The sequence below is a fragment of the Streptomyces sp. NPDC054863 genome, from assembly GCF_053610825.1.
The window spans coordinates 1-56,976 of record NZ_JBSGZD010000005.1 but is presented as its reverse complement, the minus strand read 5'-3'; the positions used below and the strand labels follow the sequence as shown (position 1 = coordinate 56,976).

Sequence of the window (56,976 nt, the reverse complement as noted above, 5' to 3'; positions counted from 1 at the left end):
CACCCTGCCCGAGCTCCGCCGCCTCACCCGCGACCACGGCCTGCGCGGCATCGGCAGCCACGTCGGCTACTACGACGACAACAACCCCCACGCCTACACCTTCGCCCAGAACCTCGACAAGGTCCTCGACGACGCCCAGACCCTCGGCCTCCAGCACATCGGCACCGCGTCGGGCCCCTGGCGCTACGGCACGACGGTCGACGGCTGGAAGCGCTGCGCCGAGGAGTTCAACACGTACGGCGAAGCGGCCCGCCAGCGCGGCATGAAGTTCTACCAGCACAACCACGCCGAGGAATTCTCCTTCGCCACCGACAGGCCCGGGACCCGCCTCTACGACGTCCTCCTCGCCGAGACCGACCCCCGCCTCGTGCACCTGGAGATGGACATCTACTGGGCGTACGCAGCCCAGTTCCGCTTCTCGAAGAGGGCCGACGGCACCCCCGCCCCCTTCGACCCGCTCGACTACGTGCTCAAGCAGCCCCACCGCTACCCGCTCTTCCACGTCAAGGACGGCGAGCACGACGCCGCATCCCGCGACGGCTATCGGATGACCGACGTCGGTGACGGCGACATCGACTACAAGCGCTTCATCTCCGCGGTCAACCGCACCCACCACGGCCGCCGCGACCACCACTGGCAGGCCGAACACGACAACCCCACCGACGCCTTCGCCTTCGCCCGGAAGTCCAGCGCCCACCTGCACTCCCTGCGCGAACGCGGCCACTGACGCGCCGCCACTGACGCGCAGCCGCGCGTGCGCGGTCCCCTCGGGCGGTCCCGTCAGTCGGTCCCACCCGGGGGCCCCTTACCCGGACCCCTCACCCGGGCCCCTCACCCGGACCCCTCACCCGGACCCCTCACCCTGGCCCCTCACCCTGGCCCCTCACCCTGGCCCTCACCCGATCCCCTGACGGTCGGCCGTGAGCGCGAACTCCCGCTCGGCGGCATCCGGCACCGTCCGCTCCACCGTCTCCACGAGGAGCGCACGGTGCCGGAGCAGGACCTCCCGCCGCCCCTCGGGCGCGAGCAGCAAGAGGTCCTCGATGCCCGCCATCATCCGACGCGACACCTGCGGGTTGCCCACCACCGCCCCACGGATCTCACTCAGCCCCAGGTCCACCAGGGGCGCCCACCCCGGAACGTCCTGCACGAACCGCACGGCCCCGTCCGCGTCCCGGTGCCGCAGCGCCCCCAGCGGCAGCTCCACGGCCACCGACAGGAACTGCACGATCCGGTCGAGCGCCTGCACGGCCGTCGTCGGATCGTTCACCGCGGGCGACAGTGCGCGCAGTGCGATGTCCGCCAACTGCCGCAGCCCGAACCCGAGATCCTGGTGGAAGGTCCGCTCCACCCCGACCGACACCGAGTACCGCAACGCCTTCCGGGACACCGCCCCCTCACCGTGCACGGCGATCACAGGAGTCCCCGGCACCACGAAGTCCCCGATCCGCGGAATCAACCGCAGCACCACACCCCGCCGCCGCGCCACCCGCACCAGCCGCGCGATGTGCACGTCCCGCAGCACCCCGGCCCGCCCCTGGTGCGCGAACCTGGCCGTCTCCTGCCCGAGCGCGATGTCCTCCTCGCTCTGCCGCTCCTGCTTCCTCAGCAGAGCCAGGGACTCCCGGCTGATCCGGTCGATGACATGGCTGACCCGCATCAGCCGCAGCGTCGAGTTCACGTACACGATGAACAGCAGCAGGCTCAGACCGACCATCACCATGGTCAGCACGCTCTGCACCAGTGGCACCGTGCTCACCAGCCGGGGGTCACCCTCGCCGTCGTACGCGGCCATGACCAGCAACGACAGTACGAACGTCGCGAGGAAGACGGCGAACGTCAGCTTCGTGATCCGACTCCGCACGAAGATCCGCACCACCCGCGGGCTGAACTGCCCGCTGGCCATCTGCACGGCCACCAGCGAAATGCTGAAGACCACACCGATGAACGTGAGCATCGCCGAGCTGACCGTCGTGATGATCGTCTTGGCATCCTCGGCATACCCGATCAGCATGGCGATGCCGTCGTAGTCCCCCTCCTGCCGCATGAGCTCGACGATCTCCGCGTCCACGGCGGACGCCGCCCACCACAGCACGGCCACCCCCACCAGCCCGGCCGTCGGGGCGAACCAGAAGGTGTCCCGCAGATGCTCGCGCAGCGGCGAGAGAGCCCGTGGCCTGCGAGAGCGCGAACCGCTTGGAGTACTCACCCCGCCGAAACTAGGCCGCACCGCGCCCCCTGGGCGGGCACCCCTCCGCATGCCACCTCAGTCGTACGTACAACGGTCCTCCGGCCCGACCCGTACGGCCCAACGGCCCCGAGGACGTCTCGTGCACGAGGAAGACCACCGGCGGCGACCGCCCCGCCAGGGCCACCCACCGCCACGATCTCTACTGCGCGTACACGCCGCGCAACACCCTGTGCGCAGGGCGGCGCGGCGACGTCCGGATCACCTCCAGCAAGCCAGCCGCAGGTCACTGACCACGCCAAACGCAGGTGAAACCCACCCCGAACCCCTGGTATTGTTTTCCATGTCGGAACGGGCCAGCGCAAAACAGCCCCGAACGACAGACACCTTGTCCGGGTGGCGGAATGGCAGACGCGCTAGCTTGAGGTGCTAGTGCCCTTTATCGGGCGTGGGGGTTCAAGTCCCCCCTCGGACACCAGCTAAGACCCCACTTCACGTGGGGTTTTCTGCTTTTCCGGGCTGTCACACACGGCCCACGCCCCGTGGTGCGACACCCACCGCCCCGGCCAGGCCCTACCCGCGCCCTGGGCCGCCGTCCCCGTGCCCTGCTCGGTCCGATCGCGTGAGCCGGGGCTGTCCGGGCCTCAGCTCCGTGCGGGGCGTCTGAATCTCCGAGAATTCAAGCCTGGTCCGCCTGCTCCTCCGCCCCCGGGACGGGGTCGTCCGCGAAGGTGGGGGCGACAGCGGTGCGGAGGCGGTCGATGAATTCGCTTTCGCGGGTGGCGAACTGGGGGTATTCGTCGGCGAAGTGGTTCCACTCGACGTACTGGAGGGCCTCGTCCAGGTGGGTGCCGAGGACCCGCTCGTGCGCGGGTTCGGGCCACTCGCCCCCCACGCGGAAGACCTCCTGCAACAGGGCGTTCGGCAGCGGGTGGTGTTCTGCCAGGAGGGTCGCGTCGTACAGGTCCTTGCCCTGGGCGTAGCCGTCGACGACGAGCCACATCACCTTCCAGGCCAGGGACAGCGCGGGGGAGGCCGCGTACAGCAGGTCCCGGGAGGGGAGGGGGATCGGCTCCGGCGGCTCGGGAAGGGACTCGCCGAAGACGAAGTCGAGCTGGAGCCAGCCGCCGGGGGTGCCCGGCGCGCTCCAGGGCAGCATCATGCGGCGGCCCGGGACCCGTTCGTAGGTCCAGATGTCCTCGTACACGGCTCCGGCGGCGTCGATCCGCAGGCCGTCCGAGCGGGACGAGGCGCTCTGTTCGGCGGCTTCGGCGACGCCGGACAGGAGGGTGGCGGTGCGCGTCTCGGACATGTCCCACGAGGAGGGGACGACCACGAAGTCCAGGTCGCCCGGCTCGCGCGCCACCTCGCCGAACCACAGAGCCATCAGCATGCTGCCGCGCAGCACCAGCGACCGCGCCCACGGCGAGGCGGCCACGCCGTCCCTGACCGTGGTCAGCGCCTGCGACCTGGCGCTCTGCCAGGCACGGGTGGCATCAGGGGTGCGGAAGACGGGGTCCAAGGCCCGGTAGGCGTTGGGGAATTGCTTGAGCGCCGGATCGAAGACCGCCTTCTGCACGGCCTCGGCATCCATCACCCGCAGCAGCGTGCGCGGGAACCCGCTCTCGGCGCGCGACCAGCTCGGCAGGTCGTGCAGGGGCCACTGCTGCGGTGGCGGGCCGCTCTCCGGTGTGCCGTGTTCCGCGTTCATGGCGCCAGCCACCCTTCGTCCAGTTCCGGTCCACTGTCGAGCAGGACGTACTCCCGCTCGACGTCGATCACGTCGTACGAGGCCAGCTCCGCGAGCAAGCCGTCCAGGGCGTGTGCGGCGCGGTCGTCGCCCACGTCGTGGCAACGCTGTGTGACGAAGCGTTCCTGCCGGCCGTCGGGACGTTGTCTCCGCGCGTTCCGGGAGACGTGAGCACCGTGGCGTTCGGCCAGCGCGACGAGGGCGCTCCGGTCGTACGAGCTGGGCAGCAGCAGCTTCACGTGGTGCTCGAAGTGGCGTCCGGTCCCGGCGCCGGGCCGTGCCGCCGATGCCCCGGCGTCGTCCTGCGGCACCTCCACCGCCCAGGGTGCGCACTCCACCTTCCAGCGGGCGACCACGAACCCGTCGTCGGTCAGGCACGCCACTGTCCCGCGTACGGCGGCGGCCTCCGCCTCGTACGTCGGTCGCGTGCCGCGCAGCGTCAGCATGGGCTGGTCCGGGGTCCGGCCCCGGGACAGTGCGATGTGGGTGAACTTCACGCTGTCCCGGCGCGCGTCCGCCCAGAGTTCCAGCCTGCGCAGTTCGTCACCGTCGCACAGCACGGTCAGATGGCTCTCGTACACCGGCACAGCATGCCGTACCGGTGTACGAGAGGGCACGCGGATATGTGTTGCCGCGTCCGCCGCACCCCGTCGGTTACCGAGGGCTCTGCCACTCCAGCGGATTGGACACCTTCACCCCGTGGCTCGCGAAGTCGAGGGTGATCAGGTCGCCGTCTTCGAGGCGGAATCCGCCGTGGAAGCTGCTGCGGTCGGCGCCGATGAACACGTAGTGCGTACGGCCCGGGTGGTGCAGGGAGCCGTAGGCGAACAGGCGGCGCATCATCGTGTCGAGGTCGTAGTGGAGTGCGTCCGTGCCGGTGGTGAACGAGCCCTTCCAGGCCGGTGTTCCGGCCCGCTCGACGGTGACCTCGCCGGTCACCGAGCGGGGCGGTTCGCCGAGGTGGAGCCAGGGTGCGACGGCCGTGTCGCAGAGTTTGGCGTACGAGAGGTGTCCGGCGTGCTGCTTGAAGCGGCCGATGTCGGTGAGGTCGTTGCCGAACGTGTAGCCGATGTAGTGGGATTCGCCCTGCTCGTCGTCGACGTAGACGAGGACGACCTCCGCCTCCTCGGTGACGGTCACGGCGTCGCCGGGAACGGAAAGGGGGGCGCCCGGGACTTTCAGGACGTTCCCGAGGCCCTTGACGAACCAGTTGGGCTGGTCGGGCACCGCGGCGTCGGCCTTGACGTGGTGGGTCATCATGAAGCCGCTGACCAGCGCGTCCCCGATGTGTTCCGGGAGCAGCGGCGGCCTCATCCGTACCTGGGGGACGTTCGCGGCCGGCACGTCGAGCGCGGGTCCCGCAGCGGCGAGTGCGTCGCGGAGGGCGGTCTCGTCACCTCCGGACCGTTGCAGCAGCACGCGCAGGTCGGCTTCGCCCAAGGGGTGCAGACGCAGGGGCGCCCCGTCCTGGGGGACACCGAGGCCGACGTAGCGCCGATGGTCGTAGGTGCACTCGAAGAGCACGGTCACGGCAGGAACCTCCTGGAGGAATGCGGGTCAGTGGTCGCCGGCGGGAGCGTGCGCGATCAGCACCTCGGGGTTGACGAGGAACGGCGGCCGTTCGCCCCGCAGTATTCGCTCGATGTTGTCCACCGCGGCGGGCACCAGCGAGCGGTACATCTCCACGGTGTGCCCGACCACGTGGTCGGTGAGCAGTGCACCGGGAGCACCCCGCAACGGGCTGTCGGACGGCAGGGGTTCGACGGCGAAGGTGTCTATCGCCGCCCCCGCGATCGATCCCCGGTGCAGCGCGCGGGCGAGCGCGTCCTCGTCCACGATGCCTCCCCGGGACGTGTTGATCAGTACGGAGTCCGGGCGCATCCGGGCGAGTTGCTCCTGCCCGAGCAGTCCGCGCGTGACGTCGTTCAGCGGCAGGTGGACGCTGACGACGTGGGACTCGTCGAGGAGTCGGTCGAGGCCGCAGAACTCCACCTGCGGCCATGCGTCGGGACGCGGCGTGCGGGTGTGGCACAGGATCTTGCCGACGCCCCAGCCTTCCAGCCGGATGCACACCTCGCGGGCGATCCGGCCGAAGCCGATCAGGCCGAGGGTGGCGCCACGCAGGGAGTGGCTGTCCAGCTCGGCCGGGCGGGGCCTCGCCCGGCCCTCGGCGAGCGCGGCGATCCGGTCGGGCAGCCTGAGGCGCAGGGCCAGGGCCAGCATGACGGTCGCCTCGGCCATGCTGCCGTGGTTCTGCGGAGTGGCTCCGTTGGCCACCATGATGCCGCGCCGCGTCGCGTCGGCGACATCGATGGAGTTGACGCCGCTCGATGCGAATGCCACGCCGAGCAACCCCGGATGGCGGTCGAGCAGATCAGGGCCGACGGGCGTGCGGGAGGTCACCAGCAGGGCGTCCAGCGGCCCCGTCACCGTGCGGGGGTCGTCCGCGCGGACCACGTCGTGGCCGGCCCGCCGGAGCTCGTCGGCCGCTTCGTCGAGCAGCTCGTCCAGCACCCGGTCGGTGCCCACGCACACCCTGGCCCGGTGTCCGTCCCGCAGTCCCGCCGTCTCGTGGATCATGCCGATCGAAATCCGTTCAGGTAGGGCAGCCGGGCGGTGGCGGCCTTCACCTCGCCGGTGGACTTGAGCAGTTCGGTGAGGGTGTCCCAGGTCCCGGAGAGGAAGGCGTCCCGCAGCGAGGGGGAGATCTCCGCGGCGAACGTCCGGCCGCCGATGCTGAAGGTGCCCTTCTCCAGGTCGACCTCGGTCTCGGCCTGCGGGTCCGCGGCGGCGATGGTCCGCGCGTCCTGCGCGTCCTGGGGGGACAGGCTCAGACAGGGCAGGCCGATGGTCCCGCAGTTGCCGCGGAAGATCTCGCCGAAGGTCTCGCCGACCACGGCGCGCACGCCCCAGCGGTACAGGGCCTGCGCGGCGTGCTCGCGCGAGGAACCGCAGCCGAAGTTCTTCGAGGTCAGCAGGATCGAGGCACCGGCGCGCGCCGGGTCGTCGAACGGGTGGGTGATGCCCTGCGCGTGGTTCTGCTTGCGGTCGTCCTCGAAGACGTGGTTCCCGAGCGCGTCGAAGGTCAGGTGCTTCAGGAAGCGCGCCGGGATGATGCGGTCGGTGTCGATGTCGTGGCCGTCGATGACGACCGTGGTGCCGGTGACGGACCGGACACGCGTGTCAACTGTGCTGCTCACGGGAGGAATCCTTAGGAGACGAGGGAGGAGGTGGCGGAACCGAAGACCTCGGCCGGGTCGATGGCGGACCCGTGCACGGCCGCCGCGGCCACGGCGATCGGCGACATGATCATCGTGCGGCCGGTGGGAGATCCCTGCCGCCCCTTGAAGTTCCGGTTCGAGGACGACGCGGCCAGCTCGCGGCCCACCAGCTTGTCCGTGTTCATGGCCAGGCACATGGAGCAGCCGGCCAGCCGGAATTCGAAGCCGGCCTCTTCGAGGATCCGGTCCACTCCGAGGGCGACGAGCTCCTCGCGGACCGCGTTGGAACCGGGGACCGCCAGCGCGCGCACGCCGGGTGCCACGTGCGAGCCGGTCCGATTGAGGGCTTCGGCGACCTCCAGGAAGTCCGAGAGGCGGCCGTTGGTGCACGAGCCGATGAACGCGACGTCGATCGGGTAGTCGCCGAGCGTGGTGCCGGGCTTCATCCCCATGTAGTCGTAGGCCTCGGCGTACGAGGAGGCCGTCTCGGCGTCCTGCTCCGAGGGCTCGGGCAGCAGGCCGTCGACGGCGACGGACTGGCCGGGGTTGATGCCCCAGGTGACCATGGTGCGGATGTCCGAGCCCTGCATGAGGACCACGTCGTCGTACGCGGCGTCCGCGTCGGAGGCGATGGAACGCCACCAGGAAACGGCTCGGTCCCACGCCTCACCGGTGGGGGCAGAGGCACGGCCCTTGAGGAACTCGAAGGTCGTCTCGTCGGGGTTGACGTAGCCGCACCGGGCGCCGCCCTCGACCGCCATGTTGCACACGGTCATGCGCTCGTCCATCGACATGTTGTCGATGACCTCGCCCGCGAACTCGTACGCGTAACCGACTCCGCCGACCACGCTGAGCTCGTGGATGACGTGCAGGATGACGTCCTTCGCGGTGACGCCCGCGGAGAGCTTGCCGTCGATCTGGATGCGGCGGACCTTGAGGCGGTTCATCGTGACGGTCTGGGTGGCCAGTACGTCACGGACCTGGGAGGTGCCGATGCCCAGGGCGACCGCGCCGAAGGCTCCGTGGGTGGAGGTGTGCGAGTCGCCGCAGGCGATGGTCATGCCGGGCTGGGTGAGGCCCTGCTCGGGGCCGATGACGTGGACGATGCCGTACTCGCCGCCGTCGGGCGCCAGGAAGCGCAGCCCGAAGTCCTGGGTGTTGTTCTCCAGCGCGCTCAGCATGTCCTCGCCGAGCTGGTCGAGGAACGGGCGGGTCACGGTGTCGGTGGGGATCACGTGGTCGGCCGTGGCGACGTTGCGCTCCGGCATGGCCACGGGCAGACCGCGCTCGCGCAGCATCGCGAACGCCTGCGGGCTGGTGGCCTCGTGGACCAGGTGCAGACCGATGAACAGCTGTGCCCGGCCGTCCCCGTAGTCGTGCACGGTGTGCAGGTCGAAGACCTTGTCGTACAGCGTGGCGCTCATGTTTCTCCTTCGTGCTTCCTTGTGCCGGACGTTCACTGCTTGGTCGTACGGACCGGGGCCGGACTTCCCGCGGTCACACCGCCGTCGACCGCCAGGGCCTGGCCGGTCACATAGCTGGACGCAGGGCTGGCCAGCCAGAGCGCTGCCGCCGCGACCTCCTCCGGCTCGCCCACCCGCCCCAGCGGTGCACGGCCGGCACGCGCCCGCATCTGGTCCGCGTCGGGGTACAGCTCGCGCAGCATGGGAGTGTCGGTGGAACCGGGGCAGACCGCGTTCACCCTGATGCCCTGGGGCGCCAGCTGGAGGGCTGCCGCCTTGGTGAGACCGACCACCCCGTGCTTGGTGGCCGCGTACATCGGGCTGCCCGAGTGTCCGAGGAACGAGGCGACCGAGCCGGTGGTGACGATGGCTCCCCCTCCCGTGCCGCTCATCGCGCGCGCTTGGTGTTTGACGCACAGCCACATGCCCATGAGGTTGACCGAGACGACTTCGGCCGCGTCTTCGTACCGAGATGTGGCGATCGGTCCTATGGGGCCGAAAGTACCAGCGGTGTTGACCGCCGCATCGAGGTGACCGAATCGTGAGACGGCCGTCTCAACTGCGGCCTCGACGCTGGCCTCGTCCGTGACGTCGCAGCGGACGGCCAGGCCGCGGGATTCGTCGAGCCCGGCGAGCTCCAGCGATTCGCTCAGCGTGGCCGGACGCCGCCCGGCGGCCACCACGGTGGCCCCGGCGGCGGCGAACGCGGCCACGGCGGCCCGGCCGATGCCGCTGCCGGCCCCGGTGATCATGACGATCTTGCCTGCGAGGCCCATGTCCACGACGGGGGCGGGTGTCTCCTGCACGGTGATTCTCCTGAGGTTCTCGGTGGTGCGAGTGGTGCGAGTGGTGCGAGTGGTGCGGATGGTGAGAGTGGTGCGGGTGGAGCAGTGGTGCGGGTGGGCTTCTCCGGACGGGCAGGCTCTAGATGTGCAGGCCTCCGTTGACGTCGACCACGCATCCCGTCGTATATCCCGCATCGTCGCCGCACAGGTGGACGACCGCGCCGACGGCTTCGTCGGGTGTGCCGTACCGGCCCATGGGAAGCCGGTCCAGCACTTCGCGCAAACGCTCCGGCGCCATCTCCTGCTGGGCGAGCAGCAGCCGCTCGGTGGCGATGGGGCCGTGGGCGACGGCGTTCACCACCACACCGGTGGCGGCCAGCTCGTACGCACACTGCTTCGTGTAGCCGATGACCGCGGCCTTGGCGGCGACGTACGCCGCGTTGGAGAAGATGGAGTAGCTGCGCCCGGCGATGGAGGCGAGGTTGACGATCCGCCCGTGGCCCCGGTCGGTCATGGCCGGTACGCACAGCCTGGTCAGGGTGAAGCAGCCGAGCAGGTTCTCCGTCACGGCGTTCATCAGGTCCTGCTCGCGCAGGTCGGTGAGGGCGATGCGGCGGGTGTCGCCGCCCACGGAGTTCACCAGGACGTCCGGCATCTCGGCCGGATCGAGCCCGGCCACCACCTCGGTCACCCGGTCGGTGGCCGTCACGTCCAGTTCGAGGGTGCGCGTCCCGGACGGCATGGTGCGCGCCGTGGCCTCCAGCGCCGTCACGTCACGGTCGATCAGCGTCACGGTGGCGCCGTTCTCCGCCAGCCTCCTGGCCACTTCGGCCCCGATGCCCGAGGCGCCCCCGGTGATCCACGCCCGTCGTCCGTTCATGTGGTGCTCCTCATGGGGTCTTGCGATTGTTTCCCGCGCGGTACGCACAGGTCGAGCAGCTCGGTGGTGACGGTCAACCCGATGCCGGGGCCGGTGAGGGCCGGGGCCCTGGAGGTGCCGCGGTCCACCTGGTAAGGGGGTGCGGTGAGCTCCGGCGGGAACCATTCGTCCTGCCGGCCCGCCTCGACGGCCTCCGCGTACGGCAGGGCCGTGGCGATGAGCCGGCCGGTCGCCCAGAGCGGGCCGACCTCACCCACCTGCACGCCGAGCTGCACCCCGAGCCCGGACTGCCGGGCGATCCGGAGCGCGGCCAGCAGGCGCAACGGGCCTCCGCACTTGGACACCCGCAGATTGACCAGATCGGCCGCCCGGTGCGTCACGCAGTCCGCCAGGTCCTGCACGGACACGAAGGATTCGTCCAGCATCACCCGCAGGCCGGTGCGGCGCAGGGCCGCGAGCCCGTGCCAGTCGCGCGGTGCGAGCGGCTCCTCCAGCCAGGAGACCCCGGCGGCCAGCAGCGCGTCCGCGTGGTGCAGGACCTGGGACTGCTCCCAGGCGCAGTTGGCGTCCACGGAAACGGTGGTGCCGGCCGGAAGCAGGCCGCGTACCCGGGCCACCGATGCGGCCGCGGCCTGCGGGTCGGGACCTGCCTTCAGCTTCAGGTGCGGGATCGCCGCCCGCGCCGCGTCGGACAGCGCCGTCAGGTGACCGACGGGGTCGCGGCCCAGGTCGAGCACCGTCGCGACCGGCGCCGGGGCCGGCCGCGCGGCCAGCACGTCGCCGAAGCCGGCCCGGTGCAGGGCCGCGAACCCGGACACGCCGTCGCGCCGGCACAGGTGGTCGAAGAGAGCGGTCTCCAGCCCGGCGGCAGCGGCGGGCTCCAGCCCCAGGGCGTGCCCGGCCCATGCCGGCCCCAGGGACTGCCCGGCCAAGGTCGGACCCAGGGACTGCCCGGCCACTCCAGGCTCCGGAGCGTGCCCGGCAGGGACGGGCCCCGGAGTCTGCCCGGCTGGAACCGGCCCGGGAGCGTGCCCGGCCACTCCAGGCTCCGGAGCGTGCCCGGCAGGGACGGGCCCCGGAGTCTGCCCGGCAGGGACCGGCCCCGGAGCCTGCCCCACCAGTGCCGAAAGGGCTTCGTCGAAGGGCAGCGCGAGGACTGTCGCCACCGCCCGCAGCACCTCCGGGCGGTCCAGCGAGGCCAGCACGGACTCGACGGACTCCCCGGTGACGTACTCCCGCGGCGCCGACTCTCCCCAGCCCGTCACCCCGTCCTCGCGGACCGCGATCAGCACGGACGCGGAAGCGGTCCTGGCCTTCGCCGCGTGACGGAACGGCCGTCGCATCGGGACGTGCGCCTCGTACAGCTCAATCTCCGGCACGGGCCACCTCGGCCAACCAGTCCCAGTACCCGTGCCGCACGTCCGTGAACTCCAGGTAGTGGGACTCGGTGGCGAACCTCTCGGTGCGCGCGTGCGGGGCGAGCCGGGCGACCGCCTCCAGGGACGCGTCGAGGTCGATGATCGTGTCCCGCAGCGGCAGCGCCACGTGCACCGGGAAGGCGGCCCAGGGGTCGCCGTCGGCTGACATGTACAGGTCCTCGATCTCGACCATCGCGGCCCGGAAGGAGTCCGTCAGCATCCGTACCATCAGCCCGTCGTTGGCCATGGCCTGCAGATACCGGGGCAGATCGGTGTACTGCTCGTCGTGCAGACGGATCCCGGAGTACGACGTTCCGGTACGTTGCCGTGCCTGGGCGCGCGCGGCTTCGTCCAGCCGGGCCCGCTGCTGGCCGAGGGCCGGCGCACACAGCACGATCCGCGCTCCCGCCGGGACCCGGCCGGTGGCGATCAGGGCCGCGAGGATGCTCCCCCCGAAGCTCTGGCCGACCACCGTGAGCGGCCCGGCGGCCCCGGCGTCCGCCTCCGCCAGGAAGGCGGCGTAGTCGTCGAGCACCGATGCGGCGTCCGCCAGGTGACCGCGCTGCCCGGTGCTGCGGCCCGAGCCGCGCCGGTCCAGCACCGACAGCCGGACCCCGCGCCCGGCCAGTTCGGGTCCGGCCTCGGAGAGCCACCCGGCGTGACTCTGGAGGCCGTGCACGTAGAGGAGTTCGGCCGGCCCGCGCCCCCAGGTATGCACGGCGAGGGTCGCGTCGCCGCGCTCCAGTGAGCGGCGCGAGGGGCCGGTGCCGGAAAGCATCTCAGGCATGGGTGGCCGCAGCGTCGAGGGTCGGGAAGTCGCCGGACTCCCAGCGGGCGATCAGCGAGTCCGCGACCAGCTGCGAGAACTCCCGCCGCCCGGGGACCATCTGGCCGGTCCTGACGAAGAGGTCACGGGCCTCCTCCCACCGGCGGCGCCACTCGTCGGCGTCCGTGGCCGCCCGCTCGGGCGCGGCGGCGCTGCGCGCCACCACGGACGGGAACCAGGGCCTGTCGGAGGGCTCGTGGGTGGGGAAGAACCGGAAGTCGAAGCTCCATCGCAGTCGCTGCGACCGGTTGACCGTCGAACCGTGCGGGGTGCGCTTGTGCAGCAGCACCAGGTCGCCCTGCTGCACGGGCAGGGCCACCGCCTCGGCCTCCAGGCTCTTCACGGTGTCCGCGTCCATCGGCCACGGCAGCAGCCGGTCCTCCCGGTGCCGGCCCGGGACGACGAGCAGGCAGCCGTGCTCCTCGGTGACGTCCATCAGCGGAATCCAGCAGGTCAGCATGGTGGTGTCGTCGGACTGCGGGATCTGGGTCATCGCGTCCTGGTGCCACATGGTGGGGGCGTGCAGCGTCTCGCCCCGCCGCGCGCCGAACCTGCCCGCGGTGTCGGGCGCCGGGAGCTTGAGCCGGACGTGCTGGTTGGGGCTCGCCGATATCTCGTCACCGACCAGCCGCGACACGACGTCGAGCACCTTGGGGTTGCGCAGCAGGCCCAGCACGCCGGGCCCGGTGTGCACCTTGCTGCCCGGCTGGAGCGAGGTGAACGGCATGTGCGGCAGCGTGATGTCCAGCTCGCTCAGCAGCGCCGGGTCGAAGCCGGGCACCGACGCCAGCGCGATCAGCTGCTCGTCGAACGGCTTGCCCGCCAGGGCCCCCTCCTCGCCGGGAGCCTCGGGAGCGAGCAGCCCTTCGCGCCGCCACTCGGCCGCGCGCCGCTCGATCAGCCGCGCGTACTCCTCCCGTACGGCGGTGAAGTCCTCCGGCTGAAGGACGCCGCGGACCACGGCATAGCCGTCGCGGTGGAAGTCCTCGACGAGTGCGGGTGAAACGGACATGACGGACTCCTGTGGTTCTCTTGTCGCTCGGGTTACGGATCTGGGTGGGGCGGGGGACTTCAGGCCTAGGAAGGGACCGGCCGGTGGGCGTCGAGGTCCCGCAGCAGTGCGTCGTCGGTGTGCAGCCAGCGGTGTTTCACCTGCGCCGCCGAGGCCCCGGAGGCGACCCTGCGGTCGGCCAGCGCCCGGTAGGTGCCCGGTGCGATCACCCGGGCCCGCAGGGGGGACAGCCGCCCGGAGCCGCGCTTCTCGGCGTACTCGGTGTTGAGCCGGGCGAGTTCGGCCTCGACGTGCGCGCAGAACCTCTCGTCGCGCTCGGCGTCCGGTGCCTCGGGCCGCTCCATCACCAGTACGTAGCCAGGCGGGCGGCCCCACACCGGGACCACCGAATAGCCGCCGCTGACCGAGGCGTGACCGACGGCCGAGCGGATCGCCGCGTGGACGTCGGACTCGGTGAGCTTCTCGCCCGTGAAGGACGTGACGGAGCCGCCCCGGCCCTCGAAGTCGAGGCGCGGCAGCCGCCCGACCCGGCCGACGACCCGGTAGATGTCGCCGGTGTCGTACCGGTAGAGGCCGTTGGCCTGGCTCATGACCAGGCGGTACGTCTCGCCGTGCGCCAGTTCGTCGGGGCCGAGCGTGGCCACGTCCTCGGCGAGCGGGGCGCCCGGGTCGGTGGCGTCGCAGGGTGCGAACTCGAACAGCCCCTGGTCGACCGCGAGCGGCCCCGCCGAGGTGTGCGAATCCACGGGCAGCGTGACGATGCCCTCCGTCCCCGTGGTGCTGAACGGGATGAGCGGCACCCCCGGCGCGATCTGGTCGAGCCATCCTCGGTAGTAGCGGGCGGAGGCCGAGTTCCAGCACACGAGCAGCGCCAGGCCCGGCCACAGGTCGGTCAGCGTGACGCGCCCGCTGAAGGCGTGCGCGGTCTCCAGGCGTGCGGCGGTGACCGGATCGGGCGCCGACCGCGCATCGGGCAGACCGCGGACCGTGCCGTCCCGCAAGTCCTTCAGCAGGTACGGCAGTTCCTGGTTGAGGGTCTCGCCGAGCGCGGTGATCCGCGACGGGTTGACCGCCACCACGAGACGCACGTCCGATCCGGCCAGCAGCCGCATCCGGGTGTAGAGCGGGTTGTCACCCAGCTCGCCCGCGAACCAGCGCTCGGAGTACCACGGCGGCGCCCAGTCATCGAACCCGACCGCGGCCGGCCGCTTGGTGATGCTGTAGACCGGCAGCGTCCCGTCCGCGTCCCAGACGGCGGACGCCTCGGTACGCTCCCAGGACAGGTCGAGGACGTTGCCCGGCCGGTAACCGGTCAGCCCGAGACGGCGGACGTAGAGCCCCCACTGGGCGTACAGCGCGGGCCCGCGGTAGCGGTTGCGCCAGTGCCGGGTGGTGGGCACGTACTTCGGCCGGCCCGTGGTGCCGGACGTGGTGTGCAGGGCGTACGGCCTGCTCACCGTCAGCACCCGGTCCTCGCCCTCCCGGATGCGCTCCACGTACCCCCGGAACGACTCGTAGCCGCGGACCGGCACCGCCGCCGCGAAGTCGGCCCGGGTACGCACCGAGCGCAGGCCGTGGTCCCGGCCGAAGGCGGTGTCCGTGGCCTGCTCCCGCAGGTCCGCGAACACCTCCTGCACGGCCTGCTGCGGTTCGCTGCACCGGCGGAGCTGGCGGTTGTACGCGGCCAGGGTCCGCTCTATGAACTCGTCGCCTCTCACCGCGCCTGCTCGCCGTCCGCACCGGCGCCCGTGCCGCCGTCCGTACCGGCGCCCGTCAGGGTCAGCTCGGGCCTCAGCCGGGCCTCCAGGTCGGCACGGCCCTCCAGCAGGTCGCCCGGCAGCTCAGGTCCGGCCACGCTCCCCGGCCGGGCGAGCGTGCCCAGGACCGTGCAGGTGCCGAGGTAGGACAGCCACGCCAGCTGGACGGCCATGGTCTCGCGGGCGACCCGCCCCAGCGGCGTACCGAAGCGGGCGGTGTACGCGGACTCCAGCAGCCGGTCCATCTCGGCGAGTACGGTCCGGGCAGCCGTCCAGCGTTCGGCCGGTTCGGCGGCGGCGTCGATCCGGATGCCGGTCAGTGCCGTGAGGTCGGCGGTCGGGTCGAGCCGGTGGACCAGCTCGGCGAACTCGCCGGTCCAGTCGTCCTCCGCCACGACGTTGCCGCCCATGGTGACCAGGCGCATCCCGTCCCCGGGCAGTTCGGCGACCAGGTGCCGCGCCCAGGCCGATGCCGAGCAGTACGACAGCACGATCCCCGGGCCCTCGACGCCCCGCACGGTCTCCAGGCACTCCCGCAGACGGTCCTCGGCCTCCTGGGGGTCCAGGCTCCGGGGCACGGGCAGCTCGACGACGTGGCTCTCCGGGAACGCCTCCCGGACGAACGCCGCGAGCGCGGGCTCGGTGCGCGCACCGGGGTAGTCGACGGCGAAGACCGTGAGCTGCGGCTCCCGTTCACCGGCCGCCCGGCGCACCTGGGCAAGCAGTTCGGCCACGGAGGAGTCCGGGGAGGTCACCAGGTGCTCCACGCCGGTCCGGACGGCGGCGAGCAGCCGCTCGGCGTCCTTCTCGCCGACCAGCGCGAGGCTGTAGTCCAGCTCCAGGGCGAGTTCCCCGGCCGTGTCGACGAGGTGGATGTTGCAGTGGCGCTTGATGCTGCCGGTGCCCAGGCCGTGGTTGCGCCAGCTGCCGTCCCGGATCGCAGGCGGGTCGAGGGGCGCGTCCGCCGCCTGGAAGAGGATGTTCGCGTACGGGGCCAGGGTGCGGGCCTTCGCATACGCGTCGAGGTCGTCGAGCACGACCTCGACGGGCAGCTCGCTGCGGCCCAGGCTCTCCACCACGTCGCCGTGCACGTCCGTCACGTAGTCCCGGGTGGCGCCGGTGCTGCCGAAGTTCCCGACGAAGAAGATCTGGTTGGTGAACAGCCCGATCGTGTCGCGGACCCGGGCGGAATTGCGATTGGCGACCCCGCTCATCACCACGACGTCGTCCTCGCCCGACAGCACGTGCGCCGAGGCCAGCAGGGCGGAGAGGAGCAGGCTGTACGTCGTGACGCCGTACTCCCGGGCCGCCGCCCGCACGGCGTCGGCCCGCTCGGGTCCCGCCCAGTCCAGCCGGAGCGCCCCGGCCCGCTGCGCGCCGGCCTCGCCACTGCGCCGGGCGATGGTGAAGTCGGGGGAGACCCGCCCGAACTTCTTGCGCCAGTAGGCGATGTCCTGTGCGTAGTGCCCCTCTCCGGCGCGGGCCTCCAGCATCCCCGCGTAGCTGCTGAACGGGGTCGCGGCGGCGAGGGCGGTGGCCGGGTCGGTGTACAGCGCGAGGAACTCGCTCGCGAGCAGGTCGGTCGACCAGCCGTCGGCGGCGATGTGGTGGATGCCGAAGTACACCACCGCCTCGCCGTCGGGCAACGGCACGCAGCCGCCCCGTACGGGAGGCTCCTCGCCGAGCGAGAAGGGCTTGCCGACGGCGGTGCGGATCACCGCGGTGGCTTCCTCGGCCGTCGCCGCACCGGAGTGGTGTGCGAACACGGCCCGCTCGGGCCAGTCCGCCACGTCCTGCAGCACCAGCCGGCCGTCGGAGTCCGGGACGTAGCGGTTGCGCAGGGACTCGTGACGGGTGAGGAGGGTCCGGAAGGCGGCTTCGGCCCGGTCCGCGTCGAAGTCACGGGTGCAGCGCACCGCGTGGCCCATGTTGAGGAAAGCCGCCGAGCCCGCGCCCTGCGCGTGCCGCCAGTGCCGCCGCTGGGAGGCGGTGGCCGGCACGGCGTCCCCGCCCGCCCAGACGCCCTGGTGCGCGGGTTCCGTCGGCGTGGCCGCGTCGAGCAGTTCGGCCAGGGGGGCGGGGCCCAGCAGCCGGGCCACCGGGATCACCGCTCCCAGCTCCTGCTCGATCCCCATGACCGCGGCATACGCCTCCAGCGAGGTGCCGCCGTTCTGCACCCAGGACCGCTGGATGTCGGCCGTCCGCCCCGACGGGGACTTGCGGTCCAGCGGCTCCAGCAGGGCGGCGGCCATCGCCGCACGCAGTTGGTCAGTACTCATGCTTGTCCACCCGTTGTCGTCGTGAGGGGCGCGGCGGGCGCGCGGAGGGAATGCCGGACCAGCTGTTCGACGGCCCGCAGATCGGTCTTGCCGTTGGGCAGCCGTGGCAGGGAGGCGACCCGCACGACGGTGCGCGGGCGTGCGTAGTCCCGGAGCCCGGTCAGGTCCAGGGCGGGCTCTTCGGCGTCGGGGGCCAGGGTTTCGACGACCGCGTGCACGGCGTCGTCGAGCACCAGGACCCGGGCCTCGGACACCCCGGGCTGTCGCCGCAGTTCGTCCTCGACCGCGGAGAGGTCGACGCGCTTGCCCCGGACCTTGGTCTCGTGGTCGGCCCGGCGTCGGTACACCAGTCCCTGCGGGGTCTCCACGACGATGTCACCGGTGCGGTACCAGTCGTCGGGAGCGGGAGTCCCCTGCTGGAGCGGGCTCAGCCGGCCGGCGTCCTCGGTGTAGAACCGGCCCGCGTTGTGCCGGGGGTCCAGGTAACCGTCGAAGAGCTGCGGGCCGCGCACGCAGAGTTCGAGCTCGCCGGGTGCGACGGCCGGCTCGACCAGGCGGCTCTCCAGGTGCTCCAGCACCCGGCCGATGGGCACGTCGCTCCCGGCGACCTCGGCCCCGGGCTCCAGCACGTACTCGGCGCAGCTGATGGTCACCTCGCTCGGGCCGTAGCTGTTGATCACGGTCGAAGCCGGTGCTGCCGCCCGCCACAGCGACAGGCTGTGCGCGGAGAGCGCCTCCCCGCCGAAGATCGCCAGCTTCACCCCGGGCAGCGAGCCGGGGGCCAACTGCCGCAACCGGTGGGCCATGGTGACCTGGGACGGCACGGAGTCCCACACGGTGATGGACCAGCGCTCGCAGAAGCGCTGCACGAGAAGGTGCTCCCGTCCGTCCGGCACCACCAGGGTGGCGCGGCCGAGAGCGGCCATCATCAGCACTTCGTAGAACGCGTCGAACTGCGGCTGGTAGTTCTGGCTGATCCGGTCGTCGGGGCCCATCCGGTCGACGGCGCGCAGATGGTCCGCGTAGCTTTCGAGGTTCCGGTCGCCGATGGCGACGTCCTTCGGGGCGCTGGTCGAGCCCGACGTGGAGAGCACGTACGACTCCGGCTCCGTCTGCCGGTGCAGGTCGCGGGCCGTTCCGCGCCGGGTGATCTCCACGGCGCCGGAGCCCGCCGAGAGGGTTCCCCAGACGCCGAGCCGGTCCAGTCGCCGCTGCTCGCCCTGGGGCCCGTCCGCCACGAAGGGCACGAGGGAACAGTCCAGCGCGGAGACCGCGAGCACGGCCGGGTGGAGGTCGGCGCCCAGGTCGTCGGCGACGCCGATGCGCATGCCCGCGCCCGCGCCGGCCTGCTTCAGCCGTCCGGCGAGGTGCTGGGCACGCTCCAGCAGACCGGCGTACGTCAACGCGCCCCGGCCGCCGTCGACGGCGAGGGACTCCGGCGCCGCGTCGGCCGTCTGGGCGTAGAGAGAATGCAGGTATCCCATGTCATGCCCCCGCTGCGACTTTTTCGGCACCCAACCGGGTGAGCATGGTTTCGGTCCAGTCGCCCCGGCCCAGGCCGTCCGCCGCGAACAGTTCCCGCGCCCGGACGAGGAAGGCGATGACGCTGCGCCGGAGTTCTCGCTCGTCGGCACAGTCGAAGACGACGTTGCAGGCGATCCCGTCGCTGTCGGAGCGCGGCGCTCCCGCCCTGGCGACCTCGTCCACGGCTGCGGCGCCCGCTTCTCTGAGATCCGCGGGGGACACCCTGGACAGGACGGTGCCGTCCATGCGCGCGAAGGGCACGAACAGCCCCGCGACGGCACGTCCGCCGTCCGCAGGCAGCGGCTGTCCGGGCAGCCCCGCCGTGCACAGCAGCGCCTGACGTACCAGGTCGAAGCCGCTGCGGCGGTGCAGCAGCCGGCTCAGATGACCGCCGACCCGGCAGTTGATCTCGATGATCTCCGGCCCGGTGGCCCCCAGTTTGACCTCGGTGTGGGAGACCCCGTCGCCCATGTCGAGTGCCCTGTGCGCCCCGAGCACCAGCTCCGTGACCTGGCGCCGGGTCTCCTGGGCGAGCCCGTCCGGCAGGATGTCTCCGGTCGTGGCGACCTGTCCGACGGCCCCGTCGCGGGAGTAGACGGGGAATTTGGCGTACACGGTGAGGACGTCGTGGCGGCCGGCGATGCTCTGCACCTCGACCGAGACGTAGTCCGCCTGCCACCTCCCGGCGGCGGGCGGCGCATCGGGGATGAACTGCTCGGCGAACCTGAGGGCCCCTTGCGGCCAGGTCCGCCCGAGCTCCTGGAGCTGCTCCTCGGTACGGACCACGGTGACGTCCGTGCCTCCGGCTCCCCGGCGCGGCTTGACCACCAGCGGCAGGCCGAGCTCCGCATGAGCAGCGTCGAGGTCGGCCCGGCTCTCCAGCGGGCGGGTCGCCATGCCGGTCAGCCCGGCCCGGGCCAGCGTGGTGCGCTGCACGTACTTGTCCGCGGGGGTCGCGTCGCGGTGCCGTACCCCGAGCCTGCGTCCGATCTCGGCGGCCAGCTCCAGTTCGGAGTCGCCGAAGGTGACGACGCCGGCCAGCGGCGGGCCCGGCACCTCGGGGTTCTCCGGGTCGACCTCGACGAGCTCGCCGAAGAGGCGGGTGGCGAGGGCGGACAGGCCGGGCCACTGCTCGGCCACCCCACGGCGCAGCAGCGGGACGACCTGGATGTCGTCCCGCGCGGCGATGAGGACGTCGCGCACGGTGGCCGCACCGCGGGGTGACAGCAGCACGCCCACGCGGGGCTTCGACTGGTCCTGGGTCCTCATCCCTGTACGGCCTTCACGGAAGCCTCGGTGAGGGCGGCCAGGGTGCCGTCCAGGAACAGCACGTCGACCGGGATCTCCACGCCGAGGTCGGTCTCGATCTTCTGGATGAGGTCGATGGCGAGGAGCGAATCTCCGCCCAGTTCGAAGAAGCGGTCCTGGGGACCGGCCTCGGTGACACCGAGGACGGCGCACCAGTGGGACTCGACGACGAGGGAAGCAGACACAGGGAATCTCCAGATTCACAGAGGGGAAACAGACAGAGGGAGGACGAAGAGGGCGGGTCGGCGGGTGCGGCGCTACTTGGCGGCCGGCTCCGCCACCGTGGGCGGTTGCGGGGAGACCTCGGGGGCGTTGCGGATCTGCCGCACCCCGGGAGCGAGCATCACGGCGCCGCGCACGGCGATGTTGAGCACGGCCACGCCGGCCACGATCGCCATCGGGTCGGCCGCCGTGACGAGCAGTCCGGTGAGCGCCATGCCCAGCGGGTTGAGGGCCAGCGAGCCCAGCCACTCGTACGAACTGACCCGGGAGAGGGCCTCGGAGGGGATCTCCCGCTGCAGCGTGCTGAGCCACAGCGCGTCCGACATGGTCACTCCGGCGGAGCCGATCAGCGCGAGCACCGCCACCAGTTCCATGTGCGAGGTGCCCGCCAGCGCGAACAGGAACAGGGATTCCAGGCCCACCAGCAGGTTGCAGACCAGCAGGGGCCTGGCGGGCCGCCACCACATCAGCAGCAGTCCGCCCAGCACGGCTCCCACGCCCTGGGCGACCAGGACCACGGCCCATCCGGACGGGCCCATGCCGCCCTCGGCGGCCGCCAGCACCGGCCCGACCAGGAAGATGGCGGGCAGGATCATGCCCTGGTAGAAGCCGAAGCTCGCGACGGTCGACCAGACCCAGCTGCGTGAGGCGAACTCCCGCCAGCCGCCCACCAGGGACTTCCGGAGCGACTCGTCCGGCCGGTTGGCGGGCCGGGTGAGGGGCAGGCGGACGAGCAGTGCCGCGCTGATCAGGAAGAGGAAGGTGTCGATGAGCACGACGTAGCCGGCGTCCCAGATCAGGAGCAGTCCGCCGGCGGCTGCCGGGCCGCCGATCGAGGCGATGCTCCTGCTCAACGTCACCAGAGCCGTGGCGTCCTGGATGCGTTCGGGCCGTACGAGGTCGGGCACGACACCGGTGTTGGCGGGCGTGAAGAAGGCGCGCGCGGTGCCCCAGACCGCCTGGAGCCCCATCATCAGCGGCAGGTCGACATGGCCGGACACGATGAGGGCGGCCGTACCGGCCTGGCTGAGCGCCATGACCAGGTTGGTGGAGACCAGGATCAGCTTCCGCGAAGCACGGTCTCCCACCGCCCCGCCCACGAGTATGAACAGCAGCTGCGGTGCCGTCTGTGCGGCAAGCACCAACCCGAGGAACGAGGCCGACTGTCCGGCTCCCAGCACCGCGAAGGCAAGTGCCACCGGTGCCATGGTCGCGCCGAACATGGTGAGCATCCGGGAAGCGAGGTAGGGCGTGAATCCTGGTACGTCGAGCATGGAGAGACGGCGAAGGGCCTGCATGTCCTGGTCCATCCAGTAGGCGGCCGAAGGGGTGGGGGAGAAGTCGGGCTAGGAACGCGCGCCGGCCGCCGCGGCGAGGGAGATCGCCCGGACGCCGGTGATGACGGCGCCGCGCCGCTGCTTGACGACACTGGAGTCGAGGCCCAGGTCGATGCGGCGACAGCCCAGTTCGAAGGCGTACCGGACCGGTCCGTGGATCATGGCCTGGAGGTAGGCGTACTCCCTGCCGGGCAGCTCGTCGGCGAGGCCGATCTCGTACCCCTCCAGCACCTCGCCCTGGACGGCGAAGAAGGACACCGCGAGCAGCCGCCCCGCGGGGTCGCGCACGACGCTGGCGTAGCAGTCGTCGGCGCCGAACGCGCGGACCCACTCCTGGAGTCGGAACAGGCACAGCCGGGGGTGGTCGGACACGCCGTACTTGGTCTTGACGGCGCAGACCAGCGGTGCGGCCTCGGCCAGCACGGTCGCGGCGGGCACCCGGGCCGCCGTGTGGCCCAGGGCCGCGAACCTGCGCCGGTCCCGGCGGCAGCGTTCGCGCTGCGAGGAGCTCAGCGAGGCCACGTGCTCCTCCACGTCGTCACCGTGGAGGGGCAGGTCGGCCGTCCGGTTGGTCTCGCGGGACACGGCCCGCCCGCCGATTCCCGCGGCGAAGGCCGCCGCCTCGTCGTCCCGTACGTGCAGGGCGACGGGGAAGTCCCCCGCGGCGTCCGCTTCCGCGAACGCATGCTCCGCGAGGGCGCCGCGCACGTGCTCCGTCTCCTGCTCGGACAGCGACGCGGCGGTCACCGCGCCCGAGGCGAGATCGCGGCAGCCGCCGACGAACACCCAGCGCCGGGGGTCCCCGGGGGCGGGCCGGTCGAACGACGACTCCAGCTGCGTCAGGTCGTAGGGCCCGCCCGTGAAGCGGGCGGTGGTCGGCCGGTGGCTGGTGATCGCTCCCACGGCGCGCCCGTCGAGCCGGGCAACGGTCCAGCGGGTGGCCCAGCGGGCGTCGTCCGTCGCGGCGAGCAGCCGTCGGGGCGCAAGGCTCAACGCGCCGTACCGGCACGGCGAATCCAGCAGCTCCACAGGGGGCCGGTCTTCTGTCCGGACTGTCGTGCTTGTGGAGGTTCTGGCAGGTATCGGCCCCATGGGGCGGTCACTCCTCTTTCATCCACGAGGGGCGCGCAGGACGGCGCCCTCGTGAATCTGCTGATGTCCAGTGGACGCCCCGCAGTGAGGCGGTCCGAGTGGCCGCAGGCGGACCGGTGTCCCGTTTCCGGGGTGGCCCGAATGCGGCCGGCGGGGCCGGGCCGGCTACGGGCGGCGGCCCTGCCCGGCCGGAGGATCGGTCGGGTTCTCCTCGACAACTGCACTGGACATGCTTCCCCCTTGGTCGAACATGCGATGAAGGCCCGTGGTGAAGGGCGGCGTTGAGCGCCGCCGAGGTAAGGGAACATTAGGACGACGCGCTCAGCGGTGTCATTACAGATTTTTGAACTTCTCAATATGTGAGATGCCGGTCTTATCTGGTGACCCTTGCTCTCCGGCTGGGAATTTGCGGAAGCGCATGCCGGTCTCCGTCTCGGTGCATCCTCACGCCCCCACCACGCGGGCGAAGTCGCAGGACCGTGAGAAAGGTGGATCCGGACCACCGTCCAACTGCAAACAGGACGGCGCGTCCCGGTCCGGGTTCGGTCGCCGGTGCCACCCGGCTTCAGCGGACACCGGCGTCCGCCATGCGGAGTGCCGGGGCCGCGCCCGTACGTCCCGCACGGCCCTGTGGACCCCCGGGGCCACCGGCCGCGGTGTGACCCGGATCACCTCCTGAGGAAAACCCGCAGCTCCCGCCGCACGTCTAGCAGGTGTGAAGCGAGCAGGTGCGGCAGCGCCGCAGGAAATGGACGAGGAACGCCTCCTCCGACGGGTGGCCCGGGGCGACCGGGCCGCCTTCGAGGAGCTGTACCGGCGTACGTCCCCGTGGCTGGCGGTGCGGCTGCAGCGCCGCTGCGCCGACCAGCAGATCGTCGCCGAAGTCATGCAGGAGACGTATCTGGCGGTGTGGCGGGCCGCGGGCTCCTTCGCCGGGAGCCGGACCGGCGGAACGGCCGTCGGCTGGCTGTGGACGATCGCGGCCCGCCGCCTCGTCGACGCGTTCCGGCGCAGGGCCCACCACGCGGAGCCGCCGCCCGCAGCCGCCCCGCACTCCGTGGCACCTGCGGCGGAGGAGGAGGCGCTGGTGGGCACCGTCGGCGGCGACGTCGGGGACGCGCTGCGGCGCCTCGCGCCGGAGCTCAGAGAGGTATTGCAGGCCATGGTGCTCGACGGACTGTCCGTCCGGGAGACCGCCGTTCTGCTCGGAGTGCCCGAGGGAACGGTCAAGACCCGTGCCCGTAGGGCCCGGACCGCGATGCGGGAGGCGCTGGCATGAATCACGTGGAGCACGCTTCGGTACGGCTCATCGAGAGGTACGTGCGCGGCGACCCGGGACTCGTCGCGGACGAGGTGTGGGCCCTGGAGGCCCATCTGGAAGGATGCCGGGTCTGCCGCGACCGGCTGTCGGCAGCCGTGGAGGTCGGCGCACCCGCAGTGGCGGCGATGACCGACGCCGTCTGGGCCGGCCTCGAACACCGACTGGACGCCGCCACCCCGGCGCCGCCGCGCCGGCGCCGGGCCCGGCTGTCGGCCTGGACGACACCCGCCATGACGCCGTGGCTCGCCATGGTCCTGGCCGTGACGCTGCTCGCACTGCTGCTGGACGTGGCGGCCCCCGGCCCCGGCGAGGTGTCCCTGGTGCTGCTGCTCGCCCCCGTCCTGCCCGTGTGCGGCGTGGCCGCCTCCTGGTCGCGCGGCCTGGACCCGGCGTACGAACTGACGGCCTCCACGCCGAGGGCGGGGCTGCAACTGGTGCTCCGGCGCACCGCGTCCGTCCTCGCCGTGGTGATCCCCACGCTGCTGGCCGGGGGATGGGCGACGGGCGTGACGGCCGCGCAGTGGCTGCTGCCCTGTCTGGCCTTCACCTCGATGACCCTGGCGCTCGGCGGGGTCATCGGCGTGACCCGCGCGGCCCTCGCCCTGGTGGCGGCATGGGTCGCGGTGGTGGCGGCGCCGACCCTGGCCACCAGCCGTACGGCCTTCGCCCTGCAGCCGTACGGACTGCCGGTGTGGGGACTGCTGCTGGCGCTCGGCGTCGGCGTCGTGGTCGCCCGCAGGGGTGCGTACACCGTGCTGGGAGCCCACCGGTGAATTCCCCGCCGAACCCCCCGCCGAAATCCTCGAACGAACAGAGAGAGAAGAGGAATCGCGTGATCGCAGTGAGTACGGCGGACATCGCCCCCACGGCCTACGCCTGGGAGATCCGGGCAACCGGGCTGAAGGTCCGGGTCGGAAAGAACCGGATGGCCGTCGACGGCCTCGACCTGTCCCTGGGCACCGGCGTCCACGGTCTTCTCGGTCCCAACGGAGCGGGCAAGACCACCCTCATCCGGGCACTGGCCACCGTGCTGCGCCCCACCGACGGCGAGCTGGAGATGCTCGGCGAATCCGTGGGCGGCCTGGGCGAGCACCGTGCGCTGCGCCGCCGGATCGGCTACCTGCCGCAGGACTTCGGCTACTACAAGCGCTTCACCGTGCGCGAGTTCGTCGAGTACATGGCATGGCTGAAGGAGGTGCCCACGGCCGACATCCCCGCAGCGGTGCAGCGCGCCGTGGAACGGGTCGGCCTCGCCGACCGCGCCGACGAGCGGATGAAGGCCCTGTCGGGCGGGATGGTGCGGCGGGCCGGCATCGCCCAGGCCATCGTCAACGACCCGTCGGTCCTGCTCCTCGACGAGCCGACGGTCGGCCTGGACCCGGCGCAGCGACTGCGCTTCCGCGACCTGCTCCAGGAGCTGGGGACGGACGCCTGCGTGGTCGTCTCCACCCACCTCGTGGAGGACGTGGCAGCCGCCTGCACCGACGTGGTGCTCTTCGCCGAGGGAAAGCTGGTCTTCCAGGGCACCCCGGACGAGCTGGCCGCGGCCGGCGGCCCGGAGCACGTGGGCGACAGCCCGCTGGAACGCGGCTACTCGGCACTGCTGGCAGACCCCGCACAGACGGACCCCGCACAGTCGAAGGGCGCCTGGTGAACCTCCGTATCCTGCGTATCGAACTCAAGCGGTCCGTCGCACCCTGGGCCGGCGCCGTCGTCCTGGTGCTCGCGCTCGCGTTCCTGCTCCTCGTCCCCGGAGCGTGGTCGAAGGGCCCCGCACCGTGGACGGGCCAGTGGACGTCCATGGCCCTGTGGACCCGCTACCTGCTGGCCTTCCTGTGGCCGCTCGCCGTGGGGCTCGGGGCGCTCCAGGGGCTGCGCGACCCCCGCTCGAAGATGTCCGAACTGCTGACCAGCACCCCTCGGCCCGCCCGGCACCGCGCGGCGACCCTGGCGGGCACGACGGCATTCACACTGGTCTCGGCCTTCGCCCTCCTCTCCCTCGTGGGCATGGTGCAGCTGCTGGCCGGCGACGCCGCGTACACCGGCCTCGGCTGGCTGCCGATCTCGCTCGTGGGGGCGCTCGCGCTGGCCGCGGGAGCCGTCCTGGGCATGGGCGTGGCACGGGCCCTGCCCTCCGCCCTCACCCCGCCCGCGCTGGCCTTGGCAGCCCTGATCTTCAACAACTTCCTTCGTCAGGTGCAGAGTTCGGACTCCGCGCTGCCGGTCTCCATGGCGCCGAACCCCCTCTCACTGCTGTCGCCCGCGGTGGCGGACGTACGCGAAACCATCCTCACGCTCTCCGTCCCCGTGCACCTCGGGCAGACGCTCTGGCTGCTCGGCCTGGCCGTGACGGGCCTCGCCCTGCTGGTCGCCACCGGTCTGCGCACCCGGCTGCTCGCCCTCACGCCCCTGCTGGCCGGCGGGGCGCTCGCCCTGGTCCTGCTCCCGGCCGACGCCCGTGACACGTATGTGGTCGACCGGGCCGCTGCGACGCAGGTGTGCAAGGGCCCGGTGTGCGTGACGGCGGCGCGGCAGGCGCGCCTCGACGACCTGGCGGGCCCCGGCAAGGAGGCGCTGCGCCTGCTGCGCGGCGCCCTGGGCGACCGGGCACCCGTCGCCGTCCGGGAGTCGACCGCCCTGCGGGCGCTCAGCGCGACACCGGAGCGGCCTCGCGACGCCGTACTCGTCGACTTCGACGACGGGATGATCGGCAACGCCGTGGGCGAGCGGCCACTGACCCGGGCCCTGGTCGCCCAGGGCATGGTCCCGCTCTGCAACCCCCGCAGCGCAACCGAGAGCGGTACGCGCGAGGACGCCGCCGCACAGAGCATCGCGGCTTCCTGGGTGCTCGGTGAGGAATTCCGGCTGGTCGACGGGACCATGCACTCCGGGAAGGAGCAGGACGACTTCGCACGCCCGGTGTGGAAGAAGTTCAGCGCACTGCCGCCGGCGGAGCAGCGCAAGCGGATCGGTGCGGCGCACACCGCCGCGGTGTCCTGCTCGGCCGACGCGCTCGCCGTACTGAACGGCGGTCCGCTCCGGTGAGATGGCTGACGCTGTACGCGCGCTCGCGGCAGGTGCCCCTCTCGCTCGCCGTGGTGCTGCTCAGCGCGACGGCGGTGTGGGCACTCGCCCGGATCGGCGGCGGGGTGCCGACGGACCCCCGGCTGGCCGCGCTCATTCTCACCGCGGGGGCGACGGCGCTCTCGGTCGGGCTCGGCGGGCAGGACCTCGCGCTGGACCGGACGGCCGCGATCCGCTGGATGCCCCGCCGGGCGGCGCACGTACTGCTCGGCGGGGTGTGCATCGGTGCGGCGCTGCTCGCGGTGCAGGCGATGAGCGGGGAGCCGGTCTCCCCGTCCCTCGTCGTGCGCAACAGCGCGGGGCTGATGGGACTCGTCGCCCTCGGGGCCGCCTGGTGCGGGCGTCAGCACGCGTGGATCCTGCCGGTCGCCTGGCTGTCGTTCTCCTTCGTCGTCCCGGCCTCGACGGGCGTGGTGACGCAGGCCCTGACCTGGATGCTGCTGCCGGCCGACCTGCCGGTAGCCACCTGGACGGTCGTCGTCCTGGCCGTCACCGGCACCGCGGTCTACACCGTCGGGGGCCCGCGGCGATAACTGCCGCACGGGGCGCCCTCCAGGCCGCACGGGGCGCCCCCGGACCACAGGGGGCGCCTCTCGGTCGTACGGGACGCCCGTCGCCCGTACAACTACCCGTCCGGGGGAGGCAGTTGGCGACAAGTAGCGACTAGGGTCGCGAAAAGCGATCGCTCAGCTGCTCCGTTCTGCTCCGCCGCGTCACGCGGCAGGGGCGGCGGCGCCGGAGAAGGGCAGGAACGGACGTGCCGGTCATCGATGCGTGGATGCAGCACCCCACGGTCCGCCACTTCAACCACGACATGCTCGAATCCCTGCGCAGGTGGACCGGGATGGGGCTGCTGACCGAGCCGTTGCCGGTGAAGGCGACGGTGGAGGCGATGGCCGCCGCCGATGTCGAGATCGGTCTCTCGTCCGCCTGGTACGGCCCCGGGGGGCCGCTGATCAGCAACGACGAGGTCGCCGAGTTCGTGGCCCGGTCCGATGGCCGGCTGCGCGGAGTGGCGGGCGCGGACCTCACCCGGCCGGTCGAGGCCGTGCGCGAACTGCGCCGCGCCGTGACGGAACTCGGCTTCGTGGCCCTGCGGATCGTGCCCTGGCTCTGGCAACTCCCGCCCACCGACCGGCTGTACTACCCGCTCTACGCGGCCTGTGTCGACCTGGGCGTCCCGTTCTGCACCCAGGTCGGCCACACCGGGCCGCTCCGGCCGTCCGAGACCGGGCGCCCCATCCCGTACATCGACCAGGTCGCGCTCGACTTCCCCGAACTCACCATTGTCTGCGGGCACATCGGCCATCCGTGGACCACGGAGATGATCGCGGTGGCCGACAAGCACCCCAACGTCCACATCGACACCAGCGCCTACACCACGCGCCGCTACCCACGTGAACTGGTCGACCACCTCCGCGGCCGGGGCCGCCGGAAGGTGCTGTTCGGCTCGAACTACCCCATGATCACCCCGGCCCGGGCGCTGGAACACCTCGGTGAACTGGACCTGGACGAGGAGAGCACCGAGTTGTTCCTGTCCGGCAACGCCCGCCGGGTCTTCCGCCTGTGACCCGGGCCGGAGGGCGGGGCGTGCCCGCCGTCCGGCACCTGCCGTCCCAGCTCCTGATATGCGCGTCCCAGGTGCTGGATGTGCGGATACCCTTTCTGTTCGCTCTTCGTACGTCCCTGCCTTCCGAGTGTTCTGGAGTCGCCGTGACCCTCCTCACCACCTGGCCCGAGTCCGGTCCCGACACCCTCGTGCGCCGTACCTCCGACCCGGCCGAGATCGCTGCCGCGCTCGCCCCGCTGGGCGTGCGCTACGAGCAGTGGCCGGTCCTGGAACACGTGCCCTTCGACGCCGGCATCGAGGAGGTGTCCGCTGCGTACCGCGAGGACATCGCGAAGCTGACCGCCGAGGAGGACTTCAAGATGGTCGACGTGGTCGCGCTGCACCCTGTCGACGACCCGGAGTTCCCGGCGAAGGCCGCCGCCGCGCGGGCGAAGTTCCTCCAGGAGCACACGCACGACGACGATGACGAGGTGCGCTTCTTCGTCGCCGGGTCCGGGATCTTCTACCTGCACGCGCGGGGCGAGGTGCATGCGGTGCTGTGCGAGAAGGGCGACCTGCTGGGGGTGCCGCGCGGCACCACCCACTGGTTCGACATGGGGACGTCCCCCTCCTTCACCGCGATCCGCTTCTTCCACGAGGAGGAGGGCTGGATCGGGAACTTCACCGGATCCCCGATCGCCGACCGCTTCCCCGACTTCGACACGATCGCGGCTGCGTACGCGGCAGAAGCAAAGGCAGTAGCAGCGGCGGAAGCAGAAGGAGAGACCGGAAAGTGACACCTGTGTACGACGTGGACGCGGTGGTCCTCGACATCGAGGGCACCACCAGTGCCACGGGTTTCGTCGTCGACGTGCTGTACCCGTACTCGCGGAAGAGCTTCGCCGCGCTGCTGAACGCGCGCGCGGCCGAGCCCGACGTCGCCCGGGCTATCGCCCAGGTGCGGGAACTGACCGGCGAGCCCGACGCGGACGCGGCCCGCATCGAGGCGGTCCTGAACGGCTGGCTGGACGAGGACCGCAAGGCCACCCCGCTGAAGACCCTCCAGGGCATCGTGTGGGCGGAGGGATTCGCGCGGGGCGAGCTGGTCTCGCACTTCTACCCGGACGTGCTGCCCGCGCTGCACGCCTGGAAGGCGGCGGGCCTGAGCCTGTACGTGTACTCCTCGGGATCGGTGTCCGCCCAGCGGGCGTGGTTCGCCTCGACGCCGGAGGGCGACCTTTCGTCGCTGGTCAGCGGCCTGTACGACACCGAGAACGCGGGGCCGAAGCAGGAGGCCGCGTCCTACCGGGCCATCACGGCCGCCCTCGGCACGCCCGCGGACCGCACCCTCTTCCTCTCCGACCGCCCCGGCGAGCTGGACGCGGCCCGCGCGGCCGGCTGGCAGACGGCCGGGGTCCGCCGGGCGGGGGAGCCGTACTACGAGGCGGGTGTGGGCGACCACCCCGAGGCCGCGACGTTCGACCGGATCCACCCGAGAGGCGAGTGAGTACAGCATGAGCAGCACCAGCACCAGCACCAGCACCAGCACCAGCACCGGCGCAGGGGCGGGCGACGTGTCCGAGCAGGAACTCAAGGCGGCGGGTGCGGCGCTCGCCGCCGAGTCGGCGCGCTTCGCGTCCTTCGGCTGGATGCGCGGCACCTCCGGGAACCTCTCGCAGGTCCTGACCCGGGACCCGCTGCGGCTCGCGGTCACCGCGTCGGGCCACGACAAGGGCGAGCTGACCGAGTCGGACGTCGTCGTGGTCGATGCGGGCGGTGCGGCGATCGGCGCGGGGAAGCCCTCCGCCGAGGCCGAACTCCACGCGCGCGTCGTGCGGTTGACCGGAGCGGGCGCGGTCGTGCACGTCCACACCGTCGCCTCGGTCGCGATGGGGCACCGTGAGCCGGGCGGCATCGTCTTCCGCGACCTGGAGATGCTCAAGGGCGTCGGCCAGCCGGCCGAGGGCGTCGACGTCACCCTCCCGGTGATCGCCAACAGCCAGGACATGAAGGTCCTCGGCGACCGGCTGGAGGCCGCCCGCAACCCCGCGATGCCCGCCGTCGTGGTCGCCGGGCACGGTCTGTACGTGTGGGGTGCGGACGCCCGCCAGGCCCGCCACCACACCGAGGTCGTCGAGTGGCTCCTCGAACTCACGCTGGCGGACCGGAACCGGTAGTCGGCCGACGGCCGACCGACAGCCGGGCGCCCGTCACGCCAGGTGCGTGCCCGGCAGTTCGCCCGCGCCGAAGTCGAGCACGCCGCGTTCGGTGACGAGGGCGGTGACCAGGCGTCCCGGGGTGACGTCGAAGGCCGGGTTGTGGCCCTGGGTGGCGGGCGGCGCGGTGCGGATGCCGCCGTGGCTCACCACCTCGTCCCCGTCCCGGAGTTCGATGTGGATGCCGTCGCCGGACGCGGTGGCGACGTCGACGGTGGTGGTGGGGGCGGCCACCAGGAACGGGATCCCGGCGTCCGCGCAGGCCAGCGCCACGCCCACGGTGCCGACCTTGTTGGCGGTGTCGCCGTTGGCCGCGATGCGGTCGGCGCCGACCACGGCCGCGTCCACCTCGCCGCGCAGGATGGTGCCCGCGGCGGCGCCGTCGACCTGGACGCGGTGCGGGATGCCCTCGTAGTCGAGTTCCCAGGCGGTGAGCCGGGAGCCCTGGAGCAGGGGGCGGGTCTCGTCGGCGTAGACGAGCTCGACCAGGCCGCGGGAGTGGAGTTCACGGATGACGCCGAGCGCGGTGCCCCAGCCCGCGGTGGCCAGCGCGCCGGTGTTGCAGTGGGTGAGGATGCGCAGCGGGCGGGTCAGCCCGGTGCGCTTCAGGAGCCAGTCGGCGCCGAATGCGCCCATGTCCCTGTTGGCCCGGATGTCCTCGCGCTGGATCGCGGCGGCCTCGGCCAGGACGGCGGGCAGCCCGGCGTCGAGGTGCGCGAGGACGCGGTCCACGCAGACCGCGAGGTTCACCGCGGTCGGGCGTGCCTCGTGGACGCGGTGGACCGCGGCCAGGACCTGCTCGCGGGACCAGCCCTCGCGCTCGCCCTCGATCATGGCGAGAGCCACCCCGTAGGCACCGGCCGCGCCGATCGCGGGAGCGCCGCGGACCACCAACCGGACGATGGCGTCCACGAGTTGGGCCGTATCGCGGATCTCGACGTAAGCGAAGTGTTGCGGGAGGACGGTCTGGTCGATGAGGCGCAAGTGGTCTCCGGACCACTCGACGGCACGGAGTTCGGCAGACGGGGCCGCAGGCGTGGCCGCGGTCGTGGTGAGGGGCTGGGGCGCGGGCTGGGAAACGGGCTGGGACACGGGCGTCTCCTGAGCGGTTCGGGGCCTAGAGGCAGTGTGCACACGGTACTTGAGCTGCGGGAATGACTTTTGAGACGGTTGTATCAGTATGCGGACGGCTACTTAGCGGTGCCCTACACCGGTGCTACTGTCCTGCCCCCGCACCCCCTCGATGTGTTCGTCTCTCTCCTCTCCGCTGCCGCCTGGGCGCGCGTTCCGTGCCAGGCCCGCCCGTTAGGCGATTCACCATGCTGAAGCGAATACGTACCGCGACCTTCCGGGCCACCACGCTCCGGGCCACCGCCCTCGCCTCCGGCGCCGTGCTGCTGGCGACCGCCTGCAACGCCTCCGCGACGAAGACCGACGGTGGGGCCGCGTCGGCCGACGGCAAGTCCTTCGTGCTGGTCACCCCGGACCCCGTCGCCCAGAACGACTTCCTCAAGCTCTCCGTCCAGGGCATCAAGGCAGCGGCGAAGACCCACAAGGGAACCTCGAAGACCTACGAGTCCGCAGACCCCTCCGCCCGTACGCAGAACATCACCGCCGCCGTGAACGACAAGCCGGACGTCGTGGTGATGGTCGGCTACGAATTCGCGGACCTCGCGGCCCAGCAGGCCACGTCGCACCCCGAGCAGCAGTTCCTGCTGGTCGACACCTGCACCCTCAAGAAGTTCCCCAACGTGACCTGCGCGACCTTCCGCGAGCAGGAGGCCGCCTATCTGGCGGGTGCGGAGGCGGGGCTGCTGACCAGGAGCGGCGAGGTCGGCTCGGTGGACGCGGAGGACAGCCCGTCGGTGCACCGCTACAGCGACGCGTTCGAGGAGGGGGCGAAGAAGACCTCCCCGAAGACCACGGCCTCGACGCGCTACGTCGGCGGTGACAAGCCGTTCGCCGACTCCGCCCGCGCCAAGGCGCAGGCCAGTTCGCTGATCTCCAGCGGCGCCGACCACATCATGGCCGCCGCAGCCGCCGGCAACTACGGCATCTTCGAGGCAGCGAAGGCCAAGGGTGCGTTCGCCTACGGGGTGGACGCCAACCAGTGCCCGGCCGCCAAGGGCGCCGTCGTCGACAACGTCATCAAGAAGACCGACGTCGCCATCGAGAAGGGCATCGACTCGATCCTCAAGGGCGACACCGGCCACGGCATCTCCTACGGGCTCAAGGAAGGCGGCATGAGCCTGACCGGCCTGGAGAGCGGCCTGGAGAAGTCCGGCTGCGTCATCGCCGAGAACCCCGACGTGATTCTGAAGGTCAAGGCGCTGCGCGAGCAGATCGTCTCCGGGAAGCTGAAGATCGATGACCCCGCAGCCTGACGTCCCGCGGCCCAAGACCCCGCGGCCCAAGACTCCGCAGTCCGTGGAGGGCAATGCGGGGACGGCTCAAGAGCCCGTCCCTGCCGTCCCCGCCGGACCCTTTGTCCCCGCCGTCGAGATGAGAGGGATCGTCAAGGCGTTTCCCGGCGTCCTCGCCAACGACTCCGTCGACCTCACCGTCCGGCGCGGCGAGATCCACGCCCTGATGGGCGAGAACGGTGCGGGCAAGTCGACCCTCATGTCGATCCTGTACGGACTCCAGCACCCGGACTCCGGCAGCATCCGGCTCGAAGGACGCGAGGTGACCTTCGCCGACCCGAGCCGGGCGATCGAGGCCGGGCTCGGCATGGTGCACCAGAGCTTCAAGCTGTTCCCGTCGCTGACGGTCGCCGAGAACGTGGTCTACCGGGCCGAGCCGCGCCGCTTCGGCCTGGTGGACAGGGCCGCCGCCCGGCGCCGTACGGCAGAGCTCGCCGCCGCGCACGGCCTGGACGTCGACCCGGACGCCAAGGTCGGCGACCTGCCCGTCGGCGTACGCCAGCGGGTGGAGATCCTCAAACTCCTGCACCGCGGTGCGCAGGTACTGATCCTGGACGAGCCGACCGCCGTCCTCACCCCCGCCGAGGCGGACTCCCTCTTCGCGGTCCTGCGCTCGCTCGCCGACGAGGGCCGCACCGTGCTCCTCGTCACGCACAAGCTGCGCGAGGTCCTGGAGGGCTCCGACCACGTCACCGTGCTGCGCGACGGCCGGGTCGCCGCCCGGCTGCGCACCGCCGACACCACGGCCGAGGACATCGCCGCCGCGATGACCGGGCGCGAGGTCGCACTCGACCGCATCCACCCCGGCGGGACGGCCGCCGACGAGGTGCTGTCCGTGCAGGGCCTGAGCCTGCCCGGCGTGCACGACGTCTCCCTGTCCGTACGGGCCGGGGAGATCGTCGGCATCGCGGGCGTCGCGGGAAACGGCCAGAGCGAGCTCGTCGAGGCCCTCGCCGGGCTGCGGCCCGCCGACGCGGGCCAGGTCCAGATCGCGGGCACCTACGTGACCCGGGCGAGCGCCGCCGGACGGCGCGCGGCCGGGCTCGCCTACGTCCCCGAGGACCGGGGCGAAGTGGGCACCGCACCCACCGCCTCGATCGCCGAGAACCTCGCCATGGGCCACCACCGCACGCCGCGGCTCTCCCGGCGCGGCCTGCTGCCGCGGGCGGCCGTCCGCGCGCACGCGCTGAAGCTGATCGACCGCTTCGGCATCAAGGCGTCCTCGCCCGACGCGGCGGCGGGCTCCCTGTCCGGCGGCAACCTCCAGAAACTCGTCATCGGGCGTGAACTCGCCCACGACGCACCGCTGTTGATCGTCGAGCAGCCCACCAGGGGAGTGGACATCGGCGCGATCGAGAACATCCACCGCGAACTCGTCGCCCACCGCGACGCCGGTCACGCGGTGCTGCTCGTCTCCGCCGAACTCAGCGAGATCCGCGGCCTGTCCGACCGGGTCCTGGTCATGTACGAGGGCCGGATCGCCGCCGAGTACGACCGGGAGGCGGCCGACGAACGCACCCTCGGCCTCGCGATGGCCGGCGGCACGGCGTCCAGCGAACCCAGTACCAGTACCAGTACCAGTAAGACGGTGAGTTGACGTGAGCACCCGTACACCGGGCCGAGCACTGCGTTCCCCCGTGCTCCTCTCCGTGCTCGGCGCGCTCGTCGTCGGCACGGTCTTCCTGCTCGCCACCGGATCCGACCCCTTCACGGCGTACGGCGCGATCCTCGGCGGCGCGTTCGGGCCCGACGGCATCGGCTCGACGCTCGCGAGCGCGACCAGCGTGGTCGGACTCGCCGTGGCGATCGCGATTCCGCTGCGGGCCGGACTCCTCAACCTCGGCGGCGAGGGCCAGTTGGTGCTCGGCGGCATCACCGCGGCGGTCGTCGGCCTGTACTCGCCGCTGCCCGCCCCGCTGACCGTACTGCTCTGCCTGCTCGCGGGCATGGCCGCGGGCGCGGCCTACGCGGCGCTGGCCGCCCTGTGCCAGAACCGCTTCGGGGTGCCGCTGCTGATCAGCAGCCTGCTGCTGAGCTACCCGGCGGTCTCCCTCGCCTCCTACCTGGCCCGCTACCCCCTCAAGGACCCCGCCTCCGGCCTCCCGCAGACCCGGCAGCTCCCCGAAGGGGTCGCCCTGCCCGAGTTCGGCACGTCGACGGTGACCCTCGGCCTGCTGCTCGTCGCGGCCGTGGCCGTCGCGTACCGCTTCGTCGACGCCCGCACCTCCACCGGCTACGAGATCCGGATGACCGGCCTCAACAGCCGCTTCTCCGCCTACGCGGGCATCGACGGGCCCCGGCTCACGGTGCGCCTCCTCGCCGTGTCCGGCGCGGTCGCCGGGCTGGTCGGCGCGGTCGGCGTGCTGGCCTTCCCGTACCGCTTCACCGACGGCGCGCTCACCTCCGCGGGAGACACCTGGACCGGTCTGATGGCGGCGCTGCTCGCTTCGGCGGCGCCGGTCGGGACGGTGCTCGCCGCGCTGTTCTTCGCGGCGCTCAAGGTCGGCGGGCTGAACATGGAGCGGGTCACCGAGGTGCCGAGCGAGCTCACCGGGATCCTCCAGGCGATCGTGATCGTCTTCCTGGCGGCCAGGTTCACCCTCAAGCGGCGCAGGACCACCACTCCCGTCCCGGCCCCCGCCGCGCCGGAGGCCCCCGGCCCACACCCCGACGCTCAGCCCCACGCACAGAAGGAGAGCGTCTGATGTTCTTCGACTCCGACCTCCTCCTCGCCGCACTCGGCGCCCTCACCCCGATCCTCCTGGCCGCTCTCGGCGGGGCGGTCTGCGAGCGGGCCGGCGTGTTCAACATCGCCCTCGAAGGCACCATGCTGATGGGCTGCTTCACCGCGGTCACCGTCAGCTGGTTCACCGGCTCACCCTGGCTCGGCGTCCTGGTCGCGGCCCTCGCCGCAGCCGCGTACTCGCTGATCCTGGCCGCGGGAACGGTCACCTTCAAGGGCGACGCCGTGGTCCTGGGCGTGGCGATGAACCTCCTCGCCGTCGGCCTCACCGGGTTCCTGCTCCGGACGGCCTTCGGCGTCCAGGGCACCTTCGACGACCCCGGGCTGAAGGGCCTCGGCTCGATCGACATACCCGTCGTCCAGGACGTTCCCTTCCTGGGGCCCGCACTCTCCGGGCACACCGGCCTCACCTACCTCTCGTGGATCACGGTCGCCGTCGCCGCCGTCCTCCTGTCCCGCCACCCGTGGGGCCTGCGGCTGCGCGGGGTCGGCGAGAGCCCGGAAGCCGCAGCGACCCTCGGAGTGAGCCCCGCGAGGTACAAGTACGGGGCGGTGCTCCTCTCGGGCGTGCTGTGCGGTCTCGCGGGCGCACAACTGGCACTGGGCAGTGTGACGTTGTTCACCGAGGACATGACGGCGGGGCGAGGCTGGATCGCCGTCGTCGCCGTGATGCTCGGCCGCGCCATGCCCGTCGGAGTACTCCTCGCGGGCCTGCTCTTCGGCATCGCCGAGGCCGCCGGATTCCGCCTCCAGGGCCTCGGTCTGCCCCAGCAGGCCACCGACGCCGCGCCGTACGTCGTTACGCTGATCGCACTGTTCCTCACGACGGCCGAGCGCCGCCGCCGTACCCGAGCCCGTACCGCCGTCCCTGTCCCACCCCACGCCGGAGTGTCCGAAGCATGACGCAGGACCTGCTGCCCATCACCCGCATCCCCCGCACCGGCCTGCCCCCGCACGCGATCGTGGTCGGCGACCCGGCCCGCGCGGCGGCCGTCGCGGAGCTCCTGGAGAACCCCGAGGAGGTCGCCCACCACCGCGAGTACCGCACCTTCACCGGTACGTGGAAGGGCACCCCGGTCACCGTCGCCTCGCACGGCGTCGGCGGCTCCGGCGCGATCCTCCTCTTCCAGGAACTCGCCGACGCCGGCACCCGGACGATCCTGAGGCTCGGCACGGCGGGCGCCATCGCCTCCGGCATCCACGACGGCGACCTGGTCATCGCCGAGGCGGCCGTGCGCGACGACGGCGTGACGCAGCAGCTCCTGCCGCCCGAGTACCCCGCCTTCGCGTCCCCCGAGAGCGTCCTCGCCCTCCAGCGGGCCGCCCGCGAGGCAGCCGCCCCCTACCACCGCGGTGTGGTGTGGACCCGGGCCGCCTTCCAGCCGGGCTTCGTCGAGCTGCCCGTCGACGCGTACACGCGCGCCGGGATCGCCGCGATCGAGATGGAACTCTCCGCGCTCCTGGTCCTGGCCTCCACCCGCGGCCTGGTCGCGGGCGGCGTGCTGGTCATCGACGGCGTCAACGCCGACGAACTCGCCGACGAGGAGGCCACCGGCGGCTACGACCCGCACCGCGACGTCGTCGCCGAGGGCGTCGCGCGCGGCAGCGTCGTCGCGCTGGAGGCGCTGCGGCTGCTGGCGGAAGCGGAGGGCGACCGATGAGCGGCCCCGTCGGGAAGGACGACCGCATCGACCTCCTGGTCCACGGCGGCGAGGTCCTCACCATGGACGCGTCCGGCACCGTCCTGCGCGAAGGCTCGGTCGCGATCCGCGACGGCGAGATCGTCACCGTCGGCACGGACCTGCCGCAGGAGGCCGCCCGGACGATCGACGCGCGCGGCTGCCTGGTCCTCCCCGGGCTGATCAACACGCACACCCACCTGGCGATGACCCTCTTCCGGGGTGCGGCCGACGACGTGGACCTCCAGGAATTCCTGGCCAGGGTGATCCCCGCCGAGGCCGCGCAGCTCAACCCCGGCAACGTCGCCGCCGCCGTACGCCTCGCCGTCGCGGAGTCCGTAAGGGCAGGGGTGACCTCGGCCCTCGACATGTACTGGTTCCACGAGGCCGCCGAACAGGCCGCGCGCGACGCGGGCTGGCGACTGCACGCCGGGCCGACCTTCATGGACGTCCCGGGACCGCCGGACGGCCGCGCGTACGCCGACCGGCTCGGCTGGGCCCGCCGCAGCCTGGAGTCGTACACCCCCGCCCCCGGCTCCCGCCCGGTGGTCTTCGCGCACTCCGCCTACACCCTCGCCCCCGAGCAGCTCGTCGACATCTTCGCGCTGGCCCGCGAGTTCGGCGCGCTCGTCCACATCCACGCCTCCGAGAACGCCGGCGAGGTCGCGACGGTCTCCGAGCGCTACGGCAAGCGGCCCGTCGAGCTCCTCGAATCCCTCGGTCTGCTGGGCCCGGACGTGCTGCTCGCCCACGCGGTGGACCTCACCGCCGACGAGATCGCGGCGCTCGCCCGCACCGGAACCTCCACCGCCCACTGCCCGGTGTCCAACCTCAAGCTGGGCTGCGGCATTTCCCCCGTCCCCGCCCTCCTCGACGCGGGCGTCACCGTGGGCCTGGGCACCGACGGCGCGGTCAGCTCCAACACCCTCGACCTGATGGGCGCGATCCGCCAGGCCGCCCTCGTCCACAAGGCGGGCGGCGACCCGACCGCCGTCAGCGCCGAGCAGGCCGTCCGCATGGCCACCGTGGAGGGCGCCCGCGCGCTCGGACTCGCCGACCGGCTCGGTTCGCTGGAACCGGGCAAGCGCGCGGACCTGATCGTCCTCGACACCCGGAGCCCGCACCTCACCCCGCGGCACGACCCGTACGCGATGCTCGCCTACGCCGCACAGTCCTCGGACGTACGGGACACCGTCGTCGACGGCCGGGTGCTGATGCGCGACCGCGTCCTGCTGACCCTCGACGAGGCGGCCGTACGGGCCGAACTGGAGGCCCTGGCATGACCGCCGCCACTCGCGGATTCACCGGCCGGGCCCGCGCCGCCGACCGGGACCCGCGGCTGCCGCCGGGCCAGTACGACGCGCGCGACTCCTGGCCGGTCCTCTCCGCCGAGGTGACCCCCGAACTGACGCCCGCCGACTGGTCGTTCCGTGTCGAAGGCCTCGTCGAGAGCCCGCGGACCTGGTCCTGGGACGAGGCGCACGCACTGCCCGAGTCCTCCTACGAGGGCGACATCCACTGCGTCACCAGCTGGTCGAAGTTCGGCGTCCGTTTCGGCGGGGTGTCCCTCGACACCTTCCTCGACGCCGCGGGGCCGCTGCCCACCGCCACCCACGCGGTGGCGTACTCCCACACCGGCTACACCTCCAACCTCCCCCTGGAGGACCTGACCGGTGGCCGGGCCTGGATCGTCTGGGAGTACGACGGCGCGCCGCTCCCGGCCGAACACGGCGGCCCGGCCCGCCTGATCGTGCCCCACCTGTACTTCTGGAAGAGCGCCAAGTGGATCGCGGGAATCACCCTCCTCGACCACGACGCACCCGGCTTCTGGGAGCAGAACGGCTACCACCACCGCGGCAACCCCTGGGAAGAGCAGCGCTACTCCGGTGACTGAGACATTCACACCCCCCACCCGCTTCGCCGTCCCCGGCCGCATCGCCGTCAGCAACCGGGCCGCCGCCACCTGGCAGAGCGCGACCCTGACCGGGATCCGCCGCGAGACCCCGCACGCCGCCACCTTCCGCCTCGCGGTCCCCGGCTGGCAGGGCCACCTCCCCGGCCAGCACCTCATGCTGCGCCTGACGGCCGCCGACGGGTACGTGGCCCAGCGCCACTACTCGATCGCCTCCGCCCCCGACGACCCCGGCCACATCGAACTGACCCTGGACCACGTCGACGGAGGCGAGGTCTCCGGGCACCTGCACACCGTCGCCCGCCCCGGCGACGTCTTCGAGGTGCGCGGTCCCCTCAGCGGCTTCTTCGCCTGGCCCGGCGACCGCCCGGCGCTGCTCGTCGGCGCGGGCTCCGGCGTCGTACCGCTGATGTCGATGGTGCGCCACCACCGGCTGCGCGCTCTCACCGTGCCGCTGCGGCTGATCGTGTCCGCGCGGACGCCCGAGGACCTGATCTACGCCGAGGAGTACGGGGCCGAGACCACGCCCGTCTTCACCCGCACCCCCGGCGGCGGCCGGCTCACGGCCGGGCACCTGGCTCCGCACATGGACCAGGAGTGGGAGGCGTACGTCTGCGGCTCCAACGCCTTCGCCGAGCACGCCTCACGGCTCCTCGTCGGGCTCGGCCAGCCCGTGGACCGGATCAGGATCGAGCGCTTCGGCTGAGTTCCCGGCCTCTGCCGGGGCCTCACATGCGCTCGGCACCCGCCTTGATCGCCTCGCGGATGCGGAAGTACGTACCGCAGCGGCAGATGTTGCGGATGCCGTCCAGGTCGGCCTCGGTGACCTGGCGGCCCTCCTCCTTGACCCGGCGGACCAGGGCGACGGCGGCCATGATCTGGCCGGGCTGGCAGTAGCCGCACTGGGCCACGTCCTCGTCGAGCCAGGCCTGCTGCATCGGGTGCAGGTCGGCGCCGACGGTGTCCGCCAGGCCCTCGATGGTGGTGACCTCGTCGGTCGGCCGCAGGGCCTTGACGGGGATCGCGCAGGGGTTGGCGGCCTTGCCGTTGACATGGCTGGTGCAGGCCTTGCAGACGTTGATGCCGCAGCCGTACTTCGGCCCGGTGATGCCGAGGATGTCGCGCAGCACCCACAACAGCCGTTCGTCGCCGTCGACTTCGACGGTGATCTGCTCCCCGTTGACGCGGAACGTGTACTCAGGCACGGAAACTCCTGGTTCTGATGCTGGCTCTAGCGGACATGCTCCATGCCGTCCGTCGGGGATGCGGGTACGGGCGGAACGGTCGGCTTGGGCTCGAAGGAAAGGGCGGCGTGGTTGATCGGGAAGCTGGTCGGCATGGTGCCCGTGGCCCGGCCGTAGGCGCAGGCCACCGCCGCCGCCGACGCGGCGACGGCCAGCTCTCCCGCGCCGCCGGGCTTGCCGGTGGTCGTGGGCATGACGATGATGTCGAGCTCCGGCGGAGTGTTCCACTGCCGGGTGTAGAAGTAGTTGTCCCAACTGGCTTCCAGGAAGTGCCCGTCGCGCAGATGCAGGCTGGAGGTCAGCGTCTGTGCGATCCCGTCCATGAGACCGCCCATCATCTGGGCCTCAAGACCGCGCGGATTGACGCAGAGCCCGACGTCCACGGCGCAGACGGCCCTGGTGATCCGGGGCCCGGCGACACCGTCCCGGATCGGCCGGTTCACGGTCTCCGGGCGGCAGTCGATCTCCACCAGTACCGCGCAGGCCGAGTGGTACTCGGAGTGGAAGGCGATGCCCTGCGCGGTGCCGGGCGGCATCGCCGCACCCCACTTCCCGGCCTCGGCGACCTTGTCGAGCACCGCACGGGCGCGGGCGTCGCGCAGGAGGTCGTGGCGGAACCGGAAGGGGTCCTTGCCCATCTTCGAGGCGAGCGCGTCGACGATCAGCTCCCGGGCGCAGACCACGTCGGGGGAGTAGACGCCCCGCATGCTGCCCGTGTTGAAGCCCTTGTCGGTCTCGCTGAGCAGCCTGGTGTGGACGCCGACGTTGTACGGCATGTTCTGGCTGAGCTGGAAGAACGTCTCGGAGAAGCCGATGTCGCCCACCGGCAGCTTCGCGGCCAGCGCGGTGAAGACCTCGCCGAGCCCGTGACTGAGGTCGGTGGCGACGCTGGTGTGCCGCTGCTTGTAGCTGAGCACGGTGGAGCCGAGGTACGCGGCGCGCACGCGCGAGGTCGCCATGGGGTGGGTGCGCCCCTGGCGGGAGTCGTCGGCCCGGTGCCACATGAGCTTGACGGGCTTGCGCATCTTCTGCGAGATCTCGGCGGCTTCGAGCGCGGCGTCGAAGAAGAGCTTGCGCCCGAAGGAGCCGCCGCCCTCGATGACGTGCACGGTGACCGCGCCCGGGAGCATGCCGAGCCGGGCGGCGATGGCGGCCTTGGCGACGATCGGCGCCTTCAGCCCCGACCAGATCTCCGCGCGGTCGCTGCGCACGTCGGCGATCGCGCAGTTGGTCTCCAGCGCGCTGTTGCTGCGGAAGGCGAAGGTGAACGTGGCCTCCACCGACGGAGTCAGTGCCGGGAGCCCCATCGGCAGCTCCGCCCGCCGCAGTTCCTCCCGTACGGACTCGTCGGACTTGCCCTCCGCCGTGCCCGCCTTCCACGACACCTGGAGGGCGCGCACGGCGTCGATGCAGCGGCCGAAGGTCCTGGCCCGCACCGCCACCCCGGTGGAGACCGTCACGACGTCGGTGACGCCCGGCATGGCGCGGACCTGTTCGAGGTTGGTGACGGAGCCGACCTTGCCGTTGATCGTCGGCGGGCGGCACACCATGGTCGGCAGGGCGTCCGGCACGGCGAGGTCCATCGCGAACTTCTTGCGCCCCGTGACGGCGGCGAGCGCGTCGATGCGGCTCTGCGGCGTGCCGATGACGGTGAACTCGCCGCGCTCCTTGAGCTCCACGGACATCCGCCGCGGCGCGGCGCTCGCGGCCTTCTCGGCGAGGGCGCCGATGCCGATGCTCCCGCCGACGAGGTCGGTGACGACACCGGCCTTCAGCGTGAGGTCGGTGACCGCCGCGCCGAGCGCGACCGCCGCCGCGTCGAGGAGCCGGCCACGGGCGACGGCGGCGGCGACGCGGACCGGGGTGAAGGTCGCGATGGTCGTGTTGGACGCACCGGTGAACTGATTGAACGCCAGCTCCGGCCGTGCGTCGGCCAGCGTGACCCGTACCTGCGCCAGCGGTACGTCCATCTCCTCGGCGATCAGCATGGCCGTCGACGTGGTGATGCCCTGCCCGACCTCGGCGCGTGGCAGCGCGAACGAGACGGTGCCGTCCTTGTCGACCTCGATCCTGATCAGGTTCGAGGTGGGGAGGGCCGCCAGGGTCAGCACGTCGTTGAGGTCGACGAGATCGGTGATGTCTCCGGACGGGATCTCCGCCGCCGGACCCTTGGCGGCAGCCACCTTCGCCGAGGCCTCCGGCGCGGAGCCGATCTCGGCGGCGGTCACCAGGGTGGGACCTGCCAGGACGTAACCGAGGAAACGGCGCCGTCCGATGCCGGGCGCGCCCCGTCCCCCGGACCCGTCCTGTTCCTCGGACCCGGCCGAACGGTCGGCTCTGCTCATCAACGACGCCCCTTCCCTTCCCACTTGTGCGGGGCATGACACTACCTGGTCGTGGCCGGGGCGTAGCGGAACCGTCAAGGCACGCGCGCTGCCGTATGGAAGGCATCAGGGGAGCTTCCCGGCATCCCGGAAGGGTGTTGATCATGAGGGCGGGCCCCGGATCCGGGACCTCGACCCACACCCCCACCAAGGGAGTTCCCCATGCACGTTTCCCAGTCGACCGCCTCCGCGCGCAGCACCGCCGCCACCCGGCGCGCGCTCGTCTCCAAGCGGGCCGCGCTCTCCGTGGCCGCCGCGGCGGTCGTCGGCGGAGCGATCTTCGCGCCCAACGCCGTCGCCCAGTCGTCGGGCCCGGCCACCCAGCAGAGCGTGGTGGCCGGGTGCGGGGCCTGCTACCCGGACGTGATCTGACGCTGCCGTGAGTGGGGGACCGCCGGTGCCGGGCGGTTCCCCACCCGCGACGGAACTCCGGCACAGGGCGATGCAAGGCGAAGCGCAAGACGAAAGGCGGGCCATGGACTGGTTCGAACGGTGTGTGCCCGACGCGGACGCGCTCCTCTCCTCGTACTGGCGGAAGGAACCGGCCCTGCTGCGGCCGGCCGACCCGCCGCTCGACGTGTTCACGGCGGCCGACCTGGACGCCGTCCTCGACGCCGGTCTGCTGCGCGTGCCGTACGCGGGCCTCTACACCGCACAGGGCCAGATCCCCGACGAGCGGTTCTGCCCGCCCCGGACCGTCACGGGGAAGTCCGTCGACGGGTACGTCGACGCAACGGCGGTCCGCGACCTCATCGACAGCGAGCACGCCACCCTGCAACTGCGGTACATCAACCAGTGGCAGCCCCGGGTCCGGGCGCTCACCGACGACTTCGCGGCCAGGCTCGGCAGGCTGGTCGAGGCGTTCTACTTCTTCTCGCAGCCCGGCCGCCGCGGCCCCGTGCACCGCGACGACGGCGACCTCTTCGCCCTCCAGCTCGGCGGCGCCAAGCACTGGCAGGTGTACGCGGGGCCGTCCGACGGCCACTGGCAGCCGGTCCGCGAGGACGAACCGGGGCCGCCCGTCCTCGACACCGTCCTGCGGACGGGCCAAGTGCTGTACGTACCGCGGGGGTTCGCGCACACCGCCGAAGCGGCGGACGGCGCACCGTCGGCGCACCTCACGGTGGTCGTACGCGAGGCGGGCACCGAGCACCTGCGCGAGGCCCTGCTGGAGCGGCTCGCCGAGGGCCTCACCCTGCCCGGCCGGCCGCTCGACGACGCGGCCCTGCACACCGCCGCAGCCGGCCTCCTCGATCACCTCAGGGAACGGCTGGCGAAGGTCGACCCGCACGAACTGGTCGACGGCGCACGGCCGTCGGCGCACAGCAGCCGACCGACGGCCTGAGAGAGAACGGGACCAAGAACGCATGGACTGGCTCGCACGATGCGTCGGCGACGAGGAAGCCTTCTTCGCCCGGCACTGGCGGAAAGCACCCGTGGTGCTCCGCCCCGACGACCCGCCGCTCGACGTCCTGACCGTCGAGGCACTGGACGGCGTGCTCGACGCCGGCCTGCTCACCGCCCCGTACGCCCAGCTCGTCCACGAGCACGCGACCGTACCGGCGCAGCAGTTCTGCGCACCGCGCGTCGTGCTCGGCGAGATCGCCGACGGATACGTCGACGCGGGGGCGGTGCGCCGGCTGATCCACGAGGAGCGGGCCACCCTGCTGTTCCGGTACGTCGACCAGTGGCACGCCGGGGTCCGGGACCTCGCCGACGCTCTCGCCGAGCGGTTCGGCCGGCAGGTGGAGGCGTTCTGCTTCCTCACCCCGCCCGGCACCCGGGGCCGCCCCGTGCACCGCGACGACGCCGACGTACTGGCGGTACAACTGCACGGCGAGAAGCGCTGGCAGGTGTACGGAGGACCGGCGGCCGACGGGAACTGGCAGCCGGAGCGGGCGGAGGGCGATCCGGGGCCGGTCCTGCTGGACACGGTCCTGCGCCCCGGCGAGGTGCTGTACGTGCCGCGCGGCTTCGCGCACGCCGCGAGCGCGGTGGGCGACGGGCCGTCCGTACACCTCTCGCTCACGGTGCGTGAGGCCGGCACCGCGCAGCTGTACGCGCTGACGCAGGCGATCCTGGCGGCGGAAGGTGTCGATCTGCCCGCGCGCCCCCTCGACGACACCGCCCTGGCCGGGACCGCGGCCGACCTCATCGAGTCCTTCGCGCGCACCCTCGACGACCTCACGCCCGAGGAGCTGGTGGCCCTGGCCAGGGACGTCATGCGGAGGGAGCGGACGGGACACGCCCCGGCGCGGACCCTGAGCGACCTGGTCAAGGGGGTGTGAGGGGTGCCGCGGCGACCCCAAGTAAGGTGAACCTTATTTGGTGATGTTGCTGTCGAAGTGATCGCAGGAGGCCCCCATGCCGCTGACCGCCCCGCCGCCCGTCGGGACGACCCGCCGGCCGCCCCGCATCGCCCGGCCGCAGCCCGTGGAGCGTGCGGACAGTGCATGGGTGGCGCGGGCCCTCGCGGAGGGTGACTTCTGGGGGGCGGTACGGCGGGCCGGTGGCTCGCCGGTGGTGGAGCCCGATCCGGCGGGGGATCCCGAGCACCGGGTGGTCACCTTCCTGTGGCGGGGGACGGAGCCGACCCGGGCCGTCCTCGTCCTGCCGAACAAGATCGTCGACCCGCGCGACATGTCCCGCAACCTGATGGAGCGGGTGCCGGGTACGGACATCTGGCACTGGTCGGTGCGGATGCGCGCCGACTGGCGGGCCACGTACAGCTTCTGCGTGGACGGGGGAGACGGTCCCGAGGGGGACGGGTACTGGCCCTGGCTGCGGGGCAGCCAGCAGGGGGACCCGCTCAACCCTCGCACGCTGACCCGTCGTTGGGGAGGCGACCCCGTCTCGTACGTGGAGCTGCCGCACGCCCCGCACGGCGCGGACTGGCAGCGGCGCGACGGCGTCCCGCGGGGCACCGTCAGCGAGCACACCGTCCACAGCGAGCTGCTCGGCAACGAGCGCCGGGTGCATGTGTACGAGCCGCCGGGCGGCGGGCGCGACCTGCCCGTCCTGGTGCTGATGGACGGCGAGATGTGGCAGCCGGGGCTCGACGTCGCGGCGCTGCTCGACAACCTCGTCGCCGACGGCCGGATCCCGCCGCTCGTCGCACTGCTCCCCGAGTCGGTGGGCGCGGACCAGCGGTGGGCCGAACTCGCCTGCAACGAAAGCTTCGTCGGCTTCCTGGAGCACGAACTGCTGCCGTGGGCGGGGGAGCGGCTGTCACTGACGGCCGACCCGGCACGGACCGTCGTGGCGGGGCAGAGCCTGGGCGGTCTCACCGCCGCGTACGCCGCGGTGTGCGCGCCGCAGCGGTTCGGCCGGGTGCTCGCGCAGTCCGGTTCCTTCTGGTGGCCGGACGGGCCCGACCTGGAGAGCTCCGAGTGGCTGACCGGGCGGATCGCCGCCGCCGAGCGGCTGCCCGTACGCTTCTGGCTCTCGGTGGGCGAGCAGGAGTGGGTCGCGCTGCCCGCCGCGCGCCGGCTGCGCGACACCCTGGAGGAGAAGGGGTACGACGACGCCGCGTACCGGGAGTACAACGGCGGGCACGACTACCTGTGCTGGCGCACCGAACTGGCCGACGGACTCGTGGAGTTGCTGAAGTAGGACTCGTGGAGTCGCTGGAGGAGCAGGGGAGGGGGCCGCCCGCGGGGCAGCCCCCTCGCCCGTTACGCAGGCGGCTCCTGGAGGTACGCCACGCACTGGCCGTACGTGGCCGGACCGTGCACCGTCTCCCACCCCTCGGGCACCTCGCGGAACACGGGCCACAGCGAGTGCGCTCCCTGGCCGTTCCGCAGGAGGAGGTGGGTCGGCCGGGCGGCCGTCTCCGCCTCGGGGGCGTCGAAGGGCGACGTCGTCATGAGTGGTCCAACTCCTTGAGGCGGGCGGCGAGCACGGCACAGACCTCGTCGAGCGGGCCGGGCTGCGTCAACTCCGGGTGCAGACAGTCCAGTTCGTGATTGTCGAGCCCTCCGGCGTACGGCGCCCAGGCGTCCGGCGTCAGCCAGTGCTCCGCGCGCGGCGCGGCGGCCGTGAAGAACAGCAGGTCGCCGTCGAAACGCCGGTGGGTGTGGGCCCGCATCAGCCGGGCGTTGTTGACCACGATGTCGACCACCGAGGACAGGGTGCGGTCCGGCAGTCCGGCCAGGGCGCTGCCCTCCCGGTGCAGGGTGGCCAACACGTCCTCGCGGGTCAGCTCGTCGGTACGGTCGTACCCGGCCATCCGCAGCAGTGCCGTCAGTGCGTCGGCCTCGGCCGGGATCGCCGAGTCCTGCCACTGGTCGGACGGGTAGGCGTCCATCAGGGCGAGCAGCTCGACCTCCTCGCCCGCCTCCTGGAGCCGCACCGCGACCGTGTGCGCGAGCACACCGCCCACCGACCAGCCGAGCAGCCGGTACGGGCCGTGCGGTCGCACGCTGCGCAGCGCCTCGATGTACTCGGCGGCCATCTCCTCCATGGTGGAAGGCAGTTGGCCCTCGCCGTGCAGACCGCGGGCCTGTAGCCCGTACACCGGCTGGTCCGGGTCGAGCCGCGACAGCAGCCCCGAGTAGCACCAGCTGATGCCGCCCGCCGGATGGAACGCGAAGAGCGGGGTGCGCCCGCCGGTCGCCCGCAGCGGCAGCAGGGTGTCCAGAGCGTGGTCCGACTCGGCGTTGCCCGCGTCCAGTTGGGCCGCCAGCGATGCCGGGGTCTGTGCCTGGAACAGGGTGCCGATGGTGAGCTCGGCGCCGAGCGTGTCCCGCACCCGGGCCACCAGCCGCGCCGCGAGCAGTGACGTGCCGCCCAGGTCGAAGAACGCGTCGTCGACGCCGACCCTGGGCACCCCGAGGATCTCCGCGAAGAGCCGGGTGAGGGTCTCCTCGCGGTGGTTGGCGGGCACCCGGCCGCCTTCTGCGGTCGTGCTGAACTCCGGTGCGGGCAGGGCCCGTCGGTCCAGCTTCCCGTTCGGGCTGAGCGGGAAGTCGGCCAGGACGAGGATCACGCCCGGCACCATGTGCTCGGGGAGGGTACGGGCCAGCCGGGCGCGCAGTGCCTCCGGGTCGGGGGCCTCCTCCCCGGACTCACCGGCGGCGGGCGTCACGTATCCGACGAGCCGCTGGTCGCCGGGGCGGTCCTCGCGGACCAGCACACCCGAGGCGCCGACCGTCGGGTCCTGCGCCAACTCGGCCTCGATCTCGCCGAGTTCGATGCGCTGACCGCGCAGCTTCACCTGGTGGTCCGTGCGTCCGAGGTACTCGATCGCGCCGTCCCGCGTCCACCGGGCGAGGTCGCCCGTGCGGTACATGCGGGAGCCGGGGACACCGTACGGGTCGGCGACGAAGCGCGACGCGGTCAGTGCCGGACGGCCGAGGTAGGTGTCGGCCAACTGCACGCCTGCCAGGAAGAGTTCACCGCCCACGCCGGGCGGGCACGGCTGAAGCGCCGCGTCCAGGACGTACAGCCGGGTGTTCCACACCGGCCTGCCGATCGGTACGGGGCCGGTGGCTTCCGTGTCGCACGGGTGGTAGGTCACGTCGACGGCGGCCTCGGTCGGCCCGTACAGGTTGTGCAACGGCACACCGCCGCCCAGGATCCGCCCGAACTCGCGGACCGTCTCGCGGGGGAGCGCCTCGCCGCTGCAGAACACGTGCCGCAGGCCGGTGCAGGCCGAAGCGGCCGGTTCGGCGAGGAACACCTGGAGCATCGAGGGCACGAAGTGGCAGGCGGTGACGGCCTGTTCGCGGATGATCCGGGCCAGGTACGTCGGGTCCTTGTGACCGCCGGGCTCGGCGACGACGAGCGTCGCACCGACCCGCAGCGCCCAGAAGAACTCCCACACGGACACGTCGAACCCGGACGGCGTCTTCTGCAACACCCGGTCACCGGAGCCGATTTCGTACTCGTGCTGCATCCAGCGCAGCCGGTTGTCGATCGCCGCGTGCCCGACGACGACGCCCTTGGGGCGGCCCGTCGAGCCGGAGGTGTAGATGACGTAGGCCGGGTCCTGCGGAGTGAGGTCCGGAGCCGGGTTCCCGGTGGGGTACGGGGCCGTGTCCAGGCGGTCGAGGGCGACGACCGGGATGCCGGTGGCCGGGGTCCGGTCCGCGCGGTCGGCGATCACACACGCGGGCTCGGCGTCGGCCAGCATGTAGGAGAGGCGGTCCGCCGGGTAGTCCGGGTCGAGCGGCAGATATGCGCCACCGGCCTTGAGGACGGCGAGGAGCGAGACCACCAGGTCCAGGGAGCGGGGTACGGCGACCGCCGCGAGAGCACCCGGGCGGACGCCCAGCCCGGCCAGGTGGTGGGCCAGTTGGTTGGCGCGGGCGTTCAGTTGCGCGTACGTCAACTTCTCGTCGCCGAAGACGAGGGCGGTGGCGTCCGGGGTGCGGGCCGCCTGCTCCTCGATCGGGCCGATGAGCGTGGTGGCAGGCACGGGACGGCCGGTGGCGTTGAACTCGTCGAGCACCAGGGCGAGTTCGGCCTCGCGGGCGATGTGGTGCGCGGCGAGCGGGGTGTGCGGGCCCGCCTGGGAGACGCGCTCCAGGAGCTCCAGGAAGCGGGACTGGTGCAGAGCGAGCTCGTCCGGCTCGTACAGGGCCGGGTTGCCGTCGTAGTCGATGCGCAGACCTGAGCCGTCGGTGCGGTCGTAGACGTTGACCGTGAGGTCCTCGACCGGGCCCGCGGAGAGGTTGTGGGCCTCGGTGCGGGCGCCCGCGAAGGTCAGCTCGTAGTCGAACGGCATGATGTTGACGAGCGGGCCGACCAGCGAGCGGCCCTCGCCGAGCAGCCCCAGGTCGCGGCGGATGTCCTCGTACCGGTAGCGCTGGTGGCGGCGGGCGGCCCGGATGCCGAGCACGACCTGCCGGGTCAGCTCCGCGAACGTCGCCTCGGGGGTGACGGTGAGCCGCAGCGGCAGCACGTTCATCACCATGCCGGGCACACGCAGCGCCACCGAGCCCATCCGGCCCATCATCGGCATGCCGAGCACGACCTCGGCCGTGTGGGTGGCCCGGGACACGTACAGCGCCTGTGCGGCGATCAGCACCTCGGGCCAGGTCGCCTTGACCGACGAGGCCAGCTCGCGCAGCCGGTCGGTGGCGAGGGGCGAGAGGTGTGCGCTGCGGCGGTGGAAGGTGCGGGAGGGCAGCGCGGTGCGCCCGGCCAGCGTCGGGGCCTCCGGGCGGTCGGCGAAGGCGCCGTCCCAGTGCCGGCGGTCCTTGTCGTACGTCTCCGAGACGCGGTATCCGGCGTCCTCCTCGACCAGGTCGGACAGCGGGGCGAAGGGGCTGTCCGGCGGGGTCTCGCCCGCGGCGAGCGCGGTGTACACCTCGGCGGTGCGGCGGGCCAGCAGCGAGTACCCGAAGCCGTCCATCACGATGTGGTGCACCCGCTGGTACCACAGCCACCGGTCGTCGGCGACGCGGAACAGCGCGTGCGCGAACAGCGGGCCTGCCGCCAGGTCGAAGGGCGTGGCGAGGTCGGCACGCATCCACGCGTACGCCTCGGAGGAGGGGTCCGCAGCGGTCCGCAGATCGCCGACGTGGAGGGGGAGTTCGAGGTCCTCGACCTCCGACTGCTGCGGTCCCTCGTCCTCTTCGGTGATGCGCATGCGCAACGAGTCGGCCTCGGAGACCACTTGGCGGAGCGTCCTGGCGAAGGTCTCGGGATCGACGGGCCCGTGGATCTCCAGGCACTCGGCGGTGTTCTGTGCCGGGCTCTGCGGATCCAGGGCCTGCGCGAACCACATGCCCGACTGGGCGGCGGTCAGCTTCAGCGCCGGACGGGCGGCGGGAGCCGTCGTCATGAATCCGCCCCCAGGAGCGGTGCCCAGGCCTCGATGGCGGGCTGCTCCGCCAGGTCGACGAAGGTCGTGGTGATGCCGTGGTCGCGGCGCCAGCGCTCGACGAGCGTCATGATGCGCATCGAGTCCAGGCCGTAGTCGACCAGGTTCTCGTCGACGGGTATGTCCTCGGGGTCCTCGCCCAGCACGTCGGCGACGTCCGCCCGTATCTGCGCAACGGTCAGGGCGGTGGGTCCAGTGGCTGTCATGTCGTCAGATCCCCTTCAGGACGGCGTTGTTGACGGCTTCGGTGGTGGTGACGACGGCGCACCGGCCGGCCGCGTAGCGCAGTGCCTGGTCGTGGTCCTCGCGCGAGAAGTCCGCCACCGCGTCCGCGACGACGAACGCCTGCACGTCCCGCATCCACGCGTCGCACGCCGTCATCAGTACACCGATGTTCGCGTACACGCCGACGATCACGAGCTGGTCGCGGCCCGCCTCGCGCATCCGCTGCTCCAGATCGGTGCGGACGTACGCGCTGTACTTCCACTTCGTGATCACGGTGTCGCCCGGCTCGGGTGCGACAGGACCCGCGATCGCCTTGGCGTGCTCGTCGTCGGGCAGGCCGGGTCCCCAGAAGTCCTGCTGGAGACCGCGCTCGGCCGGGGACTGGCCGCCGGGCTGCGCGGAGTACATGACCGGGATGCCCGCGGCGCGCGCCGACTTCGCCAACCCGGCGACGTTCGCGAGGAGTTCGTTGGTCGGCGAGGTGTCGGGGGTGTACGCGGTGAGGAAGTGGTTCTGCAGGTCGTGGACGAGCAGCACCGCCCGCTGCGGGTCCACGGTCCACGCGACGCGGTTGTCGGGCAGCTCGTCGGGGGTGGGCATCGGGTACGGGGCGACGGAGGGGAGAGCCATGAGCGGGGGCCTTTCGGGGGTGCGGTGGCGCGGGTGGCGCGACGTGGTGCGTACGGAGCGCTTCGGTGCGGGAACGCGGGGCGCGACAGTCCTGGGGCGTGCGTCAGGCCTGCGGCGCGGAGGCGATCGTCCGCTGGTCCTTCTTGCTGATCTTGCCGATGCCGGTCTGCGGGAACGCCGTCACGAACTCGACGAGGTCGGGGACCTTGTACGCCGCGAGGCCCTTCTCCCGTACGAACTTCTTGACCGCCACGGACTTCAGCGGCTCGGCGCCGGCCCGCAGGATCACGTACGCGAGGGTGCGTTCACCGAGGTAGTCGTCGGGGACGGCGACCAGGGACACGTCGTGCACGGAGGGGTGGCCGAGGATGATGTTCTCGATCTCCTCCGGGGCGATCTTCTCGCCGCCGCGGTTGATCTGGTCCTTCGCCCGGCCCTCCACGACCAGGTGGCCGCTCGGGGTGCGGCGGACGATGTCGCCCGTACGGTAGAAGCCGTCGGCGGTGAACGAGCGGGCGTTGTGCTCGGGCGCCCGCCAGTAGCCGCGGATGGTGTACGGGCCGCGGGTCAGCAGGTGGCCGCTCTCGCCTTCGGGTACGTCCTCGTCGGCGTCGTCGACGATGCGGATCTCGTCGTCGGCGGAGATCGGGCGGCCCTGGGTGGTGACGATCGTCTCCGGATCGTCGTCGAGGCGCGTGTAGTTGACGAGCCCCTCGGCCATGCCGAAGACCTGCTGGAGGGTGCAGCCGAGCGCGGGGCCGACCCGGCGGGCCGCGGCCTCGCTGAACTTCGCGCCGCCGACCAGGAGCACGTCCAGGCTGGAGAGGTCGTACGAGGTGGTGGCGCCCGCCTCCGTCCAGACGAGGGCCAGCGGCGGCACGACGCCGGTGATCGTGACCCGCTCGCGCTCGATGAGCGGGAACGCGGTGTCCGGGTCGGGCTGCGGGCACATCACGACGCGGCCTCCCGCGTGGAGGATGCCGAGTGAACCGGGGGAGGAGAGCGGGAAGTTGTGTGCCGCGGGGAGGGTGACCAGGTAGACGGAGTCCTCGGTGACGCCGCACAGCTCGTTGGAGCCCCAGAGCGAGTAGATGTAGTCGTCGTGGGTGCGCGGGATCAGCTTGGGGACGCCGGTGCTGCCGCCGGACAGCTGGAGGAAGGCGAGGTCGGAGGGGGCCGGACCTTCGGTCTTCAACTCCACGTCGGGGAGCGGCACTTCGGTGAGCGCGGTGTGCTCGCCCGGGTCGCCGACGACGAAGACGTCGCGCAGGGTGGGCACTTCGGCGCGGACCTTGGCGGCGAGGGCGCGGTGGTCGAAGCCGGCGTGCCGGTCGGGGACGACGTAGGCGACGGCCTCGGTGAACTCGCAGAAGTAGCGGATCTCCGTCTCGCGGTGGGCCGGGAGGGCGAAGACGGGGAGGGCGCCGATGCGGAAGAGCGCGAAGATCACTTCGAAGAACTCGGCGACGTTGGGCAGTTGGACGACGACGCGGTCGCCCTTGGTGATGCCTCGGTCGGCGAAACCGGCGGCCAGATGGGTCGCCCGGGTGTGGAGCTGGGCGTACGTCCAGTGGCGGTCGCCGTCGGTGACGGCGACGCGGTCGGGGTGGGACTCGGCGCGGGTGCGCAGCATTTCGGCGAAGGTCTCACCTTGCCAGTAGCCGGCGGCGCGGTAGCGGGCGGCGGCTTCTTCGGGCCAGGTGGGGGCGTCCGCGGGGCGGGTGTCCGGGGTGGGGGTCGTCACTTTGACCTCGACAGGTGGGTGGGATCGGTGGTCGGGGGCCGGTACGGGGGTGGGGCGGGCGGGGGCGCGCGACGTCCGTCGGGGTCCGCCCCTTGCCCGCCCGTTCCGCCCCGGGGGCGGCCCCGCCGCCCAAGGTTGGGGGGGGCTCGCCGCCCAAGGGGGCTACGGGGAAGGTCTTCAGGGGCGCGGGGAACTGCGCGACCAGCCACGAACGACCCGCGGATTCACCCCCGCCCCCAAGGGATCGCCTAGGCGGTCATGGCCTTCTTGATGTCGTCGAGGACGGACATCGCCGCCTGGGGGCCGCCGAGGCTCGTCCACTTGGAGCCGTCGATCTCGGTGGTGTGGTTCTTCTTGACGGCGTCCAGCTCCTTGTACGCGGCCTTCGCCTTCAGCTGCGTGAAGAGGTCCGCGTCCTTGCCCGCCGAGGTGAGCGTGCCGATGAACAGCCAGTCGGCGTCGATCTGCTTCAGGTCCTCGTCGCTGAGCGGCGTCGAGTGGCCCTGGCCCTTCTCGTTCTGGATGCCCGGGCGCTTGAGGCCGAGGTCCTTCAGGACGTCCGAGATGAACACGCCCTGCTGCATGACCGCGGTGCCCTTGGCCGAGTAGCGGGCCACCGAGACGGATCCGCCGGCGTTCTTGCCGAGGGCCGTCTTCACCTCGGTGAGCTTGGCTTCGTACCCCTTGAGGAAGGCGGTCGCCTCGTTGGACTTGCCCAGCACCTTGCCGGTCAGTTCGAGGGACTTCTTCCAGTCCTTCTTCTTGTCGATGGTGACGACCGTCGGGGCTATCGCCTGGAGCTGCTTGAGGACCTGCTTGTCGGCGAGCTGGCCGGCCAGGATGACGTCCGGCTTTGCGGCCAGGACCTTCTCGATGTCGGGGCCCGTGACCGCGCCGACGACCGGAATGCCCTTCGCCTGCTCGGTGAGGTAACCCGGGGCGCCCTTCTGGCCGCGGCCCGCGGACAGGCCGACCGGCTTCACGCCCAGGGCGAGTGCGGAGTCCAGGTCCATCTCGCTCAGCGCGACGACGTTCTTGGTGCTGGCCCTCAGCTTCACCTCGGCGCCGGTGGCGTCCGTGACGGTGGCGCCGTCCTTGGCGTTCTTCGCCTGGCTGCCCGAGCCCGAGCCGGAGCCGGAGTCGTCCGAACCGCAGGCGGAAAGGGTGAGAGCGGAGGCCAGGGTGAGGGCCGCCACCGCGGTCAGCCGGGCGCGCGGGATGAGGTTCGAGGACATGTCCGTGATCTCCATGCTGGTGAAGGCGAAGTTGCTGCCCGGATGGGTTCCGGACATACGGGGTGACTCACCCGTAGTCGGGGCATAGCGAAAGCCCCCTGTCGGAACAGGGAGTTCGCAGCGCCCCGGCCAAGGGTTCCACGTGGTGGTTAGGTTAGGCTAACTTCATGTTGGTTGCGCAAGAGGGGCGGGTCCGGGAGGCCGGATCCGAGCCCCCGATACCGGGCTCGGCGAGGCTCCATCGCCCCACCCTCCGGGCGGCTGCCGCCCTGGTCCTGCTCCTGGTGGCACTGGTCGTGCTGTCCCTGCTGATCGGCTCCGGGTCCAACCCGATCGCCCGCGCCTGGGACTTCCTCCTGGGGGACCCCGCCGCCCGCGCCGACGCGCAGATCCGGCTCGCCGTCATGGACGTACGACTGCCACGCACCCTCGCCGGACTGCTGGTCGGCATCGCGCTCGGCGCGGCCGGCTGCCTCCTCCAGGCCGTCACCCGCAACCCGCTCGCCGAGACCGGACTGCTCGGCGTCAACTCCGGTGCGGCGCTGGGCGTCGTGATCGGACTCACATACTTCCAAGTGACGTCGGCGTACGGAGTCCTGGTCTGGGCACTGGTCGGCGGCATGGCCGCGAGCGCGGTGGTGCTGCTGCTCGCCGCGTCGGGCCGGGCCGCCGGCTCTCCGCTGCGGCTGGTGCTCGCCGGGTCCGCGCTCGGCGCGACCTTCCACGGGGCCACCTCGTACGTCCTGCTCGGCACGCAGTCGACCTTCGACACGTACCGCTACTGGACGATCGGCTCCCTCGCGGGCATCGACACCAAGGACACGTACCCGCTGATCCCGCTGATCGTGATCGGCCTGCTGATCGCCTTCGTCTGCGTACGGCCGCTGTCGGCGCTGGCGCTCGGCGACGACAGCGCGCGCTCGCTGGGCCACCACCCGGGGCGGATCCGGCTGATCGTGGCGGTGGCGGTGACGCTGCTCGCCGGTTCGGCGGTCGCGCTGGCCGGGCCGATCGCCTTCCTCGGACTGCTCGCACCGTATGCGGCACGCATGGTCACCGGGCCGCGGATGGCGGGCCAGTTGGTGCTCTCCGGACTGGTCGGGGCGTGCGTGATGATCGCGGCCGACCTCCTCGCCCGGGTCGTCATCAGGCCCTGGGAGACCCCCGTCAGCGTGCTCCTCGCCTTCATCGGCGGCCCGCTGCTGATCTGGATCGCGCGCTCGCAGCGCATGTCGACGGCGGGAGCGAACGGATGAGCCAGGACCTCACGTCCGAGAAGGCCGGAACCGAGGGCCGGGCGGGAGCCGGACAGGCCCTCATACCGCCCGACTCCACCCCCGTCCGCGTCGGCACCCTCTCCTGGCTCTTCCCGCACCGCAGCGCCCTCGTCGCGGTCGCTCTCGCCGTGCTGATCGGGGTGATCGTCTCCTTCGCGGCCTTCGCCAGCTCCACCAGCATGAGCTTCTCCGAGAGCGTCTCCGGACTCCTCGGAACCGGTGACTCCGCCACGGTGATGCTCGTTCAGGACTTCCGGCTGCCGCGCATCGCCGTCGGCCTGATGGTCGGCGCCGCCCTCGGCGTCGCCGGGTGCCTCACCCAGACACTGGCCGGAAACCGGCTCGCCACCCCCGACATCATCGGCGTCAACGACGGCGCCACCGCGGCCGTCGTCGCCTCCGTCGTCGGCTCATCGACCG

At 72.1% G+C, this 56,976-nt stretch carries 52 protein-coding genes and 1 tRNA gene (1 of these 53 only partly in view); 25 read left to right on the top strand and 28 right to left on the bottom strand.

The annotated features are described in order from the left end of the window. Positions 1 to 727: the 3' portion of a sugar phosphate isomerase/epimerase family protein gene (locus ACWGIG_RS02275; RefSeq protein WP_453319583.1), read on the top strand. It extends 344 nt beyond the left edge of the window; 727 of the gene's 1,071 nt are visible here — the last part of the coding sequence; its start codon lies beyond the left edge, outside the window; it ends in the stop codon at positions 725 to 727. Positions 728 to 895: 168 nt separating this feature from the next. On the opposite strand, the gene ACWGIG_RS02270 is transcribed toward ACWGIG_RS02275, so the two are convergent. Next, positions 896 to 2,209: a DUF2254 domain-containing protein gene (locus ACWGIG_RS02270; protein ID WP_453319582.1), complete on the bottom strand. Its 1,314-nt coding sequence runs from the start codon at positions 2,207 to 2,209 to the stop codon at positions 896 to 898. Positions 2,210 to 2,578: 369 nt separating this feature from the next. Between ACWGIG_RS02270 and ACWGIG_RS02265 the strand changes: the two genes are divergently transcribed. After that, positions 2,579 to 2,666 (top strand) — tRNA-Leu (locus ACWGIG_RS02265). A 201-nt stretch (positions 2,667 to 2,867) separates the two neighbouring features. Here ACWGIG_RS02265 and ACWGIG_RS02260 read toward each other — a convergent pair. The 18 genes from ACWGIG_RS02260 to ACWGIG_RS02175 form a co-directional block, all read right to left on the bottom strand. Continuing rightward, positions 2,868 to 3,899, bottom strand: a complete 1,032-nt coding sequence (locus ACWGIG_RS02260) for a nucleotidyl transferase AbiEii/AbiGii toxin family protein (protein ID WP_453319581.1) — start codon at positions 3,897 to 3,899, stop codon at positions 2,868 to 2,870. Then, on the bottom strand, positions 3,896 to 4,519 hold the full coding sequence (locus ACWGIG_RS02255) for a hypothetical protein (protein WP_453319580.1): 624 nt from the start codon (positions 4,517 to 4,519) through the stop codon (positions 3,896 to 3,898). Before ACWGIG_RS02255 ends, ACWGIG_RS02260 begins: the two co-directional genes overlap by 4 nt. 73 nt (positions 4,520 to 4,592) lie before the next feature. Then, positions 4,593 to 5,468: an FAH family protein gene (locus tag ACWGIG_RS02250; RefSeq protein ID WP_453319579.1), complete on the bottom strand. Its 876-nt coding sequence runs from the start codon at positions 5,466 to 5,468 to the stop codon at positions 4,593 to 4,595. Positions 5,469 to 5,495: 27 nt separating this feature from the next. Then, positions 5,496 to 6,518 (bottom strand): NAD(P)-dependent oxidoreductase, encoded by a 1,023-nt coding sequence (locus tag ACWGIG_RS02245; RefSeq protein ID WP_453319578.1) that lies wholly within the window; start codon positions 6,516 to 6,518, stop codon positions 5,496 to 5,498. After that, positions 6,515 to 7,138, bottom strand: a complete 624-nt coding sequence (locus tag ACWGIG_RS02240) for a 3-isopropylmalate dehydratase small subunit (protein WP_453319577.1) — start codon at positions 7,136 to 7,138, stop codon at positions 6,515 to 6,517. Before ACWGIG_RS02240 ends, ACWGIG_RS02245 begins: the two co-directional genes overlap by 4 nt. An 11-nt stretch (positions 7,139 to 7,149) precedes the next feature. Continuing rightward, positions 7,150 to 8,583, bottom strand: a complete 1,434-nt coding sequence (locus ACWGIG_RS02235; protein WP_453319576.1) for a 3-isopropylmalate dehydratase large subunit — start codon at positions 8,581 to 8,583, stop codon at positions 7,150 to 7,152. A 32-nt stretch (positions 8,584 to 8,615) separates the two neighbouring features. Further along, a complete protein-coding gene (locus ACWGIG_RS02230) occupies positions 8,616 to 9,428 on the bottom strand; it encodes an SDR family NAD(P)-dependent oxidoreductase (protein WP_453319575.1) in 813 nt (270 codons plus the stop codon). 118 nt (positions 9,429 to 9,546) lie between these two features. Beyond that, positions 9,547 to 10,287: an SDR family NAD(P)-dependent oxidoreductase gene (locus ACWGIG_RS02225; RefSeq protein ID WP_453319574.1), complete on the bottom strand. Its 741-nt coding sequence runs from the start codon at positions 10,285 to 10,287 to the stop codon at positions 9,547 to 9,549. Further along, positions 10,284 to 11,666 carry an enolase C-terminal domain-like protein gene (locus tag ACWGIG_RS02220; RefSeq protein ID WP_453319573.1) on the bottom strand — a complete coding sequence of 461 codons (1,383 nt, stop codon included), beginning with the start codon at positions 11,664 to 11,666 and terminating at the stop codon, positions 10,284 to 10,286. Before ACWGIG_RS02220 ends, ACWGIG_RS02225 begins: the two co-directional genes overlap by 4 nt. Further along, positions 11,653 to 12,492 carry an alpha/beta hydrolase gene (locus ACWGIG_RS02215; protein ID WP_453319572.1) on the bottom strand — a complete coding sequence of 280 codons (840 nt, stop codon included), beginning with the start codon at positions 12,490 to 12,492 and terminating at the stop codon, positions 11,653 to 11,655. Before ACWGIG_RS02215 ends, ACWGIG_RS02220 begins: the two co-directional genes overlap by 14 nt. Then, on the bottom strand, positions 12,485 to 13,543 hold the full coding sequence (locus ACWGIG_RS02210; protein ID WP_453319571.1) for a phytanoyl-CoA dioxygenase family protein: 1,059 nt from the start codon (positions 13,541 to 13,543) through the stop codon (positions 12,485 to 12,487). The genes ACWGIG_RS02215 and ACWGIG_RS02210 overlap by 8 nt, the downstream gene beginning before the upstream one ends. Positions 13,544 to 13,608: 65 nt before the next feature. Beyond that, positions 13,609 to 15,261, bottom strand: coding sequence for a GH3 auxin-responsive promoter family protein (locus tag ACWGIG_RS02205; RefSeq protein ID WP_453319570.1), 1,653 nt, complete (start codon positions 15,259 to 15,261; stop codon positions 13,609 to 13,611). After that, positions 15,258 to 17,579: a condensation domain-containing protein gene (locus tag ACWGIG_RS02200; protein WP_453319569.1), complete on the bottom strand. Its 2,322-nt coding sequence runs from the start codon at positions 17,577 to 17,579 to the stop codon at positions 15,258 to 15,260. The genes ACWGIG_RS02205 and ACWGIG_RS02200 overlap by 4 nt, the downstream gene beginning before the upstream one ends. Next, positions 17,576 to 19,063 (bottom strand): AMP-binding protein, encoded by a 1,488-nt coding sequence (locus ACWGIG_RS02195; RefSeq protein WP_453319568.1) that lies wholly within the window; start codon positions 19,061 to 19,063, stop codon positions 17,576 to 17,578. Before ACWGIG_RS02195 ends, ACWGIG_RS02200 begins: the two co-directional genes overlap by 4 nt. Position 19,064: 1 nt before the next feature. Then, positions 19,065 to 20,372, bottom strand: a complete 1,308-nt coding sequence (locus ACWGIG_RS02190; RefSeq protein ID WP_453319567.1) for an ATP-grasp domain-containing protein — start codon at positions 20,370 to 20,372, stop codon at positions 19,065 to 19,067. Then, positions 20,369 to 20,596, bottom strand: a complete 228-nt coding sequence (locus ACWGIG_RS02185) for a phosphopantetheine-binding protein (RefSeq protein ID WP_453319566.1) — start codon at positions 20,594 to 20,596, stop codon at positions 20,369 to 20,371. The genes ACWGIG_RS02190 and ACWGIG_RS02185 overlap by 4 nt, the downstream gene beginning before the upstream one ends. Before the next feature lie 72 nt (positions 20,597 to 20,668). Beyond that, a complete protein-coding gene (locus tag ACWGIG_RS02180) occupies positions 20,669 to 21,931 on the bottom strand; it encodes an MFS transporter (RefSeq protein WP_453319565.1) in 1,263 nt (420 codons plus the stop codon). A 48-nt stretch (positions 21,932 to 21,979) separates the two neighbouring features. Next, positions 21,980 to 22,999, bottom strand: a complete 1,020-nt coding sequence (locus tag ACWGIG_RS02175) for a GNAT family N-acetyltransferase (protein WP_453319564.1) — start codon at positions 22,997 to 22,999, stop codon at positions 21,980 to 21,982. Positions 23,000 to 23,810: 811 nt separating this feature from the next. Here ACWGIG_RS02175 and ACWGIG_RS02170 point away from each other — a divergent pair. The 9 genes from ACWGIG_RS02170 to mtnB all read left to right on the top strand — a co-directional run bounded on the left by ACWGIG_RS02170 (position 23,811) and on the right by mtnB (position 31,193). Further along, entirely contained in the window at positions 23,811 to 24,341 is a 531-nt protein-coding gene (locus tag ACWGIG_RS02170; RefSeq protein ID WP_453319563.1) for an RNA polymerase sigma factor, read from the top strand. Further along, positions 24,338 to 25,156: a zf-HC2 domain-containing protein gene (locus ACWGIG_RS02165; protein WP_453319562.1), complete on the top strand. Its 819-nt coding sequence runs from the start codon at positions 24,338 to 24,340 to the stop codon at positions 25,154 to 25,156. The genes ACWGIG_RS02170 and ACWGIG_RS02165 overlap by 4 nt, the downstream gene beginning before the upstream one ends. Positions 25,157 to 25,215: 59 nt before the next feature. Then, complete coding sequence (locus ACWGIG_RS02160; protein WP_453319561.1) at positions 25,216 to 26,037, top strand: ABC transporter ATP-binding protein; 822 nt, start codon at positions 25,216 to 25,218, stop codon at positions 26,035 to 26,037. Then, positions 26,034 to 27,428: a hypothetical protein gene (locus ACWGIG_RS02155; protein WP_453319560.1), complete on the top strand. Its 1,395-nt coding sequence runs from the start codon at positions 26,034 to 26,036 to the stop codon at positions 27,426 to 27,428. Before ACWGIG_RS02160 ends, ACWGIG_RS02155 begins: the two co-directional genes overlap by 4 nt. Next, complete coding sequence (locus tag ACWGIG_RS02150) at positions 27,425 to 28,000, top strand: hypothetical protein (RefSeq protein ID WP_453319559.1); 576 nt, start codon at positions 27,425 to 27,427, stop codon at positions 27,998 to 28,000. The genes ACWGIG_RS02155 and ACWGIG_RS02150 overlap by 4 nt, the downstream gene beginning before the upstream one ends. Before the next feature lie 224 nt (positions 28,001 to 28,224). Next, the gene (locus tag ACWGIG_RS02145) at positions 28,225 to 29,037 is read left to right on the top strand and encodes an amidohydrolase family protein (protein WP_453319558.1); all 813 of its coding nucleotides are present in this window, start codon (positions 28,225 to 28,227) and stop codon (positions 29,035 to 29,037) included. Positions 29,038 to 29,180: 143 nt separating this feature from the next. Then, entirely contained in the window at positions 29,181 to 29,813 is a 633-nt protein-coding gene (locus ACWGIG_RS02140) for a 1,2-dihydroxy-3-keto-5-methylthiopentene dioxygenase (RefSeq protein WP_453319557.1), read from the top strand. Then, positions 29,810 to 30,523 (top strand): acireductone synthase, encoded by a 714-nt coding sequence (gene mtnC, locus ACWGIG_RS02135; protein WP_453319556.1) that lies wholly within the window; start codon positions 29,810 to 29,812, stop codon positions 30,521 to 30,523. The genes ACWGIG_RS02140 and mtnC overlap by 4 nt, the downstream gene beginning before the upstream one ends. A 7-nt stretch (positions 30,524 to 30,530) precedes the next feature. Then, complete coding sequence (mtnB, locus tag ACWGIG_RS02130) at positions 30,531 to 31,193, top strand: methylthioribulose 1-phosphate dehydratase (RefSeq protein ID WP_453319555.1); 663 nt, start codon at positions 30,531 to 30,533, stop codon at positions 31,191 to 31,193. Positions 31,194 to 31,226: 33 nt separating this feature from the next. Here mtnB and mtnA read toward each other — a convergent pair whose 3' ends face one another. Continuing rightward, a complete protein-coding gene (mtnA, locus tag ACWGIG_RS02125) occupies positions 31,227 to 32,324 on the bottom strand; it encodes an S-methyl-5-thioribose-1-phosphate isomerase (protein ID WP_453319554.1) in 1,098 nt (365 codons plus the stop codon). A gap of 227 nt (positions 32,325 to 32,551) precedes the next feature. Here mtnA and ACWGIG_RS02120 point away from each other — a divergent pair, with 227 nt between their 5' ends. The 8 genes from ACWGIG_RS02120 (at position 32,552) to ACWGIG_RS02085 (ending at position 40,695) form a co-directional block, all read left to right on the top strand. After that, the gene (locus ACWGIG_RS02120) at positions 32,552 to 33,616 is read left to right on the top strand and encodes a BMP family ABC transporter substrate-binding protein (RefSeq protein ID WP_453319553.1); all 1,065 of its coding nucleotides are present in this window, start codon (positions 32,552 to 32,554) and stop codon (positions 33,614 to 33,616) included. A 118-nt stretch (positions 33,617 to 33,734) separates the two neighbouring features. Then, positions 33,735 to 35,252 (top strand): ABC transporter ATP-binding protein, encoded by a 1,518-nt coding sequence (locus ACWGIG_RS02115; RefSeq protein ID WP_453319605.1) that lies wholly within the window; start codon positions 33,735 to 33,737, stop codon positions 35,250 to 35,252. Between the two features lies 1 nt (position 35,253). Continuing rightward, entirely contained in the window at positions 35,254 to 36,360 is a 1,107-nt protein-coding gene (locus tag ACWGIG_RS02110) for an ABC transporter permease (protein WP_453319552.1), read from the top strand. Next, positions 36,360 to 37,301, top strand: a complete 942-nt coding sequence (locus ACWGIG_RS02105) for an ABC transporter permease (protein WP_453319551.1) — start codon at positions 36,360 to 36,362, stop codon at positions 37,299 to 37,301. The genes ACWGIG_RS02110 and ACWGIG_RS02105 overlap by 1 nt, the downstream gene beginning before the upstream one ends. Next, the gene (locus ACWGIG_RS02100) at positions 37,298 to 38,059 is read left to right on the top strand and encodes a nucleoside phosphorylase (RefSeq protein WP_453319550.1); all 762 of its coding nucleotides are present in this window, start codon (positions 37,298 to 37,300) and stop codon (positions 38,057 to 38,059) included. The genes ACWGIG_RS02105 and ACWGIG_RS02100 overlap by 4 nt, the downstream gene beginning before the upstream one ends. Next, positions 38,056 to 39,360, top strand: coding sequence for an amidohydrolase (locus ACWGIG_RS02095; protein ID WP_453319549.1), 1,305 nt, complete (start codon positions 38,056 to 38,058; stop codon positions 39,358 to 39,360). The genes ACWGIG_RS02100 and ACWGIG_RS02095 overlap by 4 nt, the downstream gene beginning before the upstream one ends. Continuing rightward, on the top strand, positions 39,357 to 39,971 hold the full coding sequence (locus ACWGIG_RS02090; protein WP_453319548.1) for a sulfite oxidase-like oxidoreductase: 615 nt from the start codon (positions 39,357 to 39,359) through the stop codon (positions 39,969 to 39,971). Before ACWGIG_RS02095 ends, ACWGIG_RS02090 begins: the two co-directional genes overlap by 4 nt. Continuing rightward, positions 39,964 to 40,695 (top strand): ferredoxin reductase, encoded by a 732-nt coding sequence (locus ACWGIG_RS02085; protein ID WP_453319547.1) that lies wholly within the window; start codon positions 39,964 to 39,966, stop codon positions 40,693 to 40,695. The genes ACWGIG_RS02090 and ACWGIG_RS02085 overlap by 8 nt, the downstream gene beginning before the upstream one ends. 22 nt (positions 40,696 to 40,717) lie before the next feature. Here ACWGIG_RS02085 and ACWGIG_RS02080 read toward each other — a convergent pair whose 3' ends face one another. Together ACWGIG_RS02080 and ACWGIG_RS02075 are read right to left on the bottom strand one after the other, a co-directional pair. After that, positions 40,718 to 41,194: a (2Fe-2S)-binding protein gene (locus ACWGIG_RS02080; protein ID WP_453319546.1), complete on the bottom strand. Its 477-nt coding sequence runs from the start codon at positions 41,192 to 41,194 to the stop codon at positions 40,718 to 40,720. A 26-nt stretch (positions 41,195 to 41,220) separates the two neighbouring features. After that, positions 41,221 to 43,578 (bottom strand): molybdopterin cofactor-binding domain-containing protein, encoded by a 2,358-nt coding sequence (locus tag ACWGIG_RS02075; RefSeq protein WP_453319545.1) that lies wholly within the window; start codon positions 43,576 to 43,578, stop codon positions 41,221 to 41,223. Positions 43,579 to 43,779: 201 nt separating this feature from the next. On the opposite strand from ACWGIG_RS02075, the gene ACWGIG_RS02070 reads away from it, so the two are divergent. The 4 genes from ACWGIG_RS02070 to fes all read left to right on the top strand — a co-directional run bounded on the left by ACWGIG_RS02070 (position 43,780) and on the right by fes (position 47,229). Then, positions 43,780 to 43,989, top strand: coding sequence for a hypothetical protein (locus ACWGIG_RS02070; protein WP_453319544.1), 210 nt, complete (start codon positions 43,780 to 43,782; stop codon positions 43,987 to 43,989). A gap of 103 nt (positions 43,990 to 44,092) precedes the next feature. Next, the gene (locus tag ACWGIG_RS02065) at positions 44,093 to 44,962 is read left to right on the top strand and encodes a JmjC domain-containing protein (protein WP_453319543.1); all 870 of its coding nucleotides are present in this window, start codon (positions 44,093 to 44,095) and stop codon (positions 44,960 to 44,962) included. A 22-nt stretch (positions 44,963 to 44,984) separates the two neighbouring features. Next, complete coding sequence (locus tag ACWGIG_RS02060; RefSeq protein ID WP_453319542.1) at positions 44,985 to 45,905, top strand: JmjC domain-containing protein; 921 nt, start codon at positions 44,985 to 44,987, stop codon at positions 45,903 to 45,905. A 76-nt stretch (positions 45,906 to 45,981) separates the two neighbouring features. Further along, complete coding sequence (gene fes / locus ACWGIG_RS02055) at positions 45,982 to 47,229, top strand: enterochelin esterase (RefSeq protein WP_453319541.1); 1,248 nt, start codon at positions 45,982 to 45,984, stop codon at positions 47,227 to 47,229. Between the two features lie 62 nt (positions 47,230 to 47,291). On the opposite strand, the gene ACWGIG_RS02050 is transcribed toward fes, so the two are convergent. The 6 genes from ACWGIG_RS02050 to ACWGIG_RS02025 all read right to left on the bottom strand — a co-directional run bounded on the left by ACWGIG_RS02050 (position 47,292) and on the right by ACWGIG_RS02025 (position 55,294). Continuing rightward, a complete protein-coding gene (locus ACWGIG_RS02050) occupies positions 47,292 to 47,483 on the bottom strand; it encodes an MbtH family NRPS accessory protein (protein ID WP_453319540.1) in 192 nt (63 codons plus the stop codon). Then, a complete protein-coding gene (locus ACWGIG_RS02045; RefSeq protein WP_453319539.1) occupies positions 47,480 to 51,406 on the bottom strand; it encodes an amino acid adenylation domain-containing protein in 3,927 nt (1,308 codons plus the stop codon). The genes ACWGIG_RS02050 and ACWGIG_RS02045 overlap by 4 nt, the downstream gene beginning before the upstream one ends. Next, a complete protein-coding gene (locus ACWGIG_RS02040; RefSeq protein WP_453319538.1) occupies positions 51,403 to 51,651 on the bottom strand; it encodes a phosphopantetheine-binding protein in 249 nt (82 codons plus the stop codon). Before ACWGIG_RS02040 ends, ACWGIG_RS02045 begins: the two co-directional genes overlap by 4 nt. Positions 51,652 to 51,655: 4 nt before the next feature. Beyond that, complete coding sequence (locus ACWGIG_RS02035) at positions 51,656 to 52,300, bottom strand: isochorismatase family protein (RefSeq protein ID WP_453319537.1); 645 nt, start codon at positions 52,298 to 52,300, stop codon at positions 51,656 to 51,658. Between the two features lie 103 nt (positions 52,301 to 52,403). Beyond that, positions 52,404 to 54,044 (bottom strand): (2,3-dihydroxybenzoyl)adenylate synthase, encoded by a 1,641-nt coding sequence (locus ACWGIG_RS02030; RefSeq protein ID WP_453319536.1) that lies wholly within the window; start codon positions 54,042 to 54,044, stop codon positions 52,404 to 52,406. Between the two features lie 248 nt (positions 54,045 to 54,292). Continuing rightward, a complete protein-coding gene (locus tag ACWGIG_RS02025; protein ID WP_453319604.1) occupies positions 54,293 to 55,294 on the bottom strand; it encodes an ABC transporter substrate-binding protein in 1,002 nt (333 codons plus the stop codon). 152 nt (positions 55,295 to 55,446) lie between these two features. On the opposite strand from ACWGIG_RS02025, the gene ACWGIG_RS02020 reads away from it, so the two are divergent. Then, entirely contained in the window at positions 55,447 to 56,535 is a 1,089-nt protein-coding gene (locus tag ACWGIG_RS02020; RefSeq protein WP_453319535.1) for a FecCD family ABC transporter permease, read from the top strand. Continuing rightward, positions 56,532 to 56,976, top strand: a 445-nt coding sequence (locus ACWGIG_RS02015) for an iron chelate uptake ABC transporter family permease subunit (RefSeq protein ID WP_453319534.1), incomplete at its 3' end; no start/stop codon positions are given. The genes ACWGIG_RS02020 and ACWGIG_RS02015, both read left to right, overlap by 4 nt.

Coding starts and splice junctions, on each gene's coding strand:
- mtnB (WP_453319555.1), top strand. CDS start 30,531: ATGAGCAGCACCAGCACCAGCACCAGCACCAGCACCAGCACCGGCGCA.
- ACWGIG_RS02060 (WP_453319542.1), top strand. CDS start 44,985: ATGGACTGGCTCGCACGATGCGTCGGCGACGAGGAAGCCTTCTTCGCC.
- ACWGIG_RS02025 (WP_453319604.1), bottom strand. CDS start 55,294: ATGGAGATCACGGACATGTCCTCGAACCTCATCCCGCGCGCCCGGCTG.
- ACWGIG_RS02165 (WP_453319562.1), top strand. CDS start 24,338: ATGAATCACGTGGAGCACGCTTCGGTACGGCTCATCGAGAGGTACGTG.
- ACWGIG_RS02210 (WP_453319571.1), bottom strand. CDS start 13,543: ATGTCCGTTTCACCCGCACTCGTCGAGGACTTCCACCGCGACGGCTAT.
- ACWGIG_RS02070 (WP_453319544.1), top strand. CDS start 43,780: ATGCACGTTTCCCAGTCGACCGCCTCCGCGCGCAGCACCGCCGCCACC.
- ACWGIG_RS02195 (WP_453319568.1), bottom strand. CDS start 19,063: ATGGGATACCTGCATTCTCTCTACGCCCAGACGGCCGACGCGGCGCCG.
- ACWGIG_RS02225 (WP_453319574.1), bottom strand. CDS start 10,287: ATGAACGGACGACGGGCGTGGATCACCGGGGGCGCCTCGGGCATCGGG.
- ACWGIG_RS02100 (WP_453319550.1), top strand. CDS start 37,298: ATGACGCAGGACCTGCTGCCCATCACCCGCATCCCCCGCACCGGCCTG.
- ACWGIG_RS02095 (WP_453319549.1), top strand. CDS start 38,056: ATGAGCGGCCCCGTCGGGAAGGACGACCGCATCGACCTCCTGGTCCAC.
- ACWGIG_RS02120 (WP_453319553.1), top strand. CDS start 32,552: ATGCTGAAGCGAATACGTACCGCGACCTTCCGGGCCACCACGCTCCGG.
- fes (WP_453319541.1), top strand. CDS start 45,982: ATGCCGCTGACCGCCCCGCCGCCCGTCGGGACGACCCGCCGGCCGCCC.
- ACWGIG_RS02020 (WP_453319535.1), top strand. CDS start 55,447: ATGTTGGTTGCGCAAGAGGGGCGGGTCCGGGAGGCCGGATCCGAGCCC.
- ACWGIG_RS02200 (WP_453319569.1), bottom strand. CDS start 17,579: ATGAGTACTGACCAACTGCGTGCGGCGATGGCCGCCGCCCTGCTGGAG.
- ACWGIG_RS02215 (WP_453319572.1), bottom strand. CDS start 12,492: ATGCCTGAGATGCTTTCCGGCACCGGCCCCTCGCGCCGCTCACTGGAG.
- ACWGIG_RS02090 (WP_453319548.1), top strand. CDS start 39,357: ATGACCGCCGCCACTCGCGGATTCACCGGCCGGGCCCGCGCCGCCGAC.
- ACWGIG_RS02190 (WP_453319567.1), bottom strand. CDS start 20,372: ATGAGGACCCAGGACCAGTCGAAGCCCCGCGTGGGCGTGCTGCTGTCA.
- ACWGIG_RS02065 (WP_453319543.1), top strand. CDS start 44,093: ATGGACTGGTTCGAACGGTGTGTGCCCGACGCGGACGCGCTCCTCTCC.
- ACWGIG_RS02260 (WP_453319581.1), bottom strand. CDS start 3,899: ATGAACGCGGAACACGGCACACCGGAGAGCGGCCCGCCACCGCAGCAG.
- ACWGIG_RS02235 (WP_453319576.1), bottom strand. CDS start 8,583: ATGAGCGCCACGCTGTACGACAAGGTCTTCGACCTGCACACCGTGCAC.
- ACWGIG_RS02045 (WP_453319539.1), bottom strand. CDS start 51,406: ATGACGACGGCTCCCGCCGCCCGTCCGGCGCTGAAGCTGACCGCCGCC.
- ACWGIG_RS02035 (WP_453319537.1), bottom strand. CDS start 52,300: ATGGCTCTCCCCTCCGTCGCCCCGTACCCGATGCCCACCCCCGACGAG.
- ACWGIG_RS02245 (WP_453319578.1), bottom strand. CDS start 6,518: ATGATCCACGAGACGGCGGGACTGCGGGACGGACACCGGGCCAGGGTG.
- ACWGIG_RS02040 (WP_453319538.1), bottom strand. CDS start 51,651: ATGACAGCCACTGGACCCACCGCCCTGACCGTTGCGCAGATACGGGCG.
- ACWGIG_RS02050 (WP_453319540.1), bottom strand. CDS start 47,483: ATGACGACGTCGCCCTTCGACGCCCCCGAGGCGGAGACGGCCGCCCGG.
- ACWGIG_RS02170 (WP_453319563.1), top strand. CDS start 23,811: ATGGACGAGGAACGCCTCCTCCGACGGGTGGCCCGGGGCGACCGGGCC.
- ACWGIG_RS02105 (WP_453319551.1), top strand. CDS start 36,360: ATGTTCTTCGACTCCGACCTCCTCCTCGCCGCACTCGGCGCCCTCACC.
- ACWGIG_RS02115 (WP_453319605.1), top strand. CDS start 33,735: ATGAGAGGGATCGTCAAGGCGTTTCCCGGCGTCCTCGCCAACGACTCC.
- ACWGIG_RS02075 (WP_453319545.1), bottom strand. CDS start 43,578: ATGAGCAGAGCCGACCGTTCGGCCGGGTCCGAGGAACAGGACGGGTCC.
- ACWGIG_RS02180 (WP_453319565.1), bottom strand. CDS start 21,931: ATGCAGGCCCTTCGCCGTCTCTCCATGCTCGACGTACCAGGATTCACG.